The 46,630-nt window shown below is 41.8% G+C and carries 28 protein-coding genes and 1 pseudogene; 21 read left to right on the top strand and 8 right to left on the bottom strand.

The window, feature by feature from the left end:
- Positions 1-208: 208 nt before the first annotated feature.
- Together BV375_RS03365 and BV375_RS03360 are read right to left on the bottom strand one after the other, a co-directional pair.
- Entirely contained in the window at positions 209-1,870 is a 1,662-nt protein-coding gene (locus BV375_RS03365; protein ID WP_086757259.1) for a response regulator, read from the bottom strand.
- A gap of 3 nt (positions 1,871-1,873) precedes the next feature.
- A complete protein-coding gene (locus BV375_RS03360) occupies positions 1,874-5,899 on the bottom strand; it encodes a PAS domain-containing protein (RefSeq protein WP_243713832.1) in 4,026 nt (1,341 codons plus the stop codon).
- 358 nt (positions 5,900-6,257) lie between these two features.
- On the opposite strand from BV375_RS03360, the pseudogene BV375_RS03355 reads away from it, so the two are divergent.
- Positions 6,258-6,560: pseudogene (locus BV375_RS03355) on the top strand (hypothetical protein); the annotation flags it as partial.
- Positions 6,561-6,697: 137 nt separating this feature from the next.
- Positions 6,698-7,387: an ATP-dependent Zn protease gene (locus BV375_RS03350; protein WP_086757253.1), complete on the top strand. Its 690-nt coding sequence runs from the start codon at positions 6,698-6,700 to the stop codon at positions 7,385-7,387.
- Positions 7,388-7,520: 133 nt separating this feature from the next.
- On the opposite strand, the gene BV375_RS03345 is transcribed toward BV375_RS03350, so the two are convergent.
- Positions 7,521-8,546 (bottom strand): diguanylate cyclase, encoded by a 1,026-nt coding sequence (locus BV375_RS03345; protein ID WP_086757251.1) that lies wholly within the window; start codon positions 8,544-8,546, stop codon positions 7,521-7,523.
- Positions 8,547-9,334: 788 nt separating this feature from the next.
- Positions 9,335-9,535 (bottom strand): heavy-metal-associated domain-containing protein, encoded by a 201-nt coding sequence (locus BV375_RS03340; RefSeq protein WP_086757249.1) that lies wholly within the window; start codon positions 9,533-9,535, stop codon positions 9,335-9,337.
- A gap of 468 nt (positions 9,536-10,003) precedes the next feature.
- Here BV375_RS03340 and alaS point away from each other — a divergent pair, with 468 nt between their 5' ends.
- Positions 10,004-12,646, top strand: a complete 2,643-nt coding sequence (gene alaS, locus BV375_RS03335) for an alanine--tRNA ligase (RefSeq protein ID WP_086757247.1) — start codon at positions 10,004-10,006, stop codon at positions 12,644-12,646.
- A 26-nt stretch (positions 12,647-12,672) separates the two neighbouring features.
- Positions 12,673-14,067, top strand: a complete 1,395-nt coding sequence (locus BV375_RS03330) for an extracellular solute-binding protein (protein WP_086757245.1) — start codon at positions 12,673-12,675, stop codon at positions 14,065-14,067.
- Here the strand turns inward: BV375_RS03330 and BV375_RS03325 are convergent.
- Both BV375_RS03325 and BV375_RS03320 read right to left on the bottom strand, forming a co-directional pair.
- A complete protein-coding gene (locus BV375_RS03325) occupies positions 14,044-16,281 on the bottom strand; it encodes a serine/threonine-protein kinase (protein WP_086757243.1) in 2,238 nt (745 codons plus the stop codon). The genes BV375_RS03330 and BV375_RS03325 overlap by 24 nt on opposite strands.
- A 62-nt stretch (positions 16,282-16,343) precedes the next feature.
- On the bottom strand, positions 16,344-17,588 hold the full coding sequence (locus BV375_RS03320) for an NB-ARC domain-containing protein (RefSeq protein WP_086757241.1): 1,245 nt from the start codon (positions 17,586-17,588) through the stop codon (positions 16,344-16,346).
- 287 nt (positions 17,589-17,875) lie between these two features.
- On the opposite strand from BV375_RS03320, the gene BV375_RS03315 reads away from it, so the two are divergent.
- From BV375_RS03315 to BV375_RS03290, 7 genes are all read left to right on the top strand, one after another.
- Positions 17,876-18,070: a hypothetical protein gene (locus tag BV375_RS03315; protein WP_086757239.1), complete on the top strand. Its 195-nt coding sequence runs from the start codon at positions 17,876-17,878 to the stop codon at positions 18,068-18,070.
- Positions 18,071-18,092: 22 nt separating this feature from the next.
- On the top strand, positions 18,093-18,248 hold the full coding sequence (locus tag BV375_RS36490; RefSeq protein WP_166507358.1) for a hypothetical protein: 156 nt from the start codon (positions 18,093-18,095) through the stop codon (positions 18,246-18,248).
- Positions 18,242-18,643, top strand: a complete 402-nt coding sequence (locus BV375_RS37990; RefSeq protein ID WP_243713831.1) for a hypothetical protein — start codon at positions 18,242-18,244, stop codon at positions 18,641-18,643. The genes BV375_RS36490 and BV375_RS37990 overlap by 7 nt, the downstream gene beginning before the upstream one ends.
- 107 nt (positions 18,644-18,750) lie before the next feature.
- On the top strand, positions 18,751-19,461 hold the full coding sequence (locus BV375_RS03305; protein WP_086757237.1) for a TIGR04283 family arsenosugar biosynthesis glycosyltransferase: 711 nt from the start codon (positions 18,751-18,753) through the stop codon (positions 19,459-19,461).
- 76 nt (positions 19,462-19,537) lie between these two features.
- Positions 19,538-20,284 (top strand): TVP38/TMEM64 family protein, encoded by a 747-nt coding sequence (locus BV375_RS03300; protein ID WP_086757235.1) that lies wholly within the window; start codon positions 19,538-19,540, stop codon positions 20,282-20,284.
- Positions 20,262-21,071: a TVP38/TMEM64 family protein gene (locus tag BV375_RS03295; RefSeq protein ID WP_086757233.1), complete on the top strand. Its 810-nt coding sequence runs from the start codon at positions 20,262-20,264 to the stop codon at positions 21,069-21,071. Before BV375_RS03300 ends, BV375_RS03295 begins: the two co-directional genes overlap by 23 nt.
- Before the next feature lie 140 nt (positions 21,072-21,211).
- Positions 21,212-22,759 carry a mercuric reductase gene (locus BV375_RS03290; RefSeq protein WP_086757231.1) on the top strand — a complete coding sequence of 516 codons (1,548 nt, stop codon included), beginning with the start codon at positions 21,212-21,214 and terminating at the stop codon, positions 22,757-22,759.
- Between the two features lie 360 nt (positions 22,760-23,119).
- On the opposite strand, the gene BV375_RS03285 is transcribed toward BV375_RS03290, so the two are convergent.
- Positions 23,120-23,524 carry a hypothetical protein gene (locus BV375_RS03285; RefSeq protein WP_086757229.1) on the bottom strand — a complete coding sequence of 135 codons (405 nt, stop codon included), beginning with the start codon at positions 23,522-23,524 and terminating at the stop codon, positions 23,120-23,122.
- Between the two features lie 300 nt (positions 23,525-23,824).
- On the opposite strand from BV375_RS03285, the gene ppsA reads away from it, so the two are divergent.
- The 10 genes from ppsA to BV375_RS03235 all read left to right on the top strand — a co-directional run bounded on the left by ppsA (position 23,825) and on the right by BV375_RS03235 (position 45,966).
- Positions 23,825-26,311 (top strand): phosphoenolpyruvate synthase, encoded by a 2,487-nt coding sequence (gene ppsA / locus BV375_RS03280; protein WP_086757227.1) that lies wholly within the window; start codon positions 23,825-23,827, stop codon positions 26,309-26,311.
- 253 nt (positions 26,312-26,564) lie between these two features.
- Positions 26,565-31,226, top strand: a complete 4,662-nt coding sequence (locus BV375_RS03275) for an ATP-binding protein (RefSeq protein WP_339376870.1) — start codon at positions 26,565-26,567, stop codon at positions 31,224-31,226.
- Between the two features lie 209 nt (positions 31,227-31,435).
- Positions 31,436-32,902 (top strand): phospholipid carrier-dependent glycosyltransferase, encoded by a 1,467-nt coding sequence (locus BV375_RS03270; RefSeq protein ID WP_086757225.1) that lies wholly within the window; start codon positions 31,436-31,438, stop codon positions 32,900-32,902.
- A gap of 201 nt (positions 32,903-33,103) precedes the next feature.
- A complete protein-coding gene (locus tag BV375_RS03265; RefSeq protein ID WP_086757223.1) occupies positions 33,104-33,364 on the top strand; it encodes a hypothetical protein in 261 nt (86 codons plus the stop codon).
- A 647-nt stretch (positions 33,365-34,011) separates the two neighbouring features.
- Positions 34,012-36,315 (top strand): ATP-binding protein, encoded by a 2,304-nt coding sequence (locus tag BV375_RS03260; protein ID WP_086757221.1) that lies wholly within the window; start codon positions 34,012-34,014, stop codon positions 36,313-36,315.
- Complete coding sequence (locus tag BV375_RS03255) at positions 36,263-36,709, top strand: response regulator (protein ID WP_086757219.1); 447 nt, start codon at positions 36,263-36,265, stop codon at positions 36,707-36,709. Before BV375_RS03260 ends, BV375_RS03255 begins: the two co-directional genes overlap by 53 nt.
- Positions 36,710-36,913: 204 nt before the next feature.
- The gene (locus tag BV375_RS03250) at positions 36,914-38,086 is read left to right on the top strand and encodes a hybrid sensor histidine kinase/response regulator (protein WP_086757263.1); all 1,173 of its coding nucleotides are present in this window, start codon (positions 36,914-36,916) and stop codon (positions 38,084-38,086) included.
- A gap of 523 nt (positions 38,087-38,609) precedes the next feature.
- Positions 38,610-42,383 carry a PAS domain-containing protein gene (locus BV375_RS03245; RefSeq protein ID WP_086757217.1) on the top strand — a complete coding sequence of 1,258 codons (3,774 nt, stop codon included), beginning with the start codon at positions 38,610-38,612 and terminating at the stop codon, positions 42,381-42,383.
- A 1-nt stretch (position 42,384) separates the two neighbouring features.
- The gene (locus BV375_RS03240; RefSeq protein ID WP_086757215.1) at positions 42,385-43,536 is read left to right on the top strand and encodes an ATP-binding protein; all 1,152 of its coding nucleotides are present in this window, start codon (positions 42,385-42,387) and stop codon (positions 43,534-43,536) included.
- Between the two features lie 747 nt (positions 43,537-44,283).
- On the top strand, positions 44,284-45,966 hold the full coding sequence (locus BV375_RS03235; RefSeq protein ID WP_086757213.1) for an iron uptake porin: 1,683 nt from the start codon (positions 44,284-44,286) through the stop codon (positions 45,964-45,966).
- 119 nt (positions 45,967-46,085) lie between these two features.
- Here BV375_RS03235 and BV375_RS03230 read toward each other — a convergent pair.
- The coding region (locus tag BV375_RS03230; RefSeq protein WP_143841972.1) for a DUF4114 domain-containing protein at positions 46,086-46,630 on the bottom strand (545 nt) is incomplete at its 5' end.

Raw genomic sequence — 46,630 nt, 5'->3', positions numbered from 1 at the left:
AGGGGCTGGGGGTGAGGGCAAAACCTTGCACAAGAGCGGGTTTCACGTTAAGTTGTCACGTATGAGCATTGCTAAACCCCTACAAAAAATTGATGTGTATCATGATTTTCGTGAATTGGTATGAGTTTGTAAGAATTATTTTTAACAAAACATCAATTAAGCATTTGTTTAAAACACTCAAATAATATGCGTTAAATTACTATGGACGCTATGCTGATAGTTTCAATGGTATTTGAAGTATAAATGTTGTCCAGCCCTGACCGCTTGTAACATCAATTGTGCCTTGAAGATGTTCTACTAGCTTTCTTACTAATGCCAACCCCAATCCTGTGCCGCTATCTTGCTGAGGATTGCTTTGAGCCTTCTGGTAATCAGGGTCAAAGATAGTAGATTTTTCTTTTGCCTTACTTTTAAGAATGCGGTAAAACGGTTCAAAGATTAAAGATTTTTCTGTTGTCGGAATCTCAACACCGGAATTGCTAATAATAATTTGCACACGCGGAACTTCAGATTGTGCATCTTTATCGAGCGGGTTCTTTGTAGCGTCTGCAAGTTGGGCATTTACCATAATCTGCTCACCAGCAGGAGTATATTTGTAAGCATTGTTGAGCAACTCTGATACAATCCGGGTGAGGAGATTTAAGTCTGAAACTATAGGTGGTAAATCTGGGGTAACATTAATTTCTAGAATTTGTTGTTGAGCTTGAGCCAATTCTTGAAAACTCTCGGCAACGTGAGGAAGCCAGTGTTGAAGATGAATTGAAGTTAATTCCCAGGGATAAATATCAGCATCAACTATACGCATTTCTAGTAAATCATCGACAAGATTTAGCTCTTGTTCACACTGGTCACGTAAGATATTTAAATATTGGGTTACAGACCCAGATGCAGAAAATCTTTTTGAATTCAAAATACCCTGCTGATCCAGAATATTTTCTAGCATCGAGATTGCCATTTTTATGTTTGATAAAGGTGTGCGCATCTCATACGAAGTGGTTGTCAAAAAATCTTCTTTTAACTGGTTTAGTCGTTGGAGTTCTGCCATTTGAATTTCTAGTTGTTTGGCGCGTTCAGCAGCAATATTACGTTCTTCGGCTAGCCTTCGTTGCGTGTCATCTCGAAAAACCATAACTGCTCCTGCTACTGCACCATTGTTGTCTCTCAGAGCAGTAGCGCTATCAGCTACTGGAGTCTTTGCTCCGTTTTTGGCAACAAGTAGGATGCGATTGTCCAGATAGATGGCGTTTTGGCTTTGCAGAGCTAAAACGATCGGATTTTCTATAGGAAGCTGAGTTTGTTCATCAATTAGTTGGAAGACTTCGGTTAACATCTTGTCTTTAGCTTCATCCAATCGCCACCCAGTTAGTGCTTCAGCTACTTGATTTAGGTATTTGACATGTAATTCAGTATCGACTACAAGCACCCCGTCCCCCATTCCCCGCAGGACAGTACTCAAAAATTGCTCGCGTTCATAACGATTGAGCGCTGTTTGGATAGCGACGTAGAGTTCTTGCTCTCTGATTGGTTTAAGAATATAACCAAAGGGCGATGTTAGCGTTGCTCGCTCTACAGTGCTTTTGTCTGAATGTCCTGTAACGTAGATTATAGGAATTTGCAGATGATTCCAAATTTGCTCTGCTGCTTGGATACCGTCTATCTCGCCCCGTAGCCGAATATCCATGAGAATTAAGTTGGGTTGCAACTCGGTTGCTTTTTCAATAGCTGCTATTGCGGAATCTGCGATATCTACAACTGTGTATCCAAGGGACTCTAAACTTTCTTGTAAGTTGATTGCTAGGATATACTCATCTTCAACAATAAGGACTTGAATATTCTTAGATTTCTCTGTATTTGAGGATATGTTTGTCATAATTCATGTCCTGCTTCTTGCAAAAGCAATTTTAAATTCTGTTCCCTGTTGGCAGTTAATTTCGATGCTTCCCCGTAATTGCTTTACCAAACCGTAGACAAGAGTGATACCCAGAGTTTTAGTCTTTTTAATATCAAAATTAGCAGGTAGCCCAATGCCATTATCTCGAATAATGAGCATCAAATTACGTTGGTGCTCCCTCTGTGTTAAAAGTTCACATTCTTGATATAAACGTAGCTGGATTTCACCTTGACGATTACAAGGAAAGGCATATTTTAAAGCATTGGAAACTAGTTCATTAATAATTAAGCCACAAGGAATTGCGGTTTCAATATCCAAGCTAACATTATCAACTTGAATACTCAATTTCACAGACCCTGAACTGACGTTATAAGAATCAAATAAATGAGTTATTAAATCTGGAATATACTGAGCAAAATCAATATTTGCTAAATCTTCAGAACGGTAGAGTTTTTCATGAACCAAGGCAATCGATGCTATTCGATTTTGGCTATCGCTGAGAATTGCTGTTGCTTGAGGATCTTGTATACGTCTGCATTGCATCTGGAGCAAACTGCTAACAATTCCTAAGTTGTTTTTCACACGATGGTGAATTTCTTTAAGTAATACTTCCTTTTCTGCCAAAGAAGCTTTGATTTGTTCTTCTGCTTGCTTGTGTTCGGTGATGTCTTGTTGAACACAAACTAAAACAGTTCCATATTCAGGATGTTCAAAAATAGATGCAGTCGCACTACACCAGAAGAGAGTACCATCTTTCTTCACATTGCGAACTTCATAGGTTACTTCACCGTGTTCTATAACGGAAGCTACAATTGCTTGTTTTACCTGTTCACCCGTGGTGTGCTCATCTCTGTAATTAATAATCGACACATTCTGACCAATTAATTCACCAGCGTCATAGCCAAACATCTGCTCGAATTTAGGGTTGGCATAGACTATGATTCCATCACTAGCTCGCACTAAGCAAATTCCCTCTGCCATGTTGCGAGTAATGACTGCTTGCAGCTCGAGCATTTGTTGAGCGCTTTTGTGTTCAGTAATATTGACGCTACTACCAACGATGCGGTAGGTGTGTAAGTTTTCGTCTTGTAGCGGAGTTAGGGTAGTGATCCACCAGCTTTCCCGCTTTCCTTTAAAAGGTAAGCATTCTTCATAGGTAATGGTTATTCCTGCATCAACGCAATCTTGATAGTGCTGCCGTACAACTGCTGCTACATTTGCAGGTAGAAAATCCTCTGGAGTTTTACCTTGCACATTATTACTACAAAAACCTGTGAGATGTTCGTGAACTGGGTTAACACTCACAAAACGAAAATCATCATCTAGAACATCTACAACAAAAATCGACTGTCCCACCCCATGATAAATACTGCGTAAAAAGTTTTCCTGCTCCTGAAGCGTTTGCTCTGCTAGTTTACGATCGCTAATATTAAATGCGACTCCTTGCAAAATTGGGGTTTTGCCATCTGGTGCAAGCACAAGGCTGGCTTGATCCTGAACCCAAATCATTTCGCCGTCAGCCGTGAAAAGGCGATATTCCAAATTCACAGATTCTTCAGTTGCAATTGCATTTTGCACACTGTTGATAACGCGATCGCGATCTTCAGGATGCACATACTCCACCCAACTGTTGAATAAGCCAGCATTCCACTGTTCGGGCGGAATCTTGAGCATTTTTTGAATTTGGGGACTAATATAACTAAATTCGCTAGTGGCGGTGATGGGTGAAGTGTATACCACTCCTGGAATCTGTTCGACTAAAGTCCGGTATCGTAACTCGGCTTGTTTGAGCTTTGCTTCTGATTCTATGCGATCGCTGACATCCTGGGCAGTGCCGTAGAGACGACTAACTCGTCCATCGGCGTTGCATTCTGCATGTCCAATCGCCTCAAAATAGCGATGAGAGCCATCTGCTTGAGGTACGCGGAGAATCAGTTTGTAAGACTCGCCAGTTGCGATCGCCCGTTCGACAGCTTGGTGCAATTTTTCCCGATCTTCAAGGTGGTACAGTTGGAGAACTTCTTCATAGTTTGGTTCTCCTAGATCTAGATCTCGATTGCAGAGGTGGAAAAGCTCCTTTGACCAATTAATTTTGCCACTTGCAATGTCAAACTCCCAATTACCAAAACGGGCAACTCGTTGAGATTCTGCCAACAAAGCTTCACTTTTACGTAGCGTTTCTTCAGTGTTTTTGAGGTTAGTTACATCTACCATCAATCCATCCCAAGCGACGCGACCATCTTGTAATTTGCGTGGCGTAGAACGAAAATGCAACCACTTAAGTTTACCGCTGGGTGTCCGAATTCTCTGTTGCATATCAAATACAGACAAATTTTTGAAAGACTCATCCATCGCTGCTTGTAAACGAGGGATATCTTCTTGAATAATCTGTCTATAAAGCAAAGTTGAATCTCTTAGTGCATCTTCTACCTTAACTTCCATTAGCTGTTCAATCCCAGCACTTAGATAAGAATAGTACTTACGATCATCAAGTTCGCGAATCACTTTATAAATTGCGCCATTGGGCAGATTATCCCCAATTCTGCGTAACATGGCTTCACGCTCATGCAAGGCGAGTACTGCTTGTTTGTGAGCAGAAATATCTTTGACCAGCACAAATCTCGCTGGCTTTCCTCGCCAAGTGATCAGATGTCCATTAATTTCGACATCAATCACAGTACCATCTCGCAGACAATGTTTTGTTTCTCCAACATAGATTGAATCAGAGAAAAGGCTAAAATTTGACATAACTCGTTGAAAATCAGCAACTTCCTCACGAGGACGAATATCTCTAACTGTCATTGACAGAAACTCTGCCTCCGAGTAGCCATATTTGTGGGTTGCTGCACGATTCACAGCCAGAAAGCTAAAAGTTTCCGCATCAAAAATCCACATAGGATTGGGATTACTTTCAAACAGCAATCGATATTGAGCTTCCGATTCCACTAAGGCTGTTTCCATCTGCTTGCACTCAGTCACATCTGCCAGAAAACCCACCAATCGGACGGGATTTCCTTGCTCATTCCAGATTGCTTTCGCCCGCGAACGAAACCACCCGTAACTGCCATCTTTGCAGCAAAGACGATACTCAACGTTATAGTCTGAGGCTTGCCGTTGCAGATAGGCTTGTTGTGCAGCAATTACCCGTTCATAATCATCAGGATGAATGAGAATACTCCACTCATCATCCATATTGCTAAGTTCGTCACGTTCATAGCCCAACATCTCAAACCAACGCTCAGATCGGAAGGTTTGATTAGTAGTTATGTTCCAATCCCAAATTGCTTCATTAGTACCTGCGATCGCAAATTGCCAGCGTTCTTCGCTGTAACGCAGTGCTTCCTCAATGTGTTTGCGTAAGCGAAGCTCGTCGTAGACATCGCTGATATCATTACTAGTACCCGTCACAATCCAACAGTTAGCTACGGCATCATAGCGGGAGGCGTAAGTAGCTGCTATCCACCGCAGAGAGCCATCTTTGTGTTCAAATCGGTACTCTACCGTTACTGTACGTTCAGCACATAGATCCTCAAACAAAGGCACGATCACCGATTCTCTATCTTCTGGATGCACTCGCGACATCCACAAGTATTTATCCCCCAAAATTTCCTGTGGTGTATAGCCAAAAACAGTTTCACAGCCAACAGACTGATAATCAAACTGCCAATCACCATCGGGGAATATGCGCGCGCTGGCGATGGAAGTTGCGATCGCGCTATCAAGAATGTCATTGATTCTGGCTTGTGATGCTTGATAACTAGCTTCCTTTTGGGCAAGCAACTCAGTCATGTGTTTTCTTTGCGCCACTTCCTGTTCCAACTCTGCTGTTTTGGCTTCAAGAGTTTGGTAGAGTCTTTCCATCACTTCGTGCAAAGTAACAACACTTATTACTTGTCCGCAACTATCAACTATGGGTAAGTGGTCAATATCATGCTGGCGAAATATTTGCACAACAGCCGGGAGATTCTCTGCATCCGTCTGGCTCAAGCTAATTACAGGTTGATCCATCTGAGTCATTCCTCCTTAAACAGAAGAGATGGAAATCAAAAGTAGCAGAAACTTAAGGCCATAGCAGTAATGTCAAATTTTTTGCCAAAAATACTGCTTCTTCAGAATTTCCTCAGAATTTTGATTTAGTCTTTACTGCTAGAGTGTGATGCCTTGTTGGTATTAAACTCTCAGCTTCTACTATTTTCAGTAAATAACTACTGTCTCTGTGTTCTCTTAAAAAAGCAGAATAGCAATTAGCTCAACAAAAACATAGATAAAGTATCAATTCTGTTACAAGGCAAATAAATTTATGTCAATTCAGGTTGGGATGCAGAAGAAGACTCCTAGCTTAATTTCTTCCTATCAAAGCTTGGGTTTGTTAACCCAAAAGCAAACCAATTTTCCCAAACAGAAAGTCAAATGTCCTCTATGTGGATATGACCGCACTCGTAAACACGGCAAAACAAGTAAAGGTAGCCAACGCTACTTATGCCCAAGTTGTCGCCAAACCTTTAGCGAGACTTTAAATACGCTTTATTACCGTCGTCAAGTAAACAACGAAGACGTACAGATTGTTTTGCAGTCCTATGCAGAAGGCATGAGCTTTCGAGCTATAAGTCGTATTAGTGGCTTAGCTTACAACACCGTAGCCAGAATTATTCAGGCTGCTAACCAGAAGGTGCATATACCAAAATCAGAGGTTGAGTAACGTCTAATTTGACTAAAAACTATTGGTAGTTGCAAAGTTACTAGATCAATAAACCCGAAAATCGGCTAATAATGAAGAAAGATTAAGTTGCATTGATCAAACTCGCAATGAGCCAGACTGCCTTAAATTTAATTGCAATATCTATTTTCCTAATCACCCTATCGGCGTTGCTGGGGCCATTATTGAACATTTCGCCAACAATACCAGCAATTGCTACCTTCACTATCTTGGGAATAGCTACTTTCGACAGTTTCAGCTTCCAAGGAAAGGGAGGTTCTCTGATTTTAGATTGGATTGCTGGCTTCTCTAGCGAACATCGCGATCGCGTTATCCACCATGAAGCCGGGCATTTTCTAGTTGCACAGCTATTAAATATTCCCGTTACTGGCTACACTCTCAGTGCTTGGGAAGCCTGGCAACAAGGGCAACCAGGGCAAGGTGGTGTTACTTTTGATGATGGCGAATTAGCATCTCAACTAAAAGTAGGCAAAATTAGCGCTCAAATTTTGGATCGCTACTGTACTGTTTGGATGGCTGGGATTGCTGCGGAAAATTTGGTTTTTCAAAATGCTGAAGGTGGATCTGATGATCGCCGCCAGCTAGCAGAGGTATTGACAAATTTAGGATTTTCAGATAACAATCGTCAACAAAAACAACGGTTTCATGCGCTACAAGCCAAAAACTTATTACAAGAAAATTGGTCAAGTTACGAAGCTTTAGTTAAAGCCATGCAGCAACGTGCCTCAGTAGCAGAATGTCAGAGTGCGATTGAGAGTGCACAGTTAACATCGGCATAAGTAAGCGGCAGTGAAAGTATAACCTACCAAATTAAAAAGGTAGGTTACAACGCATTTATCTAACACTTAAAACTGTGTTTATTTGTGCGCCGAACCCACCCTTGGATCTTAAAATTTTTTTGATAAACAAGTTTTAAGAAGAAGCAGCTTTAAGATACGGAACATGGGATAAGTGATCCCAACCAATAACTTTATTTCGTCCAGTAGCTTTAGCTTCTAACAAACATTGATCGGCACGATGCAACAGACTGATGCCTTGCTCGTCATCATCACTCTGTAGAGAGGCAGTACCTAAACTAATCGTGATGTTAATAGTATGTTGATTGTTAATTGCAAATGGTTGTTCGCTAACTATGCGATTCAAACGACGTGCTACAATTAATGCCTCTTCACCAGTAGTATTGGCTAAAAGAATCACAAATTCTTCGCCACCATAGCGGAAAGGAGTATCTTGAAAGCGTAAATTATGTCGGACACGAATACACAGCAACTGCAACAGGCGATCGCCAACTAAATGACCGTAAGTATCATTAACTTTTTTAAAAAAATCAACATCTAAAATGATTAAACTAAAAGGAAGTGACTGTTCACGGGCTTTTTGAATTTGCCTAGGTAAGTCCCACTCCAAAGCACGACGATTATTGAGTTCCGTCAAAGAATCAGCCAGGGCGATCGCAGATAATAAATCATTTGTCCGAATTAAATCACGGTACTTTTTTGCTTTGCGCAACCCAACCGTTAATTGAGCTAGTATCAAACGCTGGTTAGCAGTCAACTCTGCCAATGTATAATCTGTTTTTCCTTCAGGAAGCTGCCAAATATAAGCATCGGCTCCTTGTTTTAATGCCGAGGAAGTCATCTCCAATTCCCACTCCCAGCCATATTTCTCTCTATCAGTTATCTGCTGAGAACGATCTTCCAAAAGAATACTGTATATCCAAGATAGCTTTGGTTGATCTTTCAACCAGCTACACAGTTCCATACTGCCATCTAGGCTAGCCTGCACAACTATAATATCGGGCGGCGTCATTGTAATATGGGAAACTGCCTGATCGAGATTGGCAATAACTTCTACGCTAAAAGCGGTTGCATAACGGATCTGATCTGGAAGTGTGGTGAGGAATTTCTGACTCCCGAAGACCAGAATGGAAATATTCATTGTTTTGCTTTTTGCCCTCTTTCAACTTTAAAAGTATGACCTTGTAACACTGCTGTTCTTACTTAATTAATACTGAATATGTCGGTATTTCTGGTTAGGGAAAACTACTCTTGCTTTAACCGTTTTACTGCTAAATCTATAATTTATTTGCAATTTTAATCTCCTTTTAAGGATTTACCTCAACTATAGTTACTAGTAAATGAACTTATGAACATACTTTCTACTTTTTCATATTTTTTTTAAAACAGTAAAAATACTGAATATTCCTTCTTGAAACAAAAGTCTTTATGTGTTTTCCAGGTATCGGTCATTGGGAATATTTATGAACCCAATGGTTGATAATACTAAGCATATAATGAAGCAAAAAAATTACTAAAATTGAATATTTAAAATTTTATAAAATTTATATTTCCCAGTAATAACCGCTATATTTGCTAATCTAAAAAATTAGATCTCCCTTAAAATACTGAATCAAGCTACTTAAATAGAATATATTTGTACATCGGTGCAGGAGTAAGGAAAGCCTCATGCAGCAAGTGTTAAGCGATAGTGCTAATAAATGATAAATCGAAGCCTTATGAATATATTTTATTAGTTATATCTTCATGAAAAGATTGAAAATAATTCAGTAATTTTACATAACTATTGAATAAAAACCCTAACATTAACCAAGATAAATTTGGTTAAATACGTGATTGTCCGCTCTATCAAGAAACGGACAATACAGCAACACTTTATGGAAATGTAAAAAGTTTTGAATCTAACTTGTCAACAAAGTTAGAACATGATTAATAACCTGAGATTTTGTAACCAGCAGCAACAATTATCTGTTTAATAGTCTCCTCAGATGCTGCGGATTCTACAGTAACAGTTTTAGCATTGACATCTACATCCACTTTTGCATCAGGTTCCATTACATGAATGGAGTCGCTAATTTTTGCCGCACAGTCTTCACAGGCAATGTTTGGTACATTCAGTTTTAATGCCATTACTTAACCTCTGAAAAAAACTTAATCTATTCTTAACGATTAATGTTATCTTCTCTAGTTGGATTGTTCATCCTACCAGAGTTAGGTGATTTTGTTAGTACATACTTACTTTCCTACGCAAAGTGACTAGCTGCAAAATTTCCGGAAATGCCAAAATATAGAATATAAAGGTATATCTGCAAATATACTTAGTACTGCTAAACGTCAGTCAAAATACCCTGCGGGTTCTAGAGTAGCCGTCTTTGGGCATCTACAAGAGACTCCCATCTCAAGCTTATAGGCGTGTTTTCTCGCTCACCCTCAGAGGTATTAGACCTTGATTTTCGCCAAGCTTTACTAAGGGATTAACTCGGAAGCAAAAAACTGGTAGCACAGATGTCCTTGACTGCGGCATACTTTGTCTGTAAAGCGAAGTAACGATCCTCTGTCGGCCTTCCCAAGTTTATTGATATTAAGTTTGTAAAACCCATGTCTTCTAATCCCCAGTACATCAGCGGTAACGAAATTCGCACCTTATTCCTGAACTTCTTTGCTGAACGAGGACACCAGATTCTCCCAAGTGCTTCTCTTGTGCCTGAAGACCCGACCGTACTGCTGACGATCGCGGGGATGCTACCATTTAAACCTATATTCTTAGGGCAACGCACGCCGGAATTTAAGCGAGCTACCACATCCCAAAAGTGCATCCGTACCAACGATATCGAAAACGTCGGACGCACCAAACGGCATCATACGTTCTTTGAGATGCTGGGTAACTTCAGCTTTGGAGATTATTTTAAAGAACAAGCGATCGCTTGGGGATGGGAAATATCTACCCAAGTCTTTGGCTTCTCCCCAAACAATCTTGTAGTCAGCGTGTTTGAAGAAGACGACGAAGCCTTTGCGATTTGGCGCGATCAAATCGGTGTACCAGCAGCAAGAATCAAGCGCATGGGTGCAGATGATAACTTTTGGGTATCTGGCCCGACTGGCCCCTGTGGCCCTTGTTCTGAGATATATTACGATTTCCACCCCGAACGCGGCGACGACAACATTGATTTAGAAGACGATTCGCGGTTTATCGAGTTCTACAATCTCGTCTTCATGCAATATAACCGGGATGCAGAAGGTAATTTAACACCACTGCAAAACAAGAACATCGATACAGGTATGGGTTTGGAAAGAATGGCACAAATCCTGCAAAAAGTACCGAATAATTACGAAACTGATTTAATTTTCCCGATTATCCAGACAGCAGCGCAAATTGCGGGGATTGACTATCACAAGAGTGACGAGAAAACCAAAATCTCGTTGAAAGTGATTGGCGATCACGTGCGTGCTGTCGTCCACATGATCGCTGATGAAATCCGCGCCTCTAACGTCGGACGGGGTTACATATTGCGGCGATTAATTCGGCGGGTGGTGCGTCATGGGCGATTAATTGGCATTTCTGGCGAATTTATTACCCAAGTTGCCGAAACTGCGATCGCTCTTTCTGAATCAGCTTACCCCAACGTGCGGCAACGAGAAGCAGCAATTAAAGCTGAACTGCAACGAGAAGAAGCTAATTTCCTGCGGACTCTTGATAGAGGCGAAAAACTGCTGGAGGAAATTATCCAACAGGTAAAACAGCAAGGAAAAACCGAAATTAGTGGTGAAAGTGCGTTTACTTTGTATGACACCTACGGCTTCCCCCTAGAACTGACGCAAGAGATTGCAGAAGAACAGGGACTAGAAGTTGATGTTGAGGGATTCAATGTCGAAATGCAAAAACAGGTGGAACGTGCCAAAGCAGCACATGAAACCATCGATTTAACTGTTCAAGGTTCCCTCGATAAACTAGCAGAACATATCCACGCTACCGAGTTTTTAGGTTATACCCAACCTGCGGCGACAGGGAAAGTTGAGGTATTGCTAGTAGCTGGGGTTGCTCAAGAAGAAGCAGAAGCTGGCACAGACGTACAAATCGTCCTCGACAAAACGCCATTCTATGCTGAATCTGGGGGACAAATAGGCGATCGCGGTTATATCTCTGGTGATGGCGTTGTCGTTCGCGTTGATGACGTGAAGAAAGAATCAGATTTCTTTGTGCATTTCGGACGCATTGAACGCGGTACAATCCGAGTAGGAGATACTGTAACTGCTCAAATCGATCGCGCTTGTCGTCGTCGTCTGCAAGCTAACCATACAGCAACTCACCTGCTACAAGCGGCGTTGAAAAAAATTGTCGATGAAGGGATATCGCAAGCAGGTTCTTTGGTTTCCTTTGATAGATTGCGCTTTGACTTCAACTGTCCCCGTGCATTGACAGCAGAGGAAGTCCAGCAAATTGAGGAACAGGTGAATAGTTGGATTGCTGAGGCACACTCTGCGAAAGTAGAAATATTACCTTTAGCAGAAGCCAAAGCTAGAGGTGCTGTTGCCATGTTCGGAGAAAAATATGGTGACGAAGTGCGGGTGATTGACTTCCCTAGCGTGTCAATGGAACTGTGCGGCGGTACTCATGTCAACAATACTGCTGAGATTGGCGTATTCAAAATTATCTCCGAGGCTGGTGTCGCTTCTGGAGTGCGGCGAATTGAAGCTGTTTCCGGCCCAGCGGTGCTAGATTATCTTAACCTGCGAGATAAAGTAGTCAAAGATTTGAGCGATCGCTTTAAAGTTAAACCCGAAGAACTACCAGAGAGAATCACAACTCTGCAAAATGAACTCAGAACCAGCCAAAAACAACTGGATACATTAAAAGGACAATTGGCGATCGCAAAATCTGATAGCTTGCTGCAAACAGCCGAATCTGTGGGTGACTATAAGATACTCGTCGCCCAATTAGATGATGTCGATCCCGAATCCTTGAAAACCGCAGCCGAACGCTTATTACAAAAGCTAGGTAACGGTGCAGTAGTGCTAGGTTCGGTTCCCGAAGTCGATAAAGTTAGTTTAGTTACAGCCTTCAGTGCAGAGGTGAATAAGAAGGGTTTGCAAGCTGGTAAATTTATCGGTGCGATCGCCAAAATTTGCGGCGGTGGCGGCGGTGGAAGACCAAATTTAGCCCAAGCCGGCGGACGCGATGCAAGTAAGTTACCAGAGGCTTTAACGCAAGCGTTGACTGATTTGAAAGCTGGGTTGGGTTAATTGTATTTTCTTGTGGGGCAGGCATCTTGCCTGCCTTAGAATTATTTATTAAAGGTACAACAAATAAGATAATCATAATGATAGGCAAACAGCGAAAATTACTACCGCGATTTATAACTCTGCGAATTTTAGGGTTAATCTTTGCCTTCATTTTATCTATTAAATTGCTTTCAGCCTGCTCTCATCAGCAAGATCAGCCTAAACCGCTAGTCACGCTATCGTTTGTAGTAACGCAGCGTGAATCTCAATATTGGCGACCACTGCTCAAGCAATTCAATGATAACAATCGAGACATTTTAATTGAAATAGCAAATGCTGCCGAAAATAATCTAGAAAATCCAGACAAGAGTGATGATCTCAAAGAAATCTATATTTCTGAATTTAACAAGCAACAACCAAAATATGACTTAATTTACATGGATATTATCTGGGTTCCTGAATTTGCCGACAAGAAATTGCTAATGGATCTTACTGAGTATTTTCCAGAAAAAGAATTGAAAGGTTTTATAACGAGTGAGGTTGATGCTGGACGTTTTAAAAATAAACTTTATCGCATTCCTTTTCGTAGCGATGTCGGTGTACTTTTCTACCGGAAAGATTGGCTAGATGAGCTAAAAATTGAGCTTCCAGAAAAACTGACATTTGATCATTTAATGGAAATTTCTGAGCTAGTAAAGCAAAAGAAAAAAGACATTCCATACGGTTATCTTTGGCAGGGAAAACCTTCAGAAGCAATGACGGCCATGTTTGTTGAGGTACTCGACAGTTATGGTGGCTTCTGGATTAATGGAAACGAGGTAGGATTAGACAAATTAGAAGCGATAAAGGCGATAAAGTTTTTACGCGACACAATTAAAAAAGATATTTCTCCTAAAAATTTCATAAATAACGAGGAGCGAACTACCCACAGCATGTTTACGAATAATGAAGCTGTTTTTTTGCGTAATTGGCCTGATGTCTGGCGTGATATTAATGGGTCAGAGTCTGATTTTCCTAGCAATATTGCTATTAAACCTGTCGTTCACCCCCAAAAAAAAGAAAGTTATGCTTCTTGCAAAGGTGGCTGGGGCTTTGGAATTGCCGAAAAGAGTCCACATAAAAAAGAAGCCTTGAAAGCGATTAAATTCTTGACAAGTGCAGCATCTCAGCAAAAATTTACTCTGGCATATGCCTCTGTGCCAAGCCGTGAGAACTTGTTTTACGATCCTAAGATTGTGGCGAAATATAGCTACTATCCAGATCTGTTAAAAATTGTTGAAAACTCGGTTTCACGTCCAGCGATTCCTAAATATACAAAAGCATCAGAAATTTTACGAAAGCATCTTAGTGAAGCCTTGAAGATTGAAAATGATGATTATACGAAGGAAATGGAGAAAGCAGCTCAAGAAACAAGAGAGTTATTCAAAAACCCAACGACCTAAAATAAATTTAGACCATTTTCGTATTTGTAGACAGCCATTTGCACCAGTTAAGGCCAACTGTGTATCATCATTGGGATTGAAGATAACTGCTTCTAAACTATTGTCGTTATCTTGTGACAATTGTTTAATGAAAGTACCGCTTTTGTCCCAAATTTTTATTGTATCCTTATTGTTAACAGTGGCGATATACTGCCCACTTTTTGAACTGAAGGCAGCTGCTTTCACCTTATCATTGGAATTTTGTTCTAAAGATATAAGTTTGCCTTGGTTTTCCAAACTCCACAACTTAGCCGTCTGGTTCCAACCAAGCAAGAGTAAATGTTTGCCGTCAAGACTAAAGTTTATAGCCGTTGGGTAAGTCTTAAGTTTTATTGTTTTAAAAATGTCAAAGTTATTATCTGCGTTTCGCACTTCTACAGTGCCTTCAGCATTTGCTATGGCTAAGTATTTGCCATCCCTTGGACTGAAGGCAACGGCTACTACATCATTCAGTCGCAGCCCGTCTTTTTCCTTTTCATCTTTCCACTTCCACACCGATGCTTTATTATCGCGTCCAACTATGGCTAAATACTTTTCATCTGGACTGAAACTAATAGACTTTACGTACTTACCATATATTATACGCTTACTTACAAAAACCTCTGTACTATTTGTCGAAAAAATTTGTATAGAACCGCCAACACTTGCCGCAGCGAGAAAATTGCCTTTGGGGCTGAAGGCAAGAGCAACTATGTAATTTTTTAGAGGCTCTAAATTTGGATAATCTAAAGTTTCTAAGAAGCTGATTTTACCCTCATTAGTCATCTTCCACAAGCCTAAGCTGCTATCAAAGCTAGCTATGGCTATTTTATTCTCATCTGGACTGAATTTGAGTGCTACTACATCTTTACGGTTTATAGTATGCACTAACTCGTTGTTACTGCTTGATTTGAACACTCTCACTATACTGTCATTGTTGCCATTGTTCAAACTTGCTGTGACGATATAATTGCCATCAGGACTGAAAGCCATCTCATTCACATCTAAGACACCATCTGGAGCACGTAAACAGGTTGAGGATGATGGAGGTATTAGAAATTTCCATATGCCTACAACTAGCAATAGGATTACTATCAGCCCAACAATAATACGCTTAATACGCCTTTTAGATTGGATAACAGGTACAGGATGAGGAATCGGTGAGTATGGTTGGAACGGTGGAGGCTCTGTTTGTTCATATTGTTGCGGTAAAGACTCACTAATTTCCTGTAGACTTTGCAATATTAATTGTGTATTTTGAAATCGATTTTGTACGGATGGAGCTATTAATTTATCTATAAAATCTGCTAACTCCTGTGATATGTGTGGAGCGTGATATCGCCAAATCAACTGATCTGTTTGAGAGTCTACAGAAAATTCACCGGGATGGTAACCCGTGAGTAAATGGACAAATGTGCGCCCTAAAGCAAAGAAATCAGATTGAGGAACGGCTCGACCTTTCACTTGTTCAGGAGCAGTATAACCAGGTGAGCAAACTACAGTCACGTCTTGCCCATTAATTACTGTTTGTGTGACTTCCCTAGCTGTTCCAAAATCAATCAGCACAAGTGAACCATCAGGTTTCAACATAATATTGGACGGCTTAATATCCCTATGAAAAAAGCCTTTTTGATGCACATAATCCAGGATTTCCACAATTTTTTTAAGCCAATCAAGTGCTAAATTCTCTTCAGAAATTCGCTGATTTTCCTGCAACCACTGCTGCAAATTCTGACCCTCAATTTTTTCCATCACCAAGCAACGCAGCTCTTGATTATTCCTAAGCCGCCAGCTAAAGTTCTCATCTGGCTGTGCTTTGGGAATCCCTGGATGTCTCAGATAAGTTAATATCCTTGCTTCTTGTTCAAACAGTTCGGCGTACTTTTCGTTCCGGTTTGTCTTGAGAACCTTTAGGACTTTTGGCGGAGAATATAACACCTGTGCAGCCGAAGCTCTTAAGAGTGTGCTTGGATGGCGAAAAGCGGTCTTTACAGCTTTTAACAAGGAGAGCTTTGTTTGTTTATTCCTATCCTCATTGACCTCAAAGACTTCAATATAATCTGAGGCGTGCAGTTGCCGCAGAGGTTTAATTAACCAATACCGACCTTGAATAAGCAAATCATTGTCGCAGGCTTGGCACCTCTGGCAGTTGTCAGGATTTGAGCGAGGGCAGTTAGGGTTGATGCAGTAGACCATACTTTTGCGCGATCTCAATTCAAAAAATGGCTAAGTGCTTGTAGCTTCACCGCTTAAAATACCTATTCCTTAAATCTTTTAACGTACTTCATCACCACAGGTTGTAGTGTAAAAAGCACTGCACTTTGTTCTGTACTTTTTTCAATTAGCGATCGCCTGCTAAGGGAATCCAAAGCTTCGATGATTTCTGATGTTGATATAATTAATGATACGTTTTGTTTTAATTGCTCTAGCGATATTGGGTATTTATAATTTGCTAGCATGTACATAATCTTTTTTTCTAAAAGAGATAGTCGCTGAAATTGGTGATCTAAAATTTCTCTAAATTGATCGCTAACAACTATTGTGTTGTGCCTTAAAAATTCAGCTACGCTACCTCCAAATAAATCTTGGATAGTTGTAGAAACTATTTTTAAAGCTAGAGGATTGCCTCGATACATTTGAATGAGTTCTTGCCATTGTTCTGGTTCATAGAGCAATTCTTCTTCTTTGAAAATTGCACTGGCTGCGTCCCCCAAACCTTCCAGTAGTAATGACCGAATAGCTAGCCTATTACTCTCTAACGAAACAATTTCTTGTGGTTTCTCCCGACTGGTTAGTACTAAGCAACTTTGCAGATTGCGTCTTTCTCCAACTTGTTTTATTAGCTCACCATAGGCTTCATATCCAGGGCGATAATATCCGGCAGAATAGCTATTGCCGAAAATCGCATCTAGTTCATCTAATACCATTAAACAGCGGTGCTGGCATAAAAAATCAATTAATTGTGATAATTCCGCCTGAGTTTGTTGCTGGTGAGAAAAGAAAGAAACCAAGTCGACTAAAAGAGATTCAAGCGATGGTGCATTACGGAGCGATCGCCAAATAAAATACTCAAACTCATCTTGGATCTGTTCTGCCAGTTGCACGGCTAAAGCAGTTTTGCCAATTCCCCCAATACCTAGTAGTGATACCACACGGCAGCGGTCTTGCACAATTACTCGCTGTAGTTTGGCTAGTTCTTGAGTGCGTCCATAGAAAACCCAAACATCAGGAGCTTCACCCCAATCTTTAGTATGATCTGGCGGTGATAGGCGAGGATGGACAGTGTTATCAACAACCCTTTGCCAGTCCACTCCCATTACCTCACAGATTCTCATAAAGGTTTCTTTTTGAATTGGCTCACCACGCCGAAACCGCTTCAAAGTTTCCCGTGAAGTAGGCACGCTACCACACCAAGTATCATCTTGTTTTTTCCAACCCTTGCGTATTCTTGCCTGCTCAACTATATCTAGCCCTTGGGTCGAGGCTCTAAGTGAAATTCCCATATTTATTTTCCAGAAGTGTCTCTTCAATTGTGGCTTACTTACATGTAGTAAAAGCTGTGAGACCGAAACTGAGCTAAAGATTGAGCCAAATACGACCTAAAAGAGCCAGCAAGCTATTCCACTATATAGGTATGGGAAGGAATTCAAAGTATTTTCCCATAACTTAACTGCTCAAGACCAGCTATCACCGTAAATTTGCAGATTTTCAAAGAACATGAAAGCTATAACAGGTAGCTTTCGAGTCAACTTATCTTTATCTCAAGAACAATTTAGATGAGGTCAAAATAATGTTTAATAATCAAACAACCACCATTAAGTCACAACAGAGTATCACAACTGTCCAACCCATAAATTCACAATACTCAGTTGATGTTACGCCTGTATTGCTGCAACAACCCTCTAGTCCTTTTGCGATCGCTTTAAGTGTTTCAATAGTAGTTGCAGCAATTGCTGGACTAATTAAAATACTCAAATCTAGCTAACAATTAATAGCCATTTTTGTTTGTGCTAGATGCGTTATTTCCTATAGTTACTAGTTTCAAAAAAGCAGCAGAAATCATGGAAATCCAGCCTGATATATTTCTTGAACTATTAGATTTGATGGGGCTGGAATTTTCCTATTTGACTGTACAAGATATCGCTCTAGAGGAGAATTGGTAGCGATCGCTTTTCGATGCCATTTTTTCAGATTAGATGCAGAGGTTGCGGAAGCCACTATTGAGTTAAGGAAAGCCACTATTGAGTTGAGGAAAGCCACTATTGAGTTAAGGAAAGCCGCTATTGAATTGAGAAAAGCCACTATTGAGTTGAGGAAAGCCGCTATTGAGTTGAGGAAAGCCGCTATTGAGTTGAGGAAAGCCGCTATTGAGTTGAGGAAAGCCGCTATTGAGTTGAGGAAAGCCACTATTGAGTTGAGAAAAGCCACTATTGAGTTGAGAAAAGCCGCTTCAAGGTTCGTTTTTGTATGGTGCGATCGCCTAATTATAAAAACTCATTGCCAGCCAAGCAATCCCCGAAAAGAGCGATCACTCTTCGATGCGATTTTTCATGATTAGATGCAGAGTGCGCTGAAGTAACGACAGAACTTGCAGAAGTTAGAGAAAGTCATTGCGAGGGATTGGATAGAAGTACAATAAGCAGCCAGAAAAGAAACTCAGCAATTATGAATCAGAATCTTGGCGCTGCAACTATCTCTATCATCATTCCAACTCTCAATGAAGCCGCAAATATTAAAGATACGTTAGCTACTACCCAACCGAGTATAAATATAGAAGTCATTGTAGTAGATGGTGGCTCTCAAGATGACACTGTAGCAAGAGCACAGTCATTAGGTGTCAAAGTTATCTTGTCATCTCCTGGGCGGGCGGTGCAAATGAACGCGGGTGCTGTAGCTGCTAGCGGCGAGATTCTGCTGTTTCTCCACGCAGATACGCGTTTACCTCCTGGCTTTGATGCCATGATTCGCACAGCACTACAAGAACCAAAAACAGTGGCGGGTGCGTTTAACTTGCGGATTGATGCATCGGGTTGGGGTATCAGGTTGGTAGAATGGGGAGTGAATAGGCGATCGCATTTTTTGCAAATGCCCTATGGCGATCAAGCAATTTTCATTACCAAAGAAGTATTTCAGCAAATTGGTGGTTTTCCTGAATTGCCAATTATGGAAGACTTTGAACTCATACGCCGTTTAAAATCTAACGGTAGAATCGCTATTATTGCACAACCAGTTGTCACCTCAGCCCGTCGATGGTTGCGCAAGGGAATTCTTCAAACTACCTTAATTAATCAAATAGTAATTGTCGCTTATTTACTGGGAGTATCACCTGAGCGAATTCGTAGCTGGTATCGCCAAGAAAAATTTAGGAAGAATTAAGCTGATTCTCATGGAATTGGAATATCTTGGTTGAAGATAGCAAGACAGTGAACAGTAAACAGGCTGACAACTGAAAATGCATAAGCGTAAATTATATACTAAACTCAAGCTTTTACTATTAAGTTGTCTAGTTGCCGCGCTTATAATTACGAGCAAACATCTCAACCTTCAAGAACTTTTACATACCACAGTGATGTGGGTAAATAATCTTGGTTATTTTGGTCCCATTGCTTTCATAGCGATTTATAACTTAGCAACCTTATTGTTTATACCAGGTTCTATTTTAACGTTAAAAGGAGGTTGTCTATTTGGCGTTTTTTGGGGGTCTATCTATGTAATAATTGCGGCAACTATTGGAGCTACTTTAGCATTTTTAATTGGGCGTTATCTATCACGGGATTGGGTGGCTCAACAACTTGAAAAACATCCTAAATTTAAAGCAATTGATTTAGCCGTTGCCAAAGAAGGATGGAAAATTGTGCTACTGACTCGGCTTTCGCCTATCTTTCCCTTTAACTTGTTAAATTACGCTTTTGGGATAACACAAGTTTCACTTAAAGATTATATCTTAGGTTCTATCGGTATTATTCCGGGTACTGTGATGTATGTTTACATCGGCTCTTTAGCTAGTAATCTTGCCATGCTGAATACGCCTCATCAACCAGCAAATACCCAAGCTCAAGTAGGAGAATGGGCGCTCCAAGTGATGGGATGTATTGCTACAGTTGCCGTGTCTATCTATGTTACAAGAGTTGCGCAGAAAGCTCTCAAAGAAAGTGTAGCGACAGCCGAAATAAATCATGATACAAAGAACCACAATTAAGCAGCTTTTCCAACCACTTACCTATTTCTTTCTTGGCGGTTCGTCCAAGAAGAGCAGATATTTTCAGCGTGTAAAAAAAGTAATTGTATTAACATTGCTGCTACTAAATATCGTCTTCTTATCTAATACAGACCTAGCCCAAGCATCTACTACTACAAATACCTTTAACCCCCAAGAAACTTTAAAAGACGCTTTGCAATGGATTGATAGCCTTGGTTCTCTAGGAGCTATAGCTTTTATTGCACTTTATATCATTGCCACAGTTGCTTTTTTACCAGGCTCTATTTTGACTTTAGGATCTGGTGTTGTTTTTGGTGTAGTTTGGGGTTCTGTATATGTATTTATAGGTGCAACTTTAGGAGCGACTGCGGCTTTTTTAGTTGGACGTTATTTAGCGAGAGGCTGGGTTGCCCGTAAAATAGCAGATAACAAAAAATTCGCCGCAATTGATAACGCTGTTGGCAAAGCTGGATTAAAAATTGTGCTGTTAACGCGACTTTCGCCAATATTTCCGTTTAATTTATTGAACTACGCTTTTGGGATTACAGGAGTTTCTCTCAAAGACTACTTTATTGGCTCTGTGGGCATGATTCCCGGAACAATTATGTATGTGTACATTGGTTCTTTGGCTGGGAATCTAGCCCGAATTGGTACTGAAGCTCAACCTACTAACCCCACTGTGCAATGGGCAATTCGGATTATTGGTTTTATTGCTACTGTTGCCGTCACAATTTATATCACCCGGATAGCAAGGAAAGCTTTAGAGGATGAAGTGATTAATAATTAAACTGAGGCTGGGAAAATATCTGTTAATTATCCAACCGATAAACATTTCTGAGGCTGTAATCCTTGTACATTATGGTACTGGGAAAATAATTCCCATCCCCGATTCCCAATCCCCAATACCCATGAAATGAGGTCAGACCAATGTCCAGTTTAGAATTCGAGAGAGTCGCAGTTCGCCCAATGGATGAGTATAACCAGGCTTTGGTCTCTCAGGTGCATCCACCAGATTGGATAAATCCAGAACCTGCGAATGTTTACGACTTGGTAGTGATTGGCGGGGGGACAGCGGGATTAGTGGTGGCTGCGGGTGCGGCGGGTTTGGGTTTGGGTTTAAAAGTGGCTTTGATAGAAAAGCATCTCATGGGTGGAGATTGCTTAAATGTGGGTTGCGTTCCATCTAAAACTATCATTCGCTCTGCGCGTGTGGTAGGCGAACTGTGGGATGGTAAGGAATTGGGAATTAATATTCCCAAACTTATTGATGTTGATTTTTCCGCAGTGATGGCAAGAATGCGCCGTATCAGAGCTGGTATCAGTCCTCATGACTCGGCTGAACGCTTTCAAAAGTTGGGAGTCGATGTATTCTTAGGTAGCGGTCGGTTTGCAAGTAAAAATACCGTGGAAGTTGGCGACCAAACCCTGCGTTTTAAAAAAGCCGTAATTGCTACTGGCGCTAGAGCTGCGCAACCTGCGATTCCCGGAATTGAAAAAGCTGGTTATCTTACCAATGAGTCGGTTTTTTCTTTAATTCAACGACCGGAACATTTAGCAGTGATTGGTGGTGGCCCTATCGGTTGTGAATTAGCACAGGCTTTCCGCCGCTTGGGTTGTGAAGTGGTACTTTTCCATCGCAGTTCTCACATTCTCAATAAAGAAGATGCGGAAGCTGCCGAAATTCTGCAAAAAGTTTTGGTTAAAGAAGGAATTCGCTTAGTACTAAATTCCAAATTAGAAGAGGTAGTAACTGTCACCGAAGGTAAGCGGCTTTACTTCTCCTCTAACGGTCATCGAGATTCTGTGACTGTAGATGAAATTTTAGTAGGTACGGGACGCGCTCCTAATGTAGAAGGACTCAATTTAGAAGTAGTTGGGGTAGAGTACGATAAGCAGCACGGTGTCAAGGTGAACGATTACCTGCAAACGACCAATCCCAAGATTTATGCAGCTGGTGATATCTGCATGAACTGGAAGTTTACCCACGCCGCTGATGCAGCCGCACGCATTGTTATTAAAAATACGCTGTTTTCTCCCTTTGGTTTAGGACGTTCCAAACTCAGCAGTTTAGTTATGCCTTGGGTTACTTATACTGACCCAGAAATTGCTCAAGTAGGAATGTCTGAACAGCAAGCCAAGGAGAAAGGCTTGGATGTGGAAACAATTAAAATTCCTTTTAGTAGTGTAGACCGAGCGATCGCAGATGGTGAAGAATCAGGATTTCTCAAAATTCACCACAAAAAAGGCTCTGATGAAATTCTCGGTGCTACCATTGTTGCTCGTCATGCAGGTGAGATGATCTCGGAAGTGACTACGGCAATTGTGGGTAAGTTAGGTTTGAATAAGTTAAGCGGTGTCATTCATCCCTATCCCACTCAGGCTGAAGCTATTAAGAAAGCAGCAGATGCTTATCGTCGCACACTGCTCACAGAGAATACCAAACGCCTCTTGGGTTTTCTCACAAAGTTATCTTAAGCTTGACTTTGTAATTATTGCAGAAAGTCCAAAACGGAATTTCACCGTTCGCCTGAGCGAGAATAGACCTGCTTTGAAAATAAAACCACAGATAAACACAGATGAACACCGATATTTATCTATGTTTATCTGTGGTTCCTTTTTTGCTGATTCGCATTCTCAGCGATTCTCGTTAGCCAAAATGTTAACGAATTGTCACGCATCTTTAAACTTGCGATCGCAGACTGGGATTAACTCAATACAGTTCAGATAAGCCTGTTTTTTCTCTCTCTGTTCCCCGTTCCCTGTTCCCTGTTCCCTTGCCTTCACAGAAGAATTTTCTTAACTGAACCGTATTGGGGATTAACTACTCAAAATTTTTTACTTATTGGGTTGAGCAATTCGCGCTTCAATATCCTCGAAGGTTTGGAGTAACAAACGTTTTGCTTGTAATTGCCAACCCCATTTTTGCAGTCTAAAAGCTGCTACAGAACCAGCTATAGCTGCTAATAATCCTATGGGTTGATTTAAAGAAATTCCTAATAATAAACCTAATCCAGCGATTCCCCAAAATGGTAAAGCTACTACTTGTCTTTGTTCTTCCACAATTCGGGCAATTTCATTGGGTTGCATGGTAGCTAATAATGCTGCTTTGATTTCTCGTTGCTCGACTAACGAAACCGATAAACCAATTTTCCGGCGCAGTTTTTCAATTTTGCGAGCATCAGTACTGTACTCAGTTAGCTCGTCTTCTGCCATTTTCAGTAGTTGTTCTAATTGCGCCATCTTATATTGTATCCATAATTCTGAATATTGTTATTATCCCGAATTATTGTTAATTTTTCTTGACTATATTTCGGCATTTTGTAGCACAATTCCAAATTTACTATTTAAAATTGAACATAAGCAAAATATACTAGCACGCCACAGCGGAATTAAAAACTCTATTCCAGGGAAGAGAATCCACAAACGCTTATTTTTATCCTTGATCCCTGTAGCTTAACCCTTGATTATTATTTGATTTCGCCCAGCAGTACTAGCGATTTCGTACTTATAACTAAAGTATTTATTTGTGAGGTAATACTGATGGTAACAGTAGCTAAAAATACTTTGTCTGTTGATACCAAAGAGCGATCGCTGATCCTTTGGTTTGATGAGGTGGGTATTGCGGATATTCCCTCAGTAGGGGGGAAAAATGCATCACTAGGGGAAATGATTCAACAGTTGACACCCAAAGGCGTTAACGTTCCGACTGGGTTTGCTACTACTGCTTATGCTTATCGTTATTTTATTGAGTCTGCTGGGTTAGAAACAAAGCTAAGGGAACTATTTTCTGACCTAGATGTTGAGGATGTAAAAAATTTACAGGAACGAGGAAAAAAAGCGCGATCGCTACTGATGCATACACCATTTCCCGCGGAACTGCGCCAGGCGATCGCTACAGCATATACAAGTTTATGTGAGCCATACCATGCAGATACAGATGTCGCCGTCCGTTCTAGCGCCACTGCGGAAGACCTCCCTGATGCTAGTTTTGCTGGACAGCAGGAAACTTACCTCAACGTTGTGGGTGTTGCAGGAGTTTTAGGCGCTTGTCATAAATGTTTTGCTTCATTATTTACCGATCGCGCCATTTCGTATCGTCATACTAAGGGATTTGACCACTTTAGTATTGCCCTAGCTGTGGGTGTGCAAAAAATGGTGCGTTCTGATTTGGCATCTTCTGGGGTAATGTTCTCAATTGAAACGGAAACTGGTTTTAAGGATGCGGCATTAATTTCTGCTGCTTACGGTTTAGGCGAAAATGTCGTTCAGGGAACGGTTAACCCAGATGAATACTATGTTTTTAAACCGACTTTAAAAGCAGGTTTTAGCCCTATTGTCGATAAAAAATTGGGCAGCAAAGAATTAAAAATGGTTTATGATGACGGCTCAAAATTTACCAAAAATATTCTAGTTCCTACCGAAGAAAGAGCTAAATTTGTCCTAACCGATGACGAGATTTTACAACTAGCGCGTTGGGCTTGTGTAATTGAAGATCATTATTCTCAAGTTCACGGTCATTACACTCCAATGGACATTGAATGGGCAAAAGATGGGATTACCAATCAACTGTTTGTTGTCCAAGCACGTCCAGAAACAGTCCAGTCGCAGAAACGGGGAAATGTGCTGCGGAGTTATCGCCTCTTAGGGAAAGCAGAGGAGCAGGGGAGCAGAGGAGCAGAGGAGAAAAGAGTTTCAAATTCCCCCCAGCCTCTTGTGACAGGCCGCGCGATTGGTGAAGCGATTAGTCAAGGGAAAGTACGCCTAATTTTAGATGTGAGTAAAATCGACCAGTTTCAGCCAGGGGAAGTTTTGGTAACAGATAGAACTGACCCTGACTGGGAACCGATTATGAAACGGGCCAGTGCAATTATTACTAACTCTGGGGGTCGCACCTGCCACGCAGCGATTATTGCGCGAGAATTAGGTGTACCTGCGATCGTTGGTTGTGGCAATGCTACGGCAGTCTTAAAAACTGGTCAAGAGGTGACGATTTCTTGTGCGGAAGGAGAAGAAGGACGAGTTTATCCAGGTTTATTACCTTTTGAAGTCCAAGAAGTTCATCTAGAAAACTTACCCCGCACCCGCACGCAAATTTTAATGAATGTGGGTAATCCCCAAGAAGCATTTAGTTTATCTGCTATTCCTAATGATGGGGTGGGTTTAGCGCGTACAGAATTTATTATCGCCAACCAAATCCAAATTCATCCAATGGCGTTAATTCACTATGACAATTTAAAAGATGAATTTGTCAAAGCTAAAATTGCAGAAATTACCGCACTATATGAAGATAAAACCCAGTATTTTGTAGATAGATTAGCTCAAGGGATCGGTAGAATTGCTGCGGCATTTTATCCCAAACCAGTGGTTGTGCGGATGTCGGATTTTAAAAGTAATGAATATGCCAATCTTTTAGGTGGTCAACAGTTTGAACCCCATGAAGAAAACCCGATGCTGGGCTGGCGAGGGGCAGCACGCTACTACGATCCAGGTTATAGAGAAGCTTTTGCTTTGGAATGTTATGCCATCAAACGGGTACGCGAAGAAATGGGTTTAACTAATGTCATCCCGATGATTCCCTTTTGTCGCACTCCTGATGAAGGGCGTCTAGTATTAGCAGAAATGGCCAAGAATGGTTTACATCAGGGTGTGAATAACTTGCAAGTGTATGTCATGTGCGAGTTGCCCAACAATGTAATTATGGCTGAAGAGTTTGCTGAGGTTTTTGATGGATTTTCTATTGGTTCTAACGATCTAACTCAGCTAACACTAGGCTTAGATAGAGATTCAGCATTGGTGGCGCGATTATTTGATGAACGCAGTCAAGGTGTAAAACGCATGGTCAAAATGGCAATCCAAGCTGCAAAACAAAACAATCGCAAAATTGGGATTTGCGGGCAAGCACCTAGCGATTATCCAGAATTTGCCCAATTCTTGGTAGAACAGGGAATTGATTCTATTAGTTTGAATCCTGATTCAGTTCTAAAAACAATGTTAAATGTAGCAAAAGTTGAGAATCAACAGGCTTAAATTCATTCTTTCTGGAGATATATAGACATGGAAAGTAAGTTTACCTAACAATCATTATGGATATGATTGATTTGGCATTTTGAATTATCTATAGGGGTTGACTTCCCCCAGAATTAATTTCTGGGAGAATCGACGGGCAACCCCTCCCCTCTACCAATGAAGCAAATTCGCACACTCAAGCACCCGTATTCGTTTCCTCCTGCCTCTAAAGGTGAGGTTTTATGAAATACTTTTCAGAAGCGGAGTAAAGATTGTGGTTACTGAGCAAAAATTGACGAGATGTGAAGAAATTGTGGCAGGCGGAGGTGAGATGGGGGCGCTCATGCGAGACTCCTTCGGAGACGCTTCGCGAACGCATGATTGGTCAACTACCGCAGTTGGTGCTGCCGATACTTGGCCGCAAAGCTTGAAAACTGCGGTTCGCATTATGTTAGGGTCGCGCTACCCCATGTTTGTTTGGTGGGGAGAGTCGATGACCAATTTTTATAACGATGCTTACATTCCGGTTTTGGGTCAACGCCATCCCCAAGCACTAGGTCAGCCAGCTTCCCAGGTATGGGCGGAGATTTGGGACACCCTAGGACCACAAGCTGAAGCCGTACTGCAAAAAGGGCATTCTTCGTGGAATGAGGAATTGCTCTTAGTTATGCAGCGGAATGGCTATCCAGAAGAAACCTACTTTACCTTTTCCTACAGCCCCATTCCCCAAGACGATGGAAGTGTGGGTGGGGTCTTCTGCGCCTGTACCGAGGAAACTCGTCGCGTTTTGGGCGATCGCCGTCTGCACACTTTACGAGAACTTGCAGCTAATACCGCCGAGGCAAAAACCGTCGAAGATGCTTGTGAACTTTCCGCCCAGACGTTAGCTAATAACCCCTACGATGTGCCGTTTGCGCTGCTGTATTTGCTGGATGATACCGGGCGGGCGCGACTAGTTAGCGCCACCAGATTAGCCCCAGGAACCCCAGCCAGTCCTGAAGAAATTGAGATGGAATCGGAAATAGGCGATCGCTGGTCACTTTCTGCCGTCCTTAAAGAAGGCAAAAGTCAGTTAGTACATGAAGTGAAATCAAAGTTTGGGGATTTACCGGGTGGTGCTTGGCCAGAGTCACCAAACTGCGCTTTTGTCTTACCCCTCACCACTCCCGGACAGGCGCGACTCAGCGGATTTTTGATTGCAGGTATTAGTCCGCGCCGCCAGTTCGACGATGATTATCAAGGCTTCTGGGATTTAGTAGCCGGACAGATTACCACTGCGATCGCCAATGCTCGCGCTTACGAAGCAGAACGGCTACGGGCAGAAGCACTCGCAGAACTCGATCGCGCCAAAACTCAGTTTTTCAGTAACGTCTCCCACGAATTCCGCACGCCATTAACGTTGATGTTGGGGCCAACGGAAGATGCCTTATCTGATACTGCACATCCATTACCTACTGTGCAACGCGAACGAATTGAAATTGTGCAGCGCAATGCCCTGCGGTTACTGAAATTAGTCAACACCTTGCTCGATTTTTCCCGCATTGAAGCCGGACGCATTCAGGCAGCCTATGAGCCAACAGATTTAGCCACGTTTACGGCTGAACTTGCCAGTGTGTTTCGCTCCACAATAGAACAGGCTGGAATCCAACTGATTGTTGATTGCCCACCTTTACCAGAAGCGATTTATGTCGATCGCGAAATGTGGGAAAAAATTGTCTTTAATCTTCTATCAAATGCCTTTAAATTTACATTCTCCGGTACAATTACAGTTCGATTAGAGTATGTTCAAAATTACGTTGATTTAATTGTTGAAGATACAGGCATTGGCATTCCAAAAGAGGAAATAACCCATTTATTTAAGCGATTTCATCGAGTAAAAGGTGCCGAAGGACGCAGTTTTGAAGGCTCAGGTATTGGCTTATCCCTCGTGCAGGAATTTGTGGAACTTCATGGTGGCACGGTTAGCGTTACCAGTGCTTTAGGAGCGGGCAGTTGCTTTATCGTCGCCATTCCCACGGGAGCTAGTCATTTACCAAGGGAATCACTACGTGCCAGTCGCACCTTAGCAGCAATTACTTTAAGTTCAATTCCTGATGTGGAAGCAGCCCAACTTTGGCTATCGATAGAGGAAGCAGGGGGGCAAGGGAGCAGGGGAGCAGAAGAGAGAAGAGGTTCAAATTCCCCTCTGCTCAAAACATCTCGCATTCTCTTGGCTGATGATAATGCAGATATGCGTGAATATGTCAAGCGATTGTTGAGTTCTCACTATACAGTTGAGACGGTCGCAAATGGCAAGGCGGCGTCAAATGCAGTTCAGGAGCATCCACCAGACTTGGTATTAACAGATGTGATGATGCCAGGAATTGATGGCTTTGAATTTCTGCGATCGCTACGTAGCGATCCCAAAACTCAAGAGATCCCCATTATTTTGTTATCGGCACGAGCTGGAGAAGAATCGCGGATTGAAGGACTGGCGGTTGGGGCGGATGATTATATAGTTAAGCCGTTTTCGGCACGAGAATTACTGGCGCGTGTAGAAAACAATCTGAAATTATCTCAACTGCGGCAAGCGGCAAAAAAGCAAGAACAAGCCTTAAGGATGAAAGCAGAAGCGGCGTTACACGATCGCCAGCAGGCAGAAGCAGCATTGCGTCAGAGCCAAGAACTATTTCAGCAAATGGCAGACACAATTGAAAGCGTCTTCTGGTTATCCGATCCGCAAGCGCAACAGATGCTTTATGTCAGCCCTGCCTACGCGAAAATTTGGGGACGTTCCTGTGAGAGCTTGTATGCTGATAAAAGTAGTTGGATGGAAACAATTCACCCCGAAGATAGAGAACAGGTGCAGATGGCTGGCGCACAATGTCTGGCCAAAGGCAATCATACGGAAGAATATCGCATCTTGCGTCCTGATGGTGCGATTCGGTGGATACGCGATCGCGGTTTTTTAGTTCGAGATCGGGATGGACAACCATATCGAATTGCTGGAGTTGCCGAAGATATTAGCGATCGCAAGCAAATTGAAGCCGCCCAACACGAGAGTGAACGACGGTTGCGGCGATTGGTGGAATCAAATTTATTTGGTGTCGTTTTTGGCGATTGCTTTGGTGGATTACACTACGCCAATGACTATCTCTTAAACCTGGTAGGCTACTCTTTAGCAGAAATGCAGTCTGGGCAAGTGCAATGGAGCCAACTCACCCCACCAGAATTTGCGGATTTAGATGCCAAAGCAGTCGAACAATTGAGTAGCCAAGGAAGTTGTGCGCCTTACGAGAAAGTATATCTCCACAAAAGTGGGCGGCGAATTCCGATTTTAATTGCTGCGGCATTGCTTCAAGAACCTTACAATCAGTCTCAAGAAGTTATTGCCTTTATTCTGGATCTAACCGAACTCACACAAGTTACAGAAGAACGCGATCGCTTTTTCAACTTGTCCACAGATATGATGGCGATCGGTAATCTCAACGGTTATTTCACACAGGTGAATCCCGCTTGGGAAAAAACCCTTGGTTGGACGGAAACAGAATTGACCGCAAAGCCATACATTGAGTTTGTCCATCCTGATGACCAAGCTGCAACAATAGTTGAAGCACAAAAACTGGCACAGGGAATCGAAATGATCGGGTTTGAAAACCGCTACCTAACAAAATCTGGATCTTATCGCTGGATTGCGTGGAATGGTATTGCTTTCCCCGAACAGAACGTGATTTATGCAGTCGCTCGCGATATCACCCATCGCAAACAAGCCGAGCAAGATCGAGAAGAATTACTTGTACGCGAACGAGCCGCCCGTGAAGAAGCCGAACGGGCAAGTCGAGTCAAAGATGAGTTCCTTGCCGTTCTGTCCCACGAATTGCGCTCTCCTCTCAATCCGATTCTTGGCTGGTCGAGGTTGTTGCAAAATGGTAACCTTAACGCTACACAAACGGCCAAGGCTTTCGCCACCATCGAACGCAACGCTAAGTTACAAGTACAACTGATTGAAGATTTACTTGATGTTTCGCGAATTCTCCAGGGCAAACTGGTATTAAATGCCACGCCCCTAGATTTGGGTAGGATAATTTACTCGGCGCTGGAGACTGTGCAATTAGCTGCTGAAGCCAAGTCTTTAGAAATATACACAAATATTAGCCCAATGGTCAGTGCGATCGGGGATGCTACTCGATTGCAGCAAGTAGTTTGGAATATTTTATCCAACGCTGTAAAATTTACTCCACCAGGGGGAAAAATTGAAGTTCACTTAACATCTGTTGGTAGCAACGCTCAAATTCAAGTCAAAGACACAGGTAAAGGCATTCGTCCAGAATTTCTAGCCTATGTATTTGACCATTTCCAGCAAGAAGACGGCTCCACAACCAGGCAATTTGGTGGTTTGGGATTGGGGCTAGCGATTGTGCGTCAGATCGTGGAATTGCATGGCGGTACTGTGGGGGTGGAAAGTCTTGGGGAAGGACAGGGTGCAACTTTTACAGTGCAAATTCCTCTATTCTTGGATATTATTCCTCAAGCTGCTTTACCACCATCATCAAATCACCCATCGTTAAATCTCAGCGGCATTCACATTTTAGTTGTAGATGACGAACCAGATTCCCGCGACTTTCTTACCTTTGTGTTGACACAACAACAGGCAACAGTTACAGCTGTGCCATCGGGAGTGGCGGCGCTCAACGCTTTTAACCAAAGAGTTCCCGACCTATTAATTAGTGATATCGGTATGCCTGAGATGGATGGCTATATGCTAATACAAAATATTCGAGCATCACCACAAGGTAAATCTATTCCAGCCATAGCCTTAACTGCTTATGCTGGAGAAATTAATCAGCAAAAAGCGATCGCAGCAGGTTTTCAAAGACATATAGTCAAACCAGTTGATCCCGATGCAGTGGTGGCGATGGTTGTTGAATTAGTTCGGCAACAACAAATGATTAATTAACCGCCGATAACGCCGATAAGAACTAGATATAGCGGTTCCCAGTCTGCTAAGGTACGAATTTATCTGTGTTCATCTGTGTTCATCTGTGGTTAATTACTTCTTTCTGTACCTCACTGGCTTGGTAAACGCTATATATAAGATGATTAATGACCAATGACAAATAACCAAATACCAATGACTAATGACCAATGATCAATGACTAATGACTAATGATTAAAAATTGGTTCCGAATAGGGATGGCGGCTATATTCCTCTTCTCGCTCGCCTTGCGTTTTTGGGGACTTGATCGATTCAATACCCTAGTATTTGATGAAGTTTACTTTGCCAAATTTGGGAATAACTATCTTACCCATACTCCATTTTTCAATGCTCATCCGCCATTGAGTCAATATATTATTGGTATTGGTATTTGGCTTGGCAGCCATTTTAGTTTTGGGCAAGAATCAATCAATGGACTAGTAGGTTCTTTACTATCTCCTTGGAGTTATCGTTGGGCAAATGCTTTTACTGGCTCATTTATTCCTTTAGTTGTTGCTGCTATTGCCTATCAAATTAGTCATCGTCGTAGCTTTGCTTTACTTGCAGGATTTTTTACAGCCTGTGATGGTTTATTCCTCGTTGAGTCCCGCTATGCTCTCAGCAATATTTATATTGTAATTTTTGGTTTATTAGGGCAGTGGTTTTTATTTTTAGCATTAGATAACCAAAATCAACGGCGTTCTTTATGGTTAGTTGCTGCTGGTATTGGTTTTGGTGCATCAGTTGGCACTAAATGGAATGGTTTATGGTTTCTGTTAGGTACTTATTTAATTTGGATTACAGCTTGGCTAGTTCATTGGTTACATTCTTATCTTAGTCCTAGCAAAGATGCGACATTCCAGGAACCACGAATAGCTAAAGTTGAGACACCGCTACAAAAGTTGACTCAGCTAAATATTTTCCAGATGGTGTTTTATTTAGGAATTATCCCAGCTTTAATCTACAGCCTGATTTGGATTCCTCACCTGCAACTAGATACAAGATACGGTTTTATAGAAGTACACCAACAAATTTTGCAGTTTCATCTGCATATGGGTGGTAATAGTCCCACAGTTCATCCTTACTGTGCTCCTTGGTACAAATGGCCTTTGATGACTCGACCAATGGCCTATTATTATCAAACAGCTCATAGTTTCACCGATCCCTTACCAGTACTGGGCCCTAATTTACCTGCTGCTGATGGACAAGTAATTTATGATGTCCATGCAATGGGTAATCCTTTTCTGTGGTGGTCTGGTATGGCTGCTATGTTGTTATTAGTAGGAATGCTACTGTCAAAATTGGTGATTCCTATAATTAAGCATAAGCGTTTGTCTGTACCTGCAAATCTTTCTGTCGATACTTGGGTTGCCTTGTATATAGTGTTAAACTATGCCGCTAATTTATTGCCCTGGGTAAAAGTAACTAGGTGCGTTTTTATTTACCACTATATATGTGCTGTAGTGTTTGTATTTATAGCGATCGCTTGGTTTGTAGATCAATGTCTTCGCAGTTATTATCGGGAACTACGAGCATTCGGTGTTACTATTGCTTTTCTGATTTTGGCAGCTTTTATCTTCTGGATGCCGATTTATTTGGGCTTACCTCTGACATCTAACGGCTATAAACTCCGGATGTTGTTTAATTCTTGGATTTGAACGCAGAAATATAAAAATTAAAGGAGTATTCAGAATAGAGAATTAATTGCTGTGGACAGAATTCAATTCTTTTTTCTGGAGACTGATAAGCTAACCCGCCTTTAAGTTGCAGAATCCTTAGCCTCAGAAAGACGCGGCGACGCGGAGAAAGGGAGACGCGGAGATGCAATTTTAATGATTATTAGCTTACCAATTTGAAAAATGATTGCGACAGATGGATTCGCAGAAGCTATATACAGAAAGCAATTCACAATCCGTCTTGGAAAGTTTGCTCAAGTCGGGGAACCCTTTCGGCAATTGCTCATGGGGGAAACCCCCAAGACCGCATTGCCTCACCACGCAACGCCAGTTGCTACAACGGAGGAAACCTCCCTCCGAGTTCACCAGTCCCCTACGGCGGGAAACCCGCCGTCAGGGCTGGATTCACCGCAACGCACTGGCTCAACTTTTCGCAAAATCTAAAATCTAAAATGGTATTAGCCATTAACTCTTTCAGCATCCAATCATGATAGGACTAGATAAATTCTTTTTTGTAAAAAATTATGTATTCTATAAATAACTCTGGCAATTATCTGTTAAACATTTAACCTTAACGCACTCAGCAGTTATAATGCTGGCTATCGCTACATTCTTTCCTTTTAAATATTTTTTGAATTGCTAACTGCAAGTTTCATTTAACACAACTACACATTTGGTAGTTGATTTAATCACGTGTTTTTCATATTTCTTATCCCTACATAAGTTTTTTGACTGTTAAACTGTGAATTGCAGACAAGGGAGACACTGCGTGATGCTACTGAAATTTAAAAGTATTAGCATAAAAATAATCAAGCTAGCGCAGTGAATTAGGGAATTAAATATATAGTAAAAAATGATATATAGTAGGTGATTATCAAGTTCTTTCGCATTCGCATTGTTGATTTCCCGCCTCTGGCAATCGGGACATTTTGAACGATATATTACTCAAGAAAATGATTCCAGCCTAGGCATTCATCTCGCTATCTGCAACTAAATTTTAAACATCTAAAGTAGTATGCAAACTTCAATAAGTGTTAATCACTTATTGATACATTACTTTTGATGCTCCCGTCCAATAGAGGAGAATCTTAATGGCGACAGAATTAGAAGTACAAGGTATTAATGTTAGTAGCTTGAAAGAAGCACCGATTCATATTTCTAGTCGAGTTCAGTCTCATGGCGTCCTTTTGGTATTGGAGGAGCCTGAGCTAAAAATCATCCAAGTTAGTAATAATACATGGAATGTTTTCGGAATCTTGCCTGAAAATGTATTGCAAAGAAAACTAGAAGATTTACTCGATCCTTTCCAAATAGAAAGAATTAAAGCCGGAATATTAGAAGGAAATCTCGATTATATTAATCCGACTAAAGTCTGGGTGAGAAAAAAAGGTGATGATTACGTAGTATTCGATGCCATTTTTCATCGCAATCCCGAAGGTATTTTAATTTTAGAATTAGAACCAGCTATTTCTCAAGAAAGCATCCCATTTTTAAGTTTTTATCATCTAGCTAGAGCCTCTATTAATCAGCTAGAAAAAACAACTAATCTCCGCGATTTCTGTCAAATAATTGTCCAGGAAGTCCGAAAAGTAACTGGATTTGACAGAGTAATGCTATATAAATTTGATGAAGATGGACATGGCTCTGTCATTGCTGAAGAAAAGTTGGACAGCATGGAACCTTACTTGGGCTTACACTACCCAGAGTCAGATATTCCTAAACCAGCAAGAAAATTATTCGCTTCCAATTTCATCAGATTAATACCAGATTCATATTCTGAGCCTGTACAAATTATTCCAGTGAATAATCCGACAAGCCAGCGTCCAATTGATTTAACTAATTCAATTTTGCGAACTGCTGCTGCTTGCCATTTAGAGTACTTGCACAATATGGGTGTAGGTGCTTCTTTGACTATTTCTTTGATTAAAGATGGCAAACTCTGGGGTTTAATTGCTTGTCACCACCAGACGCCTAAATATGTTTCCTATGAATTGCGTAAAGCCTGCGAATTTTTGGGAAGAGTGATATTTACAGAAATCTCAGCTAGAGAAGAAACAGAAGATTACGATTACCGGATGAATTTGGCATATATTCAGTCAGTATTGATGGAATATATGTCTCAAGAGGAGAATTTTATCGATGGTTTAGTTAAACACCAGCCGAATCTCCTAGATTTAACCAGTGCTCAAGGCGCAGCTGTATGTTTTGGGGACAATTGCACAGTTATTGGCGAGACTCCCAAAGAAGAAGACTTGAATTTTTTAGTCCAATGGCTCAAGAATAATGTCGATGAAGAAGTATTCTATACAGATTCTCTACCGCGCATTTATCCTGATGCTGAAAGATTTAAAAATGTCGCCAGCGGTTTGTTAGCAATTCCCATTTCCAAGCGCAATTATGTATTGTGGTTTCGACCAGAAGTCATTCAAACAGTAAATTGGGGAGGTAATCCCAATGAATCGTTTGAAGTTAACCAATCACAAGGAAATTTGCGCCTTGTTCCCCGAAAATCATTTGAACTGTGGAAAGAAACAGTTCGTTTAACTTCTTTACCTTGGCAATTTGTAGAAATCAAAGCAGCCTTAGAACTGCGTAAAGCCATCATCAATATTGTCTTGCGTCAAGCCGATGAACTGGCCCAGTTAGCGCAAGACTTAGAACGTTCTAATGCTGAACTGAAAAAGTTTGCCTATGTAGCTTCTCATGATTTACAAGAACCGTTAAATCAAGTGGCAAACTATGTGCAGCTATTAGAGATGCGCTACGAAGAAGAACTCGACGAAGACGCAAAGGAATTTATTAACTTTGCTGTTGAGGGAGTTAGTCTGATGCAAACGCTGATTGATGACGTACTAGCATACTCTAAAGTAGATATGCAAGTGATCGCCTTTAGGCTAACTGAGGTAGAAACGCCTTTAAATCGCAGCCTCAGCAATTTGCGTGGACGCATTCATGAAACTGAGGCAGTGATTACCCACGATCCCTTACCTACTGTGATGGCTGATAGTACACAATTAATGCAGCTATTTCAAAACCTGATTGCCAACGCCATCAAATTCCGCAGTGACAAACCGCCACAAATTCACATTGGAGCAGAAAGATTAGAGGATGAGTGGTTGTTTTCCGTACGGGATAACGGTATTGGCCTCGATCCACGATTTAGCGAGCGCATTTTCGTCATCTTTCAGCGTCTACACACAAGAGAAGAGTATCCCGGTACTGGCATGGGCCTGGCAATCTGTAAGAAAATTATTGAATGTCATCGGGGACGAATCTGGGTAGAGTCACAGCTAGATGAGGGTGCAACCTTCTACTTTACGATTCCAGTTGGAGGCCGCGAGCGTGAGCGTAGAAACGGAAGAAAAACACAAAACGATCTTTTTGGTCGAGGATAATAAAGCCGATATCCGCCTAATCCAAGAAGCGCTTAAAAAGAGCACAGTACCACACCAAGTGGTAACAGTTAGGGATGGCATGGACGCTATGGCTTATTTGCGCCAAGAAGGTGAATATGCCGATGCTCCACGCCCTGACTTGATTCTCTTGGATTTAAACCTACCTAAGAAGGATGGTCGTGAGGTGCTAGCGGAAATTAAAACCGATCCCACACTGAAACGCATTCCGGTAGTTGTGCTCACAACCTCCAGAAACGAAGATGATATTTTCCACAGTTACGATTTACATGTGAATTGCTATATCACTAAATCTCGTAACCTTAGCCAGCTCTTTCAAATCGTCAAAGGTATTGAAGAGTTTTGGCTCTCTACTGCCACATTGCCATCGGAGTAAGAGCAGGGGATGAAGGGAGTGTGGGGAGTGTGGGGAGAAATGGGACAAGGAGAGAAGTCTGAGCGGAGGCTTCCTCCGGACACCGAAGGGGTTGCCGCAGGCATCAGAACTTCGGAGGGACAAGGAAGAAATAACTAATAACTCTTGACTCAGTACTCAGCACTCAGCACTCTTTCTAGATAGAGGAGGTAGAACCAGGAAATGATGGCTACAGGCTCAGTAAAAATCTTGTTGATTGAGGACAACCTAGCAGAAGCGAGATTGTTACAAGAGTTTCTGAAGCAAGCCCAATCCAAAGACTTTAGTGTGGTTCATGTTCAGCGCTTGCAGAATGCGCTCCAGGAATTAACTAAGGACAGGGTATTGTGCTCCTATGATGTCATTTTGTTGGATCTTACCCTACCTGATAGCGAAGGATTGTCATCCTTGCCAACACTGATTGATTATGCCCCTAGGCTACCGATTGTTGTCCTCACAAATACCAATGACGAAGCCCTAGCAATTGAAGCAGTGCGGCAAGGGGCACAAGATTATTTAGTCAAGCGACAGGTAAATGTCGAGGTGTTGGTTCGCTCTATACATTATGCGATCGAGCGCAAACAAGTTTTGGAATCATTAAGGGTAACTAATAAAACATTAGAAAACCGGGTTGAAGAACGCACAGCCGAACTGGTAAAAGCTCAAGAGATTAACCAGTTTAAATCCGAATTTGTATCAATGATCTCTCATGACATCCGCAATCCCTTAAATACGATCCTGCTAGCTGCTGGATTGCTACAAAATAGCGATGAAAAATTAACGAAAGAGAAGAAAAGTTCTCACTTTCAAATTATTCGCTCGGCAATCAAAAACATGGCGCAGCTATTGGATGAGGTTTCGTTAATCGGTCAAGCGGATTCAGGTAAACTTCAGTGTGAACTCGTCTCCCTCGATTTACAAATTTTCTGCCGTCAACTAATTGAAGAAGCTCAAATAACTGCCAAGGACAAGCATCTCAAGCTTGAGTTTACAAGTATCGGAGAATTTAGAGATGCAGTCTGGGATGAGAGCCTTCTGCGGCATATTTTGGGAAATTTGCTGACTAATGCGATTAAGTATTCCCTACCAGGCGGTACAGTAAACTTTGAACTAATGGGTCAAAAGAATGCGATCGCTTTCCGAATTCAAGATTGGGGGATTGGCATTCCCGAACCAGACCAAAAACGATTATTTCAGCCTTTCCAACGTGCAGAAAATGTCGGTTCTATTCCTGGTACAGGCTTAGGTTTAGCAATTGTCAAAAAGTGTGTTGATGCACATGGAGGCGAGATTTTACTCGATAGCAAAGTTGGCATAGGTACAACCTTTACTGTCATACTGCCGTTGCTGAAACTGTAATCTACTTAGTAAAAGTTTACTTTTGAGAGTGTAGGCGATCGCTCGTAAGCTCGGTTTTTCAAAACTACAATGTATTTCATATACAAGCTTCAGATTTTCCAGTTTTGGCACAGTCTGGCTATTAAAACATCATTTACAGGACTTAGGTAAGCAAAATTTGTTATTGCGACCGAGATTGCCACGCTCCGCTCACAACAGGCTCCGTGTAGGGAAGCAATCGCAGAGTTTGAGGCGATTACATCGCTACCCTAGCCTAGCCTGTGGCAACGGCTACCCCGAACGGCAACCCCTTCGGGGAACGGGAACGCTTTCAGCTTTAAGCGAAGCTATGCCGTTCGCGCAGCGTCTCCGCATTTCTTCTGCCTCCTGCCCTCTGCCTTTCTGGAGAAACAAGGCTAAAACTCTCTTCTGTTCTGCCTAATTCTAAGGGCAAATATTGACTTCGACCTATTTACCCAATGTGCCTTAAATTGGATGTAGTATCAGCATTCAAATATATCTTTTTTAAAGCTATTGGAACCTCATGAGCCGAGAGCAGTTGTTGCAACGAATTCTGCTAATCGATGGTAATCCAGTTGATCGTGCTCTCATTGTCCAAGCACTGACTCAGAACTTACCAGGGCTTCACATTGAGGAAATTGTTAATGCTGATAAGTTAGCGCAGGCGATTGCAGCCCGTAACTTTGATTTGGTAATCACCGATTATAAGTTACCGTGGACAACCACACTGGATCTTTTGCGAACTCTCAAAGCGCAGATCGGCGATTGTCCTGCGATCGTGTTCACAAATTCAGGTAGCGAGGAAGTTGCCGTTGCAGCTATGAAAGCGGGATTCGATGATTATGTCATCAAGTCGCCCGAAAATATGACTCAATTAGTTCAAGCAGTTAATAGTGTCTGGCAGAAAGCCCAAAACCGTTGTCAAGCAGATCAAATACAAAGAAGCGAACGCCGCTTATCTACTTTGATTAGTAATCTATCTGGTTATGTGTACAGAGTTACTAATGACCCTGACTATACCCCGGAATTTATCAGTGAGGGAGTATTTAGCATTACAGGCTATCGACAAGAAGAGTATCTCATTGAACGCACGATTTCTTGTGGACAGGAAATTCATCCCGACGACCGAGATCCGGTCTGGAAAAAGGTTCAGAGAGCAGTGGAACTCCAGCAATCCTATGAGTGTGAGTATCGTATTATTACGAAATCAGGAATCCAGAAATGGGTTTGGGAACGAGGAAGGGGCATATTTTCAGACAGTGGCGAACTCCTCTGTTTAGAGGGCTTCGTCACAGATATTTCTGCTCGTAAAGCCATCGAAACTGCTCTGCAAGAGTCGCAACAACTTTACCAAACCCTGGTAGAAAATTCTCCTGATATTATCGAGCGCTTTGATACTCAACTGCGACATCTTTATACTAGTCCAGCCCTAACAGAACTCACAGGAATTCCGGCAGAAGTGTTTTTGGGCAAAACCTGTCGTGAATTAGGATTGCCAGAGGCTATGGTCAACACCTGGGAAGCTGCTGCCCAAGCACTACTGACAACGGGTCAAAAACAGATCATTGAATTTGAAACTCTGACACTTAACGGAACACGTTCCTTTGAAATGGCGATCGCACCTGAACTGACTCGTGAAAACCTGATTAAGTCGATACTGTGTATTTCGCGCGATGTTACCGATCGCAAAGCAGCCGAAATTGCCTTACAGCGTCAGGCAAAGCAAGAGCAAACTCTAAATCGGGTAGTTCAAAGCATTCGCAGTTCCCTGGATTTATCGACGATCTTCTCCACAGCAATGGCTGAACTCACCGAATTATTGGGAGTTCATCGAACTTCTATCGTGCAGTATTTCCCAGAACGCCAATGCTGGCAGACTCTAGCATCTGATTGCAAGGATGCATCGCTAACCGATATAACAGGTTTAGAAATTCCCGATGAGGGCAATCCCTTCGCTGCACAGCTAAAGCAACTCCAAGTGGTGCGCATAGATGGCATGGATAGCATTAACGATCCAATTAACCAAAAAATTGCCCAGATTCGTCCTCCTGCTTGGTTGTTAACACCTATCGTCGTAAACGATACAATTTGGGGTAGCTTATCGCTGTCAAAGCCTGTTGAAGAAGCTCCTTGGAAAGAGGACGAGGTAGAACTTGCTCATAAAGTAGCAGATCAGTTAGCGATCGCTATTCAGCAAGCACAACTCTATCAACAGGTGCAACAAGAACTGAGCGAACGTCAGCGTGCCGAAGCTGCATTGCAAGAACTTAACCAGCAATTAGAACAGCGAGTTCAGGAACGTACTGCCCAACTTAAGATGGCACTCTCTGCTGCCAAGATGGGAACTTGGAACTTGAATCTACAGACGAAGATCGTCCAGTGGTCGCCTGAAGAATATGAGCTATTTGGCTTTCAAAGCGATGCTCAAGGACGTGTTCTCGATCAAAACAAAGAAGTAGTGAGTCCTTACCCAACCTTCGAGTTGTTCTTGAGTTGCGTTCATCCTGACGATCGCGAATATGTTGTGCAACAAACACGGCAAGTGATCGAGCAAGGTTCTTCTTATGAAGTAGAGTATAGGCAAATACGAAGAGATGCCAGTATTCATTGGGTATACGCACGAGGTGCTTGTGTGCTGGACAAGCAGGGACAACCTGTGAGGTTAACAGGAATTGCAATGGATATCACCAATCGCAAACAGGCAGAAGCCGCTTTACGACGCAGCGAAAGGTGGTTGCAGAATTTTAGCAAGATTTCCGCAGTGGTCTACACGATGGTTCAGGAAGCCAATGGCTACAGTTGGTTTGAATACATCAGTCCAGCTTGTAAATCAATCATCGAGGTAACAGCAGAGCAAGCAATGCAAGATGCTGCCTCTATACTCAAGCTAATTCATCCTGAGGATTTGCCTACTCGCGCTGCCATAATGACCCGTTGCATCCAGAACCTAGAACCTTTTTTCATGGAATATCGCATGTTTACGCCCTCTGGCAAACTCAAATGGGTGCAAATCAATTCTCAAGTTGAACCACGAGAGAACGGAGCTTTTGCTTGGCATGGAGTTTTGCTAGACGTGAGTGCTCGCAAACAAGCAGAAGCAGCTCTACGCCAGCAAGCAAGACTTGAGCAGGTGCTCCGGCTCGTTACCCAGGAAATTCGTCAGTCTCTAGATTTAGATGCTATCCTCACAACTGCCGTAACTGAAATTAGGCAAACATTGCAAGCCGATCGGGTTGCTGTGTATCGCTTTAATTCCGATTGGAGTGGCAGTTTTATCGTGGAGTCAGTCGCTCCAGGTTGGGTCAAACTGGTTAAACCCGACTTTCAAAAAGTTTGGGAAGATACTCATTTGCAAGCAACTCAAGGAGGACGCTACAAAAATCATGAAACCTTTGCCGTTAGCGATATTTACACCGTTGGACACCAGCATTGTCATATTGCGCTTCTAGAACAGTTTCAAGCCAGAGCCTATGCGATCGCTCCTATTTTCTCTGGAGATCATCTTTGGGGCTTGTTAGCAGTCTACCAAAATGCAGCTCCTCGCCATTGGCAGTCTTGGGAGATGGAACTGTTGCAGCAGATATCAAACCAATTGGCGATCGCTATTCAGCAGTCTGAACTCTACAAGCAACTGCAAATTGAACTGCACGAACGTCGGCAAATTGAAGAACAAATCCGAGCATCTCTCAAAGAAAAAGAAGTTTTATTGCGCGAGGTTTATCACAGAGTCAAGAACAACATGCAAATGGTTTCTAGCTTGTTAAGTCTGCAAGCCAGCAGCATTGACGACCCTGCCGTATTGAAGTTACTTAGCGAAAGCCAGCGTCGGGTCAAAACGATGGCACTCGTTCACGAACGGCTCTATCGTTCTGAAAACCTTGCCCGCATTAACTTTGCAAGCTATGTTCAACACCTTGTCAATGATTTAGTTCGTTCCTATACCTGTAATAAATCATTTATCCGTGTTTTCCTAGAAGTAGCAGATCTGGAATTAGATCTAGATACAGCTGTTCCTTGCGGCTTAATCATCAATGAGCTAATTTCTAATGCCTTGAAGTATGCTTTTCCCAACCAACAAGGCGAAATTATCTTGCAATTCTGGCTGGATGATCCTGAATATTATTGTCTGGTTGTCAAAGATAATGGAATTGGAATACCTGCTCATATCGATCCTCAGTATACAACTTCACTGGGAATGCAACTTATACACGGGTTAACAGAACAACTTGGAGGTACGCTGCAACTAGATAGGCAAAGAGGCACTCAGTTCAAGATTCTCTTGCGAAAAAGGTTGTAATATGGCGCAACATTCTTCTAGCCCTACTATCTTAATTGTCGAGGATGAGTGGGTGATTGCTCTAGATATCAAACAACATCTGAACAAGTTAGGCTACAGCGTGTCTGGGACAGCTAATTCTGCCGAAAAAGCTTTAGAGCTTGTTGCCGCAACCAAACCCGATCTGGTGTTGATGGATATTTACCTGCAAGGCGACAAAAGCGGGATTGAAGCAGCAGACCAAATTCATCAACAGTTTCATCTACCTGTTGTGTTTTTGACTGCCCATGCTGATGAGGCAACATTAAAGCAGGCGATCGCTACGCATCCTTATGGCTATATCGTTAAACCTTTTGAGGAACAGGATCTGATAATTGCTATCCAAGTAGCCTTGGCTAACCATCTAGCCGAGCAAGCCGTACGGCAAGCACTGGAGAAAGAAAAACAGCTTAACGAACTCAAATCTCAATTCGTCTCCATTGTTTCCCATGAATTTCGCAATCCGTTAAGTTCTCTACTTGTAACACTGGAACTCTTTGAACAGCCGGATTCACTAACTCCTCAAAAGCGACTGGCTCATATTCAACGGGGTAAAGCAGCTATCAAGCACATGGCGCAACTAATTACAGATGTTTTAGTTTTGGGTCAAGTAGAACAAGAGCAGTTTCAATGTCAACCAACACTCATCAATATTTACCAGTTCTGCTTCAGCCTGGTAGAAGATCTGCAATCCCGTTCTCAAAATAGAGATAGATTGGTTTTGACCGTTTCGGGATGCGAAGAAACAGCACATCTTTTTTATGAGCTTGATCCCAAATTATTGCAACATATCCTGACCAACTTACTGGAGAATGCCATGAAATACTCTCCAGAAGGTAGTAAAGTGAAATTCGAGTTACGGTGTGAGTTAGATTATGTTCAATTCCATATTCAAGACCAAGGAATTGGGTTAACAAATCAAGATTTGGCAAAACTATTTACACCCTTTCATCGAGGAATCAATGTCAGCAACATTCCTGGCACGGGATTAGGGTTATCCATTGTCAAAAAGTGTGTGGATGCTCATCAAGGAAAGATTACCGTTGAAAGTAAAGTCGGCATTGGCACATCGTTTACAGTTACAATCTCTTCCCACCTTGTTTTAGATCTTTGTAGTACCCGTTCAGGGGGGTAGAAGTGCGATCGCTTCCTAATCACTACTGTTTTGGTGTGATAGCTCATCAAATACTTAAAATCAGCGATCGCTAGGATAGAATTCCCAAGCACTATTAAAGCAACCTGTCTACCAACAAGATTTGCTCAGTTCCTGATCTTGTAATAGTTTCATTGAGTCCCGAGAACCAACCAGCTAAACATCAAAGGATTCTGCTGCTTCACCTGTTCCCTTTTCCCTAACTCTACTTTGTAAGTTCAAGAATCAAATCGGATTCCTATAAGTGTTATTTTAATTTTTCATATATTTATTTGGTTTTTTAATTTTTTGTAATTTTTGTTACAGAAATATTCTTTTGATAAGTTTGCATGAAAATCATGAATTTTGCGCATGAAAATTGTAAATATTCTGCATATAAAAAATGAATTTATGATAATAAAGACAAATACTATACAACAGAAAGATATTTGTTCTGCATTAAGTAGTAAGCAAAAAGCCCTCAACTTCGTGACTTTGAATGAAAACAACTATTAACATCCCTTCACCAAAGTTGTATTTGGGTAAATTATGTTGTGACTAGGGATAAATAGGACTAAATAAGAGCTTTCCCTATTAATTTTTTTGTGATAGCTTCATAAACCACTACTTGACTTTATACCGCTAAACAATGTAATCTATTTAACTTTAAAGGTGTGCAGAGACTACCCGATTTATTTGTTGTTTGCAACTATTAACTCCGGGTATTTCTTTGAGGAGAAAACGGAAAATATGTCTCGTATATTTTGGACAAATCTGGCGCTATTTCCAGTTGTTTTGGGTGCAAATGTGTTGCTTTCAGCCAATGTCATGGCTGCTGAAAAGTTAGATAATTCTGAAAGCAAAGCATCAAAAATGGCTAGTGCTGCTGCCATTGCAACAGACCAACCAAAAGTTAATCAGCAGTTAATTGCCCAAATCAAGCCTGATGACAATAAAGTTTTAGAAACTGAAGCTGATAATCAAAGCTCAATGTCTCAGGTTACGTCAGTTTCTCAGTTCTCTGACGTACAGCCAACCGATTGGGCATTTCAAGCATTGCAGTCTCTAGTTGAGCGATATGGTTGTATCGCTGGCTATCCCAACGGTACTTATCGTGGGAACCGTGCTTTAACCCGTTATGAATTTGCCGCAGGTTTGAATGCTTGTTTAGATAGAGTTAATGAACTGATTGCTACAGCAACTGCTGACTTGGTGACAAAACAAGATTTAGCCACCCTCCAGCGTTTGCAAGAAGAATTCTCCGCAGAACTAGCAACATTACGCGGTCGAGTAGATTCTCTAGAAGCGCGTACTGCTGAACTAGAAGCACATCAATTTTCTACTACAACCAAGTTGGTTGGTGAGGCAATTTTTGCTGTTACCGATAACTTTGGCAGCAACGACAACAACAACACTGTCTTCCAAAACAGGGTACGTTTAGACTTACAAACTAGCTTCACAGGTAAAGATACATTGCACACTAGGCTTGCTACTGGTAATGCAATTGGATTGACTTTGCCAAATGGCACAGCTGAAAGTACTCAAAGCTTTAACATCACCCCTAGTACCAATAACAGTGTTTTCATCGACTGGTTGTCATACTACTTTCCAATTGGCAACTCCCAAGTATACATAGCAGCTAGTGGTGGTATTCACAGCGATTACGTTCCTACCGTCAACCCATACTTTGAAGATTTTGATGGTGGTAATGGTGCTTTGTCTACCTTTGCTTCTGAAAGCCCAATTTACCGGATTGGTGGTGGTGCAGGCGCAGGCGTTAACTTAGTATTTGGTAGTGCTAACAGTACTTTCAAACCTTCAGTAACCTTGGGTTACTTGGCCTCCCAAGCGAACAGCCCAGCAGTAAATGCAGGTTTATTTGAAGGTAACTATGCAGCTTTAGCCCAATTAAACCTGAACGTTGGCGATCGCCTGACCTTAGCTGCTACCTATGTCCACGGATATCATGGTGCAAATAGTGCTTTATTTGATTTTGGCTCCTATAGCACTCCTGTAGTTGGTACTTCCCAAGCCAACTTTGTCGGTGGTGGGAATCCATATGAAAGTAACTCCTACGGTTTTGAGGCAGCTTTCAAACCTAGCGATAAACTCTCGATTAGTGGCTTTGTACTTTACAGCGATATTACCGATTTAGTAGCCAATAATAATGGTGAAGTTTGGAGTTACGGAGTTGGGGTAGCTTTGCCAGATTTAGGTAAAAAAGGTAACCTTTTAGGAATTTTTGCAGGTGCCCAACCCTACTTAGGTAGTGTAGGTGGCGATCGCCCTTACCATATTGAAGGCTTCTACAAGTATCGGGTCACTGACAACATTTCTATTACTCCTGGTGTGATTTGGTTAACCAATCCTGGGCAAGCTGTTAATAGCGATAATGCCGTTATTGGGACATTGAGAACTACTTTCACCTTCTAAAATAAAGGGCGGGAAAACCCCGCCCCTAAATTTCAACTTGGTATAACTGCTGCCAAAGGATGTCTTCTCTTGTCAAAAACGCTGTATGAACACGAAAAATCTCACAACTTAAATAAGATTCAAGTATCCACAGTCAATTTGACTTGAACAATTAAATCGTTATAATCCCAATCGCTGCCAATTCCTGCTTGATCCTCAAAGCCAAAGCAGTTATTGCCTAGTAGCCGAACATGATTGTTTTTGTCAGAATTTGCGCCTAAGAATGGACTGAAAACTGCTAAGTCATTAGAATTACTACTTAAAATTGCTTCTACAGTGCTATTAGCAATAACAAAAGGTGCAAAAAGCCAACCTGATTCAAAACTGCCAGTGAAAGTAGCTTTACCTTGGTTATTCACCTTCAAATCAATACCCTCAACACGAGAGCGAAGCATGGCTTTAATGTAGCCTGCATCCCCAGGACGGAAATCAATTTTTCCGTCGCCATCGCTATCAATACCTCCATTCTCATCATTTACTTGAAAGAAGCCAACTAAGTTGTCGTAAGCAGCTTCTCTGTTAATGACAAACTCCGCTTTAACCTTAGTTTTGACTTGCCGTAAATCGATAAGTTCACCTTGATGCTTTCCTTGAAGGCCTATACCTAGAGGTACTTTTTCATTGG

The sequence above is a fragment of the Nostoc sp. 106C genome, assembly GCF_002154725.1.
GTDB lineage: Bacteria > Cyanobacteriota > Cyanobacteriia > Cyanobacteriales > Nostocaceae > Aulosira.
The sequence above is the reverse complement of the archived record's forward strand: the minus strand, read 5'-3'. Positions and strand labels throughout refer to the sequence as shown.

Excerpts from the sequence above, each read along its gene's own strand:
- BV375_RS03365 (WP_086757259.1), bottom strand. The coding sequence starts at position 1,870 with ATGACAAACATATCCTCAAATACAGAGAAATCTAAGAATATTCAAGTC.
- BV375_RS03360 (WP_243713832.1), bottom strand. The coding sequence starts at position 5,899 with ATGGATCAACCTGTAATTAGCTTGAGCCAGACGGATGCAGAGAATCTC.
- BV375_RS03350 (WP_086757253.1), top strand. The coding sequence starts at position 6,698 with ATGAGCCAGACTGCCTTAAATTTAATTGCAATATCTATTTTCCTAATC.
- BV375_RS03345 (WP_086757251.1), bottom strand. The coding sequence starts at position 8,546 with ATGAATATTTCCATTCTGGTCTTCGGGAGTCAGAAATTCCTCACCACA.
- BV375_RS03340 (WP_086757249.1), bottom strand. The coding sequence starts at position 9,535 with ATGGCATTAAAACTGAATGTACCAAACATTGCCTGTGAAGACTGTGCG.
- alaS (WP_086757247.1), top strand. The coding sequence starts at position 10,004 with ATGTCTTCTAATCCCCAGTACATCAGCGGTAACGAAATTCGCACCTTA.
- BV375_RS03325 (WP_086757243.1), bottom strand. The coding sequence starts at position 16,281 with ATGGTCTACTGCATCAACCCTAACTGCCCTCGCTCAAATCCTGACAAC.
- BV375_RS03320 (WP_086757241.1), bottom strand. The coding sequence starts at position 17,588 with ATGGGAATTTCACTTAGAGCCTCGACCCAAGGGCTAGATATAGTTGAG.
- BV375_RS03315 (WP_086757239.1), top strand. The coding sequence starts at position 17,876 with ATGTTTAATAATCAAACAACCACCATTAAGTCACAACAGAGTATCACA.
- BV375_RS03305 (WP_086757237.1), top strand. The coding sequence starts at position 18,751 with ATGAATCAGAATCTTGGCGCTGCAACTATCTCTATCATCATTCCAACT.
- BV375_RS03300 (WP_086757235.1), top strand. The coding sequence starts at position 19,538 with ATGCATAAGCGTAAATTATATACTAAACTCAAGCTTTTACTATTAAGT.
- BV375_RS03295 (WP_086757233.1), top strand. The coding sequence starts at position 20,262 with ATGATACAAAGAACCACAATTAAGCAGCTTTTCCAACCACTTACCTAT.
- BV375_RS03290 (WP_086757231.1), top strand. The coding sequence starts at position 21,212 with ATGTCCAGTTTAGAATTCGAGAGAGTCGCAGTTCGCCCAATGGATGAG.
- BV375_RS03285 (WP_086757229.1), bottom strand. The coding sequence starts at position 23,524 with ATGGCGCAATTAGAACAACTACTGAAAATGGCAGAAGACGAGCTAACT.
- ppsA (WP_086757227.1), top strand. The coding sequence starts at position 23,825 with ATGGTAACAGTAGCTAAAAATACTTTGTCTGTTGATACCAAAGAGCGA.
- BV375_RS03270 (WP_086757225.1), top strand. The coding sequence starts at position 31,436 with ATGATTAAAAATTGGTTCCGAATAGGGATGGCGGCTATATTCCTCTTC.
- BV375_RS03265 (WP_086757223.1), top strand. The coding sequence starts at position 33,104 with ATGATTGCGACAGATGGATTCGCAGAAGCTATATACAGAAAGCAATTC.
- BV375_RS03260 (WP_086757221.1), top strand. The coding sequence starts at position 34,012 with ATGGCGACAGAATTAGAAGTACAAGGTATTAATGTTAGTAGCTTGAAA.
- BV375_RS03250 (WP_086757263.1), top strand. The coding sequence starts at position 36,914 with ATGGCTACAGGCTCAGTAAAAATCTTGTTGATTGAGGACAACCTAGCA.
- BV375_RS03245 (WP_086757217.1), top strand. The coding sequence starts at position 38,610 with ATGAGCCGAGAGCAGTTGTTGCAACGAATTCTGCTAATCGATGGTAAT.
- BV375_RS03240 (WP_086757215.1), top strand. The coding sequence starts at position 42,385 with ATGGCGCAACATTCTTCTAGCCCTACTATCTTAATTGTCGAGGATGAG.
- BV375_RS03235 (WP_086757213.1), top strand. The coding sequence starts at position 44,284 with ATGTCTCGTATATTTTGGACAAATCTGGCGCTATTTCCAGTTGTTTTG.